Origin of the sequence: Candidatus Thiodiazotropha sp. CDECU1, from assembly GCF_963455295.1 — a bacterium.
Taxonomy (GTDB): domain Bacteria; phylum Pseudomonadota; class Gammaproteobacteria; order Chromatiales; family Chromatiaceae; genus Thiodiazotropha.
In genome coordinates this window covers 1902794-1959322 of record NZ_OY734020.1, presented here as the reverse complement: position 1 = coordinate 1959322, position 56529 = coordinate 1902794, and the positions used below count along the sequence as shown (strand labels likewise).

The window sequence follows — 56529 nt, the reverse complement described above, 5'->3', positions numbered from 1 at the left end:
CATCCCCCTTCTCGGTAAAGGCGGTTGAGGTGAAGGATGCCTTGGGGTATTTATCCACATACAGGAAATCCTCGCCACGCAGATGCTTGTCACGCTCCCCATGATTGCTGTCGACACTGGCCGGCTTGATATCCACAGATATTTTTGCGGCCTGGGGATTTTTCTCGTCATAGCTGAAACTGCCGCTGAACTCGTTGAAACGGCCCATCAGCCAACTGTAGCCGAGATGTTTGATGCGGAATTGAATGAAGGCATGGGAGCCTTTGGTGTCGATTACATACTCTTCCGCCTGAAGGGGTGTGGTAAAAACAAAGCTGGCAGCTACTAATGATATTAAAAGGTTTTTCATCGATTTCTCCATCTGTTTAATAATGAAACAAACTTTCAGTTAAGGAGCGGTTGGTGGTCATCTTTCGTAGCAGCGGCAGGGACGTCGCGGTAGCCCCTCCAGCATACCCCAAGGGCACTTCCTTCGGGCGCAGAGAAGTGCTGTAGGGGCGGCGTAGAAAGATGACTGCCAGTCGCGTGAAACTTGGGTAGTACTCCTCGTTATTTTGTTCAAAACACCAACTACTTTCGCTTTTCCTAATTTAGGATCTGATAACTGAGATACTAAGCTGGTTCAACACAGCAGATGTCAGTCTCTTAATCTGGGTTTTAATACACCGAGATATTTGCAGGCTCTACGCGGCTGATGGTGGTCTTTCTCAGCCGCTCGTTTAACTGCATATGGTTGCTAGTTTTCAATCCATTGCTCAAGCAGCTTCCCTTCCCCGTATCAGTTGTTGCGTGATGGTGGCGACCCGGGCGCCGTAGGCCTCGGCAGTGGCAATATCCCCTGTCGAAGGTGCATCACCGGGATCGACCTGAAAGCTGGCCGCCATCGGTCCCATATAGGAACCTATACGGTTCATCACCTCTGGACCGGGTCCTTGGATGCGATTCATCGAATCCGGATCGCTGGCTGCGGGTTGCATACCCAGGCTGACGTAGATCATCCCCTGCTGCATGGCATTGATCATCAGGCCCACCAGGGTATTGAGTTTGTCCCCCGAGTAGGAACTGGAGTTGGTGAAGGCCCCCGCCACCTTATCCTTCCAGGCCTGGGTGAACCACTTGGCCGCGGCGGTCTCGAGGAACTTTTTCATCTCCGCCGACATACTCCCCATATAGGTGGGCGTACCGAAGATAATTCCATCCGCATCATCGAGGCTGTCCAGGTCGGCACTCGCCTCTTCCGTGGTGAGCAGCACCGCCTCCACACCAGCGACGGACGCAGCGCCTCGATGCACAGCCTCCGCCTGTAACTTGGTGTGACCGAAGCCACTGTGATAAACGATTGCTACTTTAGTCATCCCGATCTCTCCTCAGGTTAAATCAGGTCCCCAGCATGCGCTTGAGGCTCCGGTCATGGTCAATAAAGTGGTGTTTCAAGGCAGCCATGGTATGCAACAGACTGAGAACAATGATGCTCCAGGCAAGATATAGGTGGACCTTGCCGGCGATATCCTCCTGCCCATCGAGACCGCTCAGGATTGCCGGTATGGCGAACCAGTCGAACACCTCCAACCCCCTGCCATCGGCGGTCGATATCAGATAGCCGCTGATCGTGACAGTGATGATCAGCAGATAGAGCAGCCAGTGCACCAGGGTTGCGGCCTTTCTTTCATAGGGCTTGTGGCTAGGCAGATGATCGGGGCGCGGCGTCATGAAACGCCACCCAAGGCGTAGCAGCAGCACAAACAAGAGCATCACGCCTATGCCTTTGTGCCACCAGGGCCCCAGCTGATACCAGGCATCGTAGTAGCCCAGCTCGCGCATCCAGAGTCCAAGACCGAACAGGCCATAGATCGCCAGGGCCACCAGCCAATGCAGCAGAATGGCGATCAGGCCGTAGTTCTCCCTGTCATTGGCCAGACGCATCAGAAACGGCCCTCCTGATAGTCGTTGAAGGCCTGTTGCAGTTCCGCCTCGTTGTTCATCACGAAGGGACCGCGTCGGGCAATGGGTTCGTCCAGGGGTTGGCCCGCCACCAGCAGCAACCGGCTCGATTCCTGCGCTGCTATTTCCACACTATCCCCCTGATCCAGCACTGCCAGAGTGCTCCCTTCCAGTTTCGATCCCTCGATCGATACCGCCCCCTCCACGAGGTAGACAAAGCCATTATAGGGCTCTGGCAAAGGCTCGATGAAGCTGCTGCCGGCGGGCAGGGTAATGTCGTAGAAAAGTGCCGGCGTCACCAATTCACTCACTGGTCCTGTAGTGTGTTGAGAGGTTTGCCCCGCCACCACGCGCACCTCGACGCCATCACCCCGCTCCTCCAGTGGAATCGCCTGGCTATCGAACTCCTGGTAGCGTGGGTCGATCATCTTTTGACTCGCAGGCAGATTGACCCAGAGCTGAAAGCCGGACAACAGGCCATCCTGCTGCTGCGGCATCTCGGAGTGGATCACTCCTCTCCCGGCAGTCATCCACTGCACGCCACCCGTCTCCAGAAGACCGGTATGGCCGGCATTGTCGCGATGCTCCACCTGTCCGGCCAGGAGATAGGTCACGGTCTCGAAGCCCCGGTGGGGATGGGGTGGAAAACCTCCGATATAATCATTGGGATCATCTGAAACAAAATGGTCCAGGAGTAGAAACGGATCGAATTGGGGTAGCTGTGGTCCGCCGATAACCCGGGTCAGGCGTACACCGGCCCCATCGGAAGTCTCTTGGCCAACCACGACCCTCTTAATTCCTCGTCTGTTGTTTACAAGCTGTTCCATGACAGCCTCCTCGCATAAATGCTGAGTAATTTAATCAGTTATTGTCTAGTTTATATTGTCAATATTGAAGATAAAGGCCACAATTCAAGAAACACTGTTGCAGAATTTAGAACAATGGATCGATTAGAGTGCTTAGAGAGCTTCGTTGCCGTGGTCGAGTCAGGCCAGTTCAGTGCGGCTGCGGAACGCTTGGGATTAGGCAAGTCGGTCATCAGCCGACGGGTTTCGGAGCTTGAAGAGTATCTGGGTGCACTGCTGATCCAGCGCACGACCCGGCGCCTTTCCCTGACTGACGCCGGTCGCACCTTCTATCCGCGTGCGATTCAGCTGCTGGAAGATCTGGCGGAGGCGGAGCAGTCGGTCTCCACCGCCCAGCACGCCTTGAGCGGCCGCATCCGCCTTGCCGCCCCCCTCTCCTTCGGAGTGATGCATCTAGCCCCCGCCTTGAACAGTTTCATGACCAAACACCCAGGGGTGATATTGGACATGGATTTCAATGACAGCCAGGTCGATCTGATCCAGGAGGGTGCGGACCTGGCCCTGCGCATAGGGAGGCTCGAGGACTCAACCATGGTTGCCCTGCCCCTGGCACCGATCCGCGCAGTGGTCTGCGCCAGTCCCGGCTATCTCGCCCGCTACGGTACACCAGAGACACCGCAAGCACTGGCAGGTCATCAGTGCCTCTGCTATTCAAACCTGCCGGAACCGCAAAAATGGCGATTCATCGACAACCAGGGGACTTCACATACGGTACGGGTGGAGAATCGCATGCAGTCCAACAACGGCCAGATCATCCTCGAGGCCGCCGCAGCCGGTCACGGTATCTGTCTCTCCCCCACATTTATTGCCTATAGAACCATCCTGGAAGGGCGTCTGGTGCCAATCCTCAGCAATTTCAAAATACCTGAGGCAACCGCCTATGCCATCTACCCGAACCGCCGTTTCATACCCCAGCGGGTCAGGGTGCTGGCCGAGTATTTTCGTGAGCTGTTTGGGGAACGGCCCTATTGGGATGAAGGAATCGTCGGCAGCTGAGGAAAGAGTTATGAGTGATTTTTTCAAACAATTGATGCAAGGGATGCGGCAGCACTACCGTAATCAGCATCGGGATAATTTCGATTTTGAGATCCGACCTCATAATTCGCCCTATGCTGTCAAAGCAGAGGAACGCTCGGCCCTGGAGGAGGAACTTGCCGAACTGTTGAACAGTGGGCAAAGTGCTTTAATCTTTCCCTCGATACACGGTGGCGACTACTTTCTCGAACATATCGAAGCCTTCGAGCCAATGTACGAAATGTTGGGGGACACACAAAGCCGTAAGCGCTATATCGAAGTCCTACTCTATAAGATCCTTGGTTTCACGAAGGTGAAGCTATCCTTAAACACCCCAGAATTTTGGGAGCAACGTGCTGAGATAGCCCGTTGTAAGGGTGACCTGACAATCGAGGCGAACTTCCGGGAAAGCTGTCTGCATCTATACGATTTGAGATCCATCGGCTTCGATGTTTCGATGTTTTTGTTTCAAAACGGCATCTTTGTGGATTTCGTGCTGGAGCAGTATCGTTACCAGGATCATGTTTGTGTCGAGAAGGGGGATATCGTAATTGATGGAGGTGGATGCTGGGGCGATACGGCGCTATATTTTGCGGAAAAAGGCGCTGGGAGCGTCTATGTCTTCGAATTCATCCCTTCCAATGTTGCTATCTTGCGACAGAATCTTAATCTCAACCCCCAGCATGATTCTGCGATCCATATTATCGAACATCCACTGTGGGAGAGATCCGACCTGCCGCTAAGCTATCGCGACAAAGGGCCAGCAAGCCAGGTGGGGGCTGAAGGAGAGTTTGCAGATGTGATTGAAACACTGAGTATTGATGACCTCTACCGCCGTGAAGCACTTGAACACGTCGATTTTATCAAAATGGATATCGAGGGTGCTGAACTGAGTGCCCTAAAGGGTGCGGCGAAAACAATTCGCACCCACAAACCAAAACTGGCGATTTCCGTCTATCACAAGTATGACGACATGATCGAGATCCCCCGCTACCTGCATTCACTGTGCCCCGAATACCGATTCTATTTCGACTATTACACGATCATCGGTACCGAGTTTGTGCTTTATGCGGTCTGTCCGGGATAGGGAACGACTGGTTGCAATGGGACTGGTAATTACAGTATTGACTCAATCAGGTCATCGTCTTTGATTAATATAAGCAGTTGTTCGAGATGCAAGAAACCATTTTCATCAGCTATTGTTTGTGATTCCTGAGTCAGTCTTGTTCTATATCCCCTACACAATTCAATCACCTCTTCACGGCTGAAACTCTGCTTCACCTGTTTTTCCAATATACCGGATGCAGCGCCATCAACAAGCGTCACCTCAGCCGAACGCCGAATCATTGCACTTTCACCCGTAGCCTCTTCAGAGGCTGTCAATGGACCGGTCTTGGTATATCGCTTACCCTGATATTCAAATTGTTGGCCGATTTTGAGATGGGGAAAACGCATATTCAAACCCGATTGAAACGTGGATCTCGATTACAAAGATACTAATTATCTTATTAACTGTTCGTAGTGGAAACCACCACTATCTCATCAACCGCTGCAGCACAGTGGCCAACAATCCCGGAGGTGGGAAATGTTCGCTGTCGATACTGACCGTCCTTTCGAACTCCAGTGAGGTCAAGGGCTCACGTTTTTGCAGCTGCAGCTTGAGCACGGCGAGATCAGCCTCGGAGGCATCTCCTCCCCGCTCGCACCTTTCCCGGACCCGATCCATCAACAGGGACTCCTCTGCCTGACAGTCGACTATCACCACCGGCACCTGCTGACTCTCCGCCAGCTGCTGAAACAACTCCCGCTGCCACTGTGCCAGGCAGGTGGCATCGATGATCACGGAAAAGCCCGTGCGTAGCAGCTGTTTCGCCATTCCAGCCAGATGATTATAGGTTATCCTGGTTGCACGATCACTGTAGCGCTGAGTGGAAGTATCACCATCATCCTGATCTGGAAAGAGACGCTGGCGCTCCACATCGGAACGAATCCTAATCGCCATCAATTGCTCTGCAAGCCAGCCGCTGACGGTGCTCTTCCCCGACCCGGAGACACCATGGGTCAGGATCAGAGAGGCGGGAGGGTGACGTATCAACGACTCCGCCAGATTGAGAAAACTGCGGTACTCATCCAACTGTTGTTCCCACTCCTCATGGTGCAAGCCCGACTGCATGGCCCGTATGGCGCTGACCTTGGCGCGTACTATGGCACGATAGAGTAGATAGAATCGCAACAACGGCAGACCGGCATAGTCACCAGTCCGTTCCAGGTAACGGTTCAAGAGTAGATCGGCGGCGTGATTCATACCACGATGCTGCAGATCCATGAGCAGAAAAGCGATATCGCTGAGGGTATCTATCCAACGCAATCCCGGATTGAACTCGATACCGTCGAAGGGGATTATCTGATCTTCGAAAATAGCGATATTGCCTAGGTGCAGGTCACCATGGCACTCACGAATATGCCCGGCAAAATAGCGCTCTTCCATGATCGGTTGCAGTACGATACTTTGTTGCTCGCACCATGTCTGAAGGGTATTGAGTCGCTCTATCTCAAACAGAGGTTGTTTCAACCCCCGTATCAGCCTGAAGTTTTCCAGCACTGGCCGAATGATATGATCTGGTGTGCCAAAGGGCATGCCGTTGGATATGGAGGGTATCGATTGATGGAAGTCGGCCATGATGTTAGCCAGGCGTTCGATGGCGTCCCTGTCAGGCAGGGCATGGCTGAGCAGGTCCTGCTGACGGAAACGGCGCATCTCTACCGCGTACTCGATCACGCCCTCATCGGTATTGATCACGGGACGCTCAAGCGTACCGCCTATACCCACCACGCCGAGATAGAGGTTTGGTGCCAGGCGAAGATTGAGTCGCAACTCCTCCTCGCAACACTGACGGCGCCTCTCCAGGGTTGAAAAGTCCAGAAAACCGAGATCGAGTGGCTTCTTGATCTTATACACCCGCTCCCCCACCAACAGCAGATGTGAGATGTGGGTCTCGATATGCTCGACCTTGCCCTCAGGATGGCCAAAACATGCCGGACAGTTAACCAATCGCCCTATCAAGCGCTCCTGCAGATCCGAATCTTCATGGTCCAGGGTCATAGTGGATGATGTCCTTGACTAAATATTAGATAGTGCTAATATTGCGTCCAATTTTTATCGCAGACACTCTCTGCGATGGCTCAATCCATACATCACACATCCTGATCCAAGTTTTCCAGATGTGATTGTTGGACAATCATAGATAGTTTAGAGGCAAATCCATGAATATCGACCGAATTGTTCTCGCTTTTGCAGGTGTGGTAATACTTCTAAGTGTAGTGCTTTCACACTACCACCACCCCTACTGGCTCTTCTTGACCGCATTTGTAGGTCTCAATCTTTTACAATCTGCGTTCACCGGATTCTGCCCATTGGCTACAATTTTAAGGAAGATGGGCAAGCAGAGCGGATCAGCGTTCTGATCTACAACCCTAGCCAATTCCGGCGTTTGTCCCTTTACGGTAGGTTGGCGCGGCGCAAGGATGCGCCAGTTCTAATACCCTAATCGATCTCCGTTTCATCCACATCCACCGGCTCTGCCTGGAGATCGTGGGCAGTGGCAGCGGTGACTCGTACCTCGATGAAATCCCCTGGCTGCAGATCCCAGGCCCCGGGAATGTAGACCCGGCCATCGATCTCCGGGGCATCCGCCGCACTACGGGCGACAACCTGCTTCTCTCTGACCTGGTCCACCAGCACCACCAACTTACGGCCAATCTTGGCCTGTAAGCGCTCGCGGCTGATCTCAGCCTGCACCTGCATAAAACGGGCACGGCGCTCCTCTTTTACCTCGTCTGGTACTGCATCCGGCAGCTCATTCGCCTGGGCTCCCTTTACCGGGGAATAGGCAAAACAACCTACCCTGTCGAGCTGGGCCTCGCGCAGAAATACCAGGAGCTCGGCAAATTCCGTTTCCGTCTCACCGGGAAAACCGACGATAAAGGTGCTGCGCAGGGTCAGATCGGGACACTCCCGGCGCCATCGTTCAATCCTGGCCAATACCTTCTCCGTGGCCGCCGGACGCCGCATGGTTTGCAGCACTCGCACATTGCCATGCTGCAATGGCATATCGAGATAGGGCAGGATATGCCCCTCCGCCATCAACGGGATCAGGTGATCCACGTGGGGATACGGATAGACATAGTGGAGTCGTATCCAGGCCTGCAACTCCCCCAACTCCGCAGCCAATGCCTCCAATTTCGTGGCCACCGGCCTGCCCTGCCAGAAATCGGGTCGGTATTTGATATCCACCCCATAGGCACTGGTGTCCTGGGAGACAACCAACAGCTCCCTGACACCGGATTCCACCAGCCGTCGGGCCTCTAGCATGACCTCCCCGAAAGGCCGGCTCACCAGGGGGCCCCGCAGATCCGGAATAATGCAAAAGCTACAGCTATGATTACACCCTTCGGAAATCTTCAGATAGGCATAGTGCCCCGGCGTCAGTTTAATGCCTTGTGGCGGTACCAGGCTGGTAAAGGGATCATGGGGCGGAGGCAGTTGCCGGTGCACAGCCTCCATCACCTCCGCATAGGCGTGTGGCCCGGTAACCGCCAGCACCTGAGGGTGCGCATCACGAATACGCCTCTCATCCTTACCCAGACAACCGGTCACGATCACCCTGCCGTTCTCCTCCAACGCCTCACCGATCGCATCCAGGGACTCATCCACCGCCGCGTCGATGAAACCGCAGGTATTCACCAGCACCAGGTCGGCGCCATCATAACTGGCGGAAAGCTCGTAGCCTTCGGCACGCAACCTGCTCAATATCTGTTCCGAATCGACCAGGTTTTTGGGGCAGCCCAGACTGACAAAACCAATTTTGGGTGGGGTTTCAGACATCTTTTCTGGTTCAGTAATCGAGCCGGTAGAGCTCACGTCGATATTGCATGACCTGTTCATCACCGGCATCCAGTTGATCCAGCACGGCACGCATAGAGCGACGCGCGACCCCCTTGCGATAGTCAGGATGACTGCGGGTGATCTCAAGCAGCAGGTCGAGGGCCGGCTCTAAATCGTCTCCGACCAGATGAACCGCGGCGAGTTGATAGAGTGTCTCGGCATCCCTGGGCTCTGTTTCCAGGCGTTGCAGCAGAAGGGCCGGTTCATCCGCATCCTCTGCGGTCACGATGATATCCAGATGTGCCAGCAGGTTACGTACCTCCACCGCCTCTTGTGCCTGCTCCGGTAGCGCACTCAACAGGGCATGGGCATCACGAAAGCGCTGCTGACGCATGAGAATCTTGCTCATCAATGCCGGTAAGGCGAGATTTTCCGGATCGGCCACCACCGCCTCGGCGAGCAATTGCAAGGCCTTTTCCGGCTCTCCCCCCTGCCATGCAGCTATCGCCTCACGACTGATGGGATCGAGCTGCCTCTGTACATATTTCTCCACAATCAGTGGATAGTCGGATTCTGCCTGCACACCATGATATTCAGCCACCATCTCACCCAGATGGAATAGCTTGAATGAGGGCAGACTGCGTACCCCAAACCGTTCGGCCAAGGGTTTCTGTTCATCGGTATTTATCGACACCAGCAGAAAGCGCCCCTGGTAGCGGTTCGCCAGATCGACCAGGATCTCACGCTGTTTCAGTGAGGGCCCCACCCAGGGTGCCCAGAAGTCGGCTATCACCAATCCCTGTTTGGAATTCTCGACCACCAGCCGGTCAAAATTGTCAGCAGTCCCCTCCAGGATATACGCCACATCGCTCATTTAAGTGAGCAGGCCCATGAGCGAGTCACTGGCATAGTCACGCCCCATCTCGACGACTATGGTTTCCGTGATCTCCAGATCACCCGTGTGCAGATGCGGCAATAGCTGTTCTGCGATCTGTTGCACGATCAACATCCCCGCCCGGTTGGGGTCGCTCTCTGGCAGCTTGTCGATATTTTGTCCCAGAAGCTGCAAATACTCTGCAAAGGATTGTGTCTGGTTTGATTGCTCAAGTGCCTGAAAATCCGGGGTAAAACTAATATGCAATTCGCGACCCGGTTGCTCGGGATCATCCAGCACACCAATCTTCAAAGGACCCTCTATCAACATCCGCTTCTCCGTATTTCAAGTTCAATTGCCGCACATGTTAATACGATCAGGGATATCATCAAAGTGACCTCACTAAAAACAAATACTTAGATCCTCCCGGGTATTTTCAGGCAGATTTCTCCGCTTTCAACACCCAATAAAGTATGCGACCATGTGGTGTAGTTGTTTGCTGCAGTTCCACTCAATCTGCCTTGGCTGGCCTACCGATTGATTGGAAATAAACATGCAGCAACGGTCGGCTCGTCTTAATAGTGAGCTGCCGACCTCTGTAGTTTGTGAGGTGTAAGAATGAAAAACTGCAAGATTTGCCGCTTCAGCAAAGTCTGCAACGACCTACCAGGAATCTGTATTCTGTTTCAATACCTGGCGGTGGGGGTGGTCATTGTCTCCATAGGTTTCCTCTTTGTCACCCAGGAGATATTGATTTAGGCCGCGCTAGCGCCTGAATCCAGTCAGTCCACGGCTAAGTACCCGTCATGGGCCAGCGGGTATCCATCGATTGTGGTTGATTTCGATGTTTCATCAGTTCTGCGGCGCGGGTGATCGACGATTCCCGCTCGGATTCCCCACGGCCTTTCAATAATAACATCGCATCGAGTAGGGAAACCTCTTGAACATCATAGAGAGGGAGCTGATTTTCAATAATAATTTCTTTATTAATCATGGCACTGCCTATGTTTATTAATCCTCCTACTTAAAGATATGTTAGACCTTTATAAAAATAATGCAAATCCGCTATGATGCGACCTCTAGGGTCCTAGGGCCTGTTAACACTAATCCAATGCACTCTGTTGTGCCTGAAAAAACGCCAATCAAGGCGCGAGGAGAGAAGTTTGGTCGCTCCAAATGAACGACGAGCAACGCTGAGTGGCGCTTTTTCAGGCGCACCCCAAGGGCACTTCCTTCGGGGCGCAACCCGAAGGGCTGGGGCTGTTTTTGCGCCCAGCGGCGTTATCATTCGCTCATGTAGCCGGGCTACACCACGCTCATTCTGCCTTGCTGGGCGCAAAAACAGTCCCAGCAGAGTGCATTGGATTAGTGTTAACAGGCCCTAGCAAAGGTGAGCAGTCATATGCTGGAAAATGAGATGGTCTTTATGCGCATTGGCAGGATTGGCGGCGCTCCGGCCAAATTACAATTGGCACACTCCCGTGCCGATCGTCTACGACTCAATCTTCCCCAGCTGCTTGAACTGCAGCAGTGCTTTACAGAGCATTGAGCAATGGGTGCATTCAAACCAAAGATCACTCCACTCAGCCGGGTCAAGATGCACTTTTCTCTGACCTTGCCGGATGGTACGGAAATCATCTCCACCTATGGGGATGAGCCCTTGGACTTCACCCTGGGCGACAACACCATGGAACAGATGCTGGAGTTCGCCCTGTTGGGCCTGCGTAGCGGGGATGAACAGGACCTGCTTGTATTGGGGGATGATGTCTACGGACCAAGAGACGATGCCCTGATCCACTGGTTGGACAAGCAGGAGTTTCCGCCGGGTCAGTCCCTGAATCCTGGTGAGATTATCGCATTCTCCACCCCTGAAGGTGAGGAACTTGCCGGCACGCTGCTGCAAGTCGAGGATGAGCGTGTTCAGATCGACTTCAACCACCCCCTGTCGGGCAAACAATTCCGCTACAAAGTCACCATCCTTGAGGTTGAACAAACTGAGGATGCGGATGGGAACGACTCCAGCACTACTGGTCAAACTAACTGAGAAGAGACGCCAGGCAACCTATGCAGCAAACGCATCAGATACTACTCGCCAATCCCAGAGGCTTTTGTGCCGGCGTCGACCGTGCCATCGAGATCGTCGAACGGGCCCTGGAGCTCCTTGGAGCACCTATCTATGTCCGCCACGAGGTGGTACACAATCGCTTTGTTGTGGAGAGTCTGCGTGGTCGTGGCGCCATCTTCGTCGATGAACTGGAAGACGTGCCAGACGGCCATACTGTGATTTTCAGTGCCCATGGCGTCCCCCAATCAGTCCGAGAAGAGGCAAAACAGCGGCAACTGAGGGTTTTCGACGCCACCTGCCCACTAGTGACAAAAGTCCACCTTGAAGTCGCCCGTCGCTGTCGAGACGGTTATGAGGTGATATTGATTGGTCACAGGGGTCATCCCGAGGTGGAGGGCACCATGGGGCAATGCATGGCTGATACCGATACCAGCCGCATTCACTTGGTAGTTACCCTCGAAGATGTGGAAGAGCTGGAGATCGGACACCCCGAGCAGATCGCTTTCGTTACTCAAACCACCCTCTCCATCGATGATACGCAACAGATCATCAACGCCCTGCAACAGCGTTATCCGAACATTATCGGTCCCAAAAAGAACGATATCTGTTATGCCACACAAAATCGCCAGGATGCGGTCAAGGCACTCGCCAAACAGTGTGACCTGGTATTGGTGGTGGGATCCCCCAACAGCTCCAATTCCAATCGGCTGAGAGAGATCGCCGAAAAGAACGGTCCACCGGCCTATCTTATAGACGGTGCTGAAAACATCGATCCGAGCTGGCTGGATGGCAAGCACCAGATTGGGGTCACTGCAGGCGCCTCCGCACCGGAAATCCTGGTTGAAAATGTGCTCGAGAAGCTAAAGGAATGGGGCGCTGAAAATGTCATCGAGGCCCAGGGGAAAGAGGAACAGGTTGTGTTCGCCTTACCAAAATCGCTGCTTGGTGATTCACTCTAGAATTTAATTTACACCCGATTCCCTGACTCTCAGGCAAACGCCAAGCTGTATCTTATAGGCCAGCCTCATGCAGGCTTAACCCTATGCTTGAATACAACTTACTTTCCTATTTATCTGTCATAACCCACTAAAAAGTGAAGAATTTGTTGTTTTTCAGGATATACGGACACACTCCGCCGATAAACGGTATACCCCCCCCACTAAGCATAATCTAGTCTATGTACAGATCTTATGAGGTTTGCACCTATGCATATATATCGAGGATACACACTGCTTGAGTTATTGGTCACATTAGCGATCGCGGCTGTATTGATGACGTTTGTCGTACCAGGATTTCAAGACCTGAGCGAACGCAACAATGTATCAACCACGAGTAACGAGCTGGTGAGTGCACTTTTATACGCTCGCAGTGAAGCAGTCAGGATAGAAAACAACGTCACCTTAACCCCAGAAAGCGATGGTTGGCTGGTTACAACCTTTGGAGGCGAGGACATCGTGGACCAGACAGTCGGCAATGAAAATATTTCACTGGCGGAAAACATTGCAAACAACGATGTAACCTACAACTCCAGGGGCCGTGCCAATATCACTGCCGGAGATAGCATCGAGATCAGCTTCGATGGCACGCTGAAAAGCCGTGTCTGTCTCAGCCTCACAGGACGACCCTATATCAAGACCGTCGCCGAAGGAAACTGCCCATGAAACTGCCAGCTCAACTGTCACAGAAAAGCTACGCTCGTGGTATGACCCTGGTCGAAGTCCTGATAGCCGCAGTGGTCATCGCTGTGGGTCTATTGGGCATTGCATCGCTGCAGATTAGTGCCCTTCAGGGCGCCAACGATGCGCAGATGCGTTCCAGGGCCACCGACATTATCGCCTCCTTGTCCGACCGTATGCGCTCAAACCTGACCGCTGTTGATGCCTATGCGGCACCCAATACCATTCCAACCGATTCCTGCGCCCTTGGTCCTACTGCTGAGTTGGCCACCATTGAAAGATGCGCCATGAGTCCTGACGGAACTATCATCCCCCTCGCTGAGTGCACCCCTGCAGAGATGGCAGCCTATGATCTTTGGGAATTGAATTGCGCCCTGACGGGCTCACTTCCAGGTGCAGAATTAGATATAGCTTGTCCAGTTGGTTGCGGCCCAATGGCGGAAGTGAGAGTCACCATCACCTGGCAAGTCCAGAATAGAAACCCGGACGCAGCAACAGAAACCGATACCACCATTGACCACGAAGTCGTCGCAACGATCTTGCCTGGAGTGCAACCATGAGCAGAACCATCCACAGACAGGCAGGTTTTTCCATTATCTCATTGATGATTGCCAGTGCGATTGGCATATTTCTGATGGGTGGAGCTGGAAAAATCTACCTCGACAGTAAAAGCGCCTTTAATGCAAGGTCCGCCATCTCAACAGCCACCGAAGGTGCGCGTTTCTCAGTTCAGGACCTGCGCAGAAACTTGGTCATGGCTGGCAGAGGGATTCTCGAGCAAAACGATAATGCCGGTGTCTATACCGTTGTAGACAACAACCTCAGGACTTTTCCCTGCCTTGATCCCGATGACACAGACGCATCTACCTCCGCATGCATAATTGACATAGACAGTAACGATTCCAGCGCCATTGCGGTTCGCTATGCAGTAGGCCCGCAACCCTGCGGGCAGGATGGTCCTCCCATCGACGAAGTCACACATACTGTCCGTTTTTACATCAGTGACGATGAAGAGCTAATTTGCCAGGATATCGAAACCACCGGTGGTGCTCTGGTCGTTGTCTATGAACGGGCAATGGTATCGGGCATCGTGCGCATGCGCGCCCTATATGGTGTGGACACCGATGCGGATGGCATCGCCAATCAATATCTCACCGCAACCGAAGTGGAAAATGCTGGGCGCTGGATAAACGTGGTCACGATTCGGGTCGGCATGATAGCGAGTTCCGACACCGAGGAACTCCCTTTGGCCTATCAACCGGCGGCCGCCGGAGATTTGAACATCATAGGTATGGAAATGCCTGCACCGAACACGACCAAGTCGTTTACACCGGCTAATGCGACTATTTCACTCAGAAATCTCAACACCACAGTACAGAGACAGTAATCATGAAAAGTAAACAACACCATGCCTGGCGGGTGCATCGATCACAACAAGGCGTAGCCTTGGTGGTAAGCATGATACTACTCACGATCATTACACTGTTGAGTGTAAGCGCCATGCGCAGTACCAATCTCGATTCAAAGATTGCTGTGAATCATCAATTCAAGGAGTTGAGTTTCCAGGCCGCAGAAAACGCCCTGGCACAACTAACCGGGCCTAATCCGCAAGTACAGGTACCGAATGCGGTTGGCGCCAGCGTGACCATGGACACCCCTCCCTACTATTCATCAACTGGCGTGCTTAACCAACCTGACATCGCTGCGGACCTTACCCTGGAGATGTTGGAGATCAGTCCTCCCGGTAAATATAAGTTCTCCGGTTTTGGATTAAACGTCGTTACCGTCTTGTATCAGGCAGATTCCGTGGGTCGTGTTGTGGACAATAACACCGTCACGACCAATCGCATGGAAGTAGCCCTAATCAGGAATTGAGGAGTTATAGATCATGAGTACTATGTATAGATTCTTTCCGGCTAAACAACTCGTCATTCCTCTTGGGCTCTCATTCGCCTTTTCCTTGATGAGCTCCATTGCCTATGCAGATGACATTGAAATCTATCTGCAGGAACCACCCGATCCCGTACCGCCGAATGTACTCTTCGTACTCGACGAATCGGGCAGTATGTCTAGTGGCAGCCCGAGTCGCAGGGACCGCCTGGAACAGGCAATGAGGGACTTGATCAACGACACGGATATGGGAAATGTGAATGCCGCGTTGCTCGGTTACACAACCCGTTGGGGAAACAACGGTCCTCTGTTCCTGCGTGCACACAGCGGCAACTTCAGCCTAATCGATACCAATCGAAACAATTTTCTCAATGCGGTGGATAACCTGCAAACAGTCAGCTATACACCCACGGTCAAGGCGATGGAGGCTGCAGTCGACTGGTTCAGACGTGACCGGACTTTCACCGACTTCAACGGTTTCACCACAACTTCCCCCATCGCCGGTATCCCGGAAGACAACTGGTGCCGTCCGAACCACATGGTGGTACTGACCGACGGTCGTCCCAACTCCAACTCTCCCACTAATAATCAGGCATATGGATTGACCAGTTATGAAGGGACAAACTGTATCAGCGATTCAACCTCAAACTGGCAGAATGGCCGTTGTGCCAGGGAGATAGCCAGTTATGCCTATAATACTGACTTGGAACCCAGTGCTGCCTGGCGAGAGACACAGAATATCGTCACCCACACTATCGGTTTCGATACCAATGATGCGGCGATTGAAAACTTCATGATGAGCATCGCAACCGCAGGTGGTGGCAACTACTATCCGGCGACCAGTGTTTCCGACCTGGTCAGCGCCTTCACCTCCATAGTCACCCAGGCGATGGAGTCCATTCCCTATGCCTACACGGCACCCGTCATCCCCTTCAATCAGGATAACGCGGCAGTAAGCGGCAATCGCATCTTCGTTCCGGTGCTGGTGCCGGCAGCAGAGACCTTCTGGAGAGGTAACCTGAAGAGTTATACCATTTCCACATCCACAGCGGGCGGGGATGTCGCCATTACCTTAACTGACGCCAATGGCAACGATATCGTTAACGATAATTATGAGTTTGTCTCATCAACAGACCATTGGAATACCGCTGGAAATGACGGCGCAAACCCGCTGGTTGGTGGTGCTGCACAACAAATGACAGCAGCCGGTAACAGGAATCTCTACACCAACACCAATACAGGGGCTGATCTATCAAATGCCTCGAATAGCGTTCATCGTGACAACGCGCTGGTCACCCATGCCATGCTCGGCCTGCCCGATGGCGACGATGCGGGGAGGGAGGTCCTGCTCAACTGGATCGGCTGGGACCCCACCGGCAGCGTCAGCACCACACCTCCAAGCTTTGCAGCACCTTGCGCGTCCGAGAATGGGGTGTGTGATTTACCCGAAGATACCTCTGCCACTGTTTGGTACGGCGCGTCAAGTAGCTGGGCTCTCCGTACAGACGTGACTGGCAGCATTGATTGTAGTAACGCTGTCTTTGGAGACCCGATACCGGGAACAATTAAAGCCTGTTTCTACTTAAGAACAGCACAATCCCATGAAGGCGAAATGGGGGCTCCCATCCACACCCAGCCGGCTGTCATGAACTACGGCAGTGATGATGTCATTTTTCTCCCCACCAGTGAAGGTGTGCTGGAGGCTTTCGATGAGGAGACCGGAGAGGAGTTATGGGCCTTTATGCCATCCGATCTGCTCGGTGATATCCAGACACTCTATAACAGCAATCCAGCATCCATTCCTCACTATGGATTGGATGGACCACTGACCGTGTATGAAACAGGTGGTCACAAAATGGCCATTGTCGGTATGAGAAGGGGTGGTAGGAACTACTATCTGCTCGACATCACCGATCGCCTGAATCCCAGATTCGTCACCACCATCAATTCGGCTGCAGGTCTCAGCCGGCTTGGACAAACCTGGTCCAAACCTCTCTTCGTGACCATGGAAATATCAGGTTCCACTTCCTCCAGGGATGTCTTGGTCTTCGGTGGCGGTTACGATCCGGATCAGGATACAACCACCTCCCGTACAAATGACGATGAAGGTAACGCCATCTACATCGTGGATGCACTGGACGGCTCATTGATCACCTCCATCTCTCCGGATGGCAGTGCCGGTGTGACCATCAGCGATATGAACAATGCTATTGCCGGCGACGTGCTTCCGGTTGACATCAATGCAAACGGCATCATCGATCGTCTCTACGCTGCAGACGTGGGTGGCAGGATCATCCGTGTCGACATCCCTGATAGCGAGTTTGCCGACAGAGCAATGGATGGCGGCATTATCGCTGATATCAACTCGGGCACGAGTGAGTTTAGGCGTTTCTTCAACACACCAGAGGTCGGCTACTACAACCTGGGCGGTGTGCAATACCTTGCCATCCTCATCGGTAGTGGTAATCGCACTGATCCCCTGGATGTGTCAGTCACAGACAGATTCTATATGATCAAGGACCCGGCCGTATGGATCAAGCCCACTACCTATACTGCGGTAGTAGAGTCCCAACTCTATGATGCATCTGACAATCTTGTGCAGGACGGTAGTGCGACTCAGCAGGCTCAAGCATCCAATTTGTTGGCCACACTCAACGGTTGGTACATTGACTTTGGCTATTCGGAGAAATCCTTCTCCAAGGCGGTGCTCTATGACTACGCGGTACTCTTCACCACCTTCAGTGCTGAACGTTCGCCGGAATTGGCAGCTTGTGAAGCACGCGGGGCAATTGGTGTCGGACGCTTCTACGCCATCAATATGCGAGACGGATCCGCCATATTCGACGGTCTAGGCGGCAGTGAAGGCACCCTCGACGGCAACGACCGCTCCAAGGTGCTGAGTATGCTGGGCATGCCACCTTCACCCACACTGGTTTTCCCAGAGGGTGAAGAAGCAGGTACACTCGGACAGGTTGTCAAGGCGTTGGTAGGCCTGGAAGAGGTCTATGAATGGCCAGACAGATTCCACCCGATATCTTGGGAAGAGGTAATCCATGAGTAGATACAGACATATCCCCAGGGGATTTACTCTGATTGAGTTGATGATCGCTGTCGCCATCATAGGGCTTTTGGCTTCATTCGTTGTCCCTATGTACGTGGAGTCAGTCAGGCGGGGACACAGAAGTGACGGAATGGATGCATTGACTGCGGCGGCGCAGAAGATGGAGGTGATAAAAGCCCGTACAGGTAGCTACCCCGCAACACTGGCCGAAGCCAACATCAGCGAAAACAGTGCTGATGATTATTACGGCAGTTTGACTATCGCTGCGCCAACGGGCGCTTGTCCCCTGGCCAGTTGTTACATGCTGCAAATCGTTGGTCAGAATGGGCAGGAAGACGGCAACGTCACAGCCTATCGCCTCCATTCCACCGGACGCAAGGAACAACTTAGAGGTACCGACTGGGAAGACGGCTGGAAATAGACTTGAGCCCCCCAGGATATACTTTGCCTCACATGGAAGTGAGGCACACCCCTCTGCATAGATTTCTAACACTGTTTTAATCTCACTGCCTACCCTTTCCACATCTAAAACCCCCGATAGATATCTCAGAACGCCCTGCCGGCAACGGCCTATATAGGGATAAGCGGTAAGATCAAGCCGACAAACGGTACTTACCTTCACTCTTATCCAGCGGTAGCCTGAATAGGGAACAAGGAGTGTTCTGTAAGGACGTAAAGCAGGGATCAGCTTAGCTCCATTCAACTATCCCCTCTTTTCGGCCTGATTCGATATAGCAGACTGTTGCCTGCTTCGAAAGGAACGCTGACTACATTTTGTATCTTTCTCGGTGAGATATATCTGCTGTGAAAGGTCGTGGTTATCGAGGCCAAACCAATGTCGACCATCGCTCATCGACAAAAACACCAGGGCATGACACTCATAGAAGTGTTGATTGCCGCAATCATCGTCGCCATAGGCCTGCTTGGGGTGGCGAGTCTGCAGATTGCCGCGCTCCAAGGTTCAAGCAATGCCGACTACCGATCCAGAGCAATAGATTATGCAACCGCTCTTTCAGACCGCATGCACGCAAACCTGATGGCCGTCGCCGATAACGAATATCTGGGCAGCCCAAACTGCGATGTCGGGTCAGGCCCAGCGCTACCCAACTGCTCCATGACCCCGACAATGGACAACTCCTCATCCGTCGACCAGTGCACCCCGCAACAGCTGGCAATCTTTGACCTGCACCAAATCAGTTGTGGAACCGGCATACAGGAGAGTCTGCCAAACGGGCAGTTGCAGGTTACCTGCCTGGATGCGGATAGCAGCGATACAGATATTTGCAGTGATCTCTCCCGCCTTTTGATCAGAGTCAGTTGGCAACACCAGGCAAGAGTGACCGACCTCGATACCGACGAGGTGGATGAGATTATCCTGACTGTCATCCCCAGAGTACCATAACATGCAGGTAAAAAAGTATTCTCAGACTGGTTTCTCCTTGTTGTCGCTGTTGATTGCCACTGCGATCAGTCTCTTTCTTGTGAGTGGTATCGCGAAGATCTATATCGATAGCAAGAACGCCTTTAACGCCACCGCGGCCAACTCCGTAACCACAGATAAGTATCGATTCGTATTCGAGGAGCTGCGTCGCGCATTGATCATGGCGGGAAGAGGCATAGCCACATCGGCAGACAGCCCATCCGCATATAGGGATGGCCAGCAGGACAATGGCACCAGAACATTCCCGGCCCTGGAACTGGTGCCGGATAGCATCGTAAGCGGCACGCCCCACTCCGGGGCAGAATGGAGCCCTGCCCCCGAGGAGTCCAGCATCGTGTCGGTGCGCTATGCATCCGGGCCCGCACCCTGCGGTTTGGACGACGACACCATGGATGATGGAATTGTCACGGTACGCTTCGTGGTGGACCGGGAGGGTGACCTCAACTGCGAGGCCTATCTGGACGGAGACTTGATCCAATCCCAGCCCATCGCCTCGGACATCGCCCAGATGCGGGTGCTGTATGGGGTCGATACGGATATCGAACCTGACAGCTCTGCGAACATCTACCTCACTGCTGATGCCGTCGATGCGCAAAACTGGATGAGTGTGGTATCGATCAGGGTCAGCCTGGTTGTGGCCTCCGGCGCTGGTTATGAACTGCCCTGGCCCTATCGCCCGCAGACACCGGATCAGCTGGACCTGCTGGGGGCCAGATTCACCGCACCTGACAACAACTACATCTACAAGTCCGCCAGCACCACCATCTCACTGCGCAACCTGCACCATATGTATCGCCAGTTTGCCGATATCTGAGGAGTTGCCATATCCATGCCTCAATCAACATCCATTTCCAAGCAATCCGGCGTTGCCCTCGTGGTCAGCCTGATCGTCCTCACGATCGTGACACTGCTCAGCATCAGCGCCGTGCAAAACACCAACCTGGATACCAAGATCGCAGTGAATCATCAATTCAAGGCATTGAGTTTCGCTGCAGCCGAAAATGCCCTGGCCAAGGTAATCGGGCCGGATTTAACCGTCATTGACGACTTTGACATACCCTCCCAGGTGAATGAAGTCAGTGAACACGACAGCTTTTTCGTCTCGCCTGAACCAGGGGATGAACATTCGGATCCACTGCTGAACGCCCATCCTCCCCTGAGGGCAAGCCTTAGCATGATGTATCAAGGAGAGAGAGAGGGTCTCTTCTTCTCCGGTCACCAGTTGGACAATACCACCCATCTGTTTCTGACAGACGCAATCGGCACGGTCGGCGAAGGCCATACCCATACCCATAACCGGATGCAAGTGGGATTGCTAAGACAGAGGTACTGATGTCACACAACCGCACTCAACATATTCAGAATCAATATCATTCAAGCCTCAGGTCTTTAGCACTCATCCTGCTATGGGTGGTGATTGGCTCCAGTAGTGCCGATGACATCGAAGTCTATCTGCAACCGCCGGTGGAGCCGGTGCCACCCAATATTCTGTTCCTGCTGGATGAATCCGGCAGCATGGGTGGTCCAGTCGACCAGAATAATGTGACGGCCGGCTCACGCAGGGATGCCCTGGTCAGCGCATTGCGCAGAATTGTCGACCATGAATTGCTCGACAATGTGAATGCGGCACTGCTTGGCTACACCACATCGGGTTTCGGCGATGAAGCCACTACCAGACTGGAAGCCCTCACCGGCGATTTCGCTATCGTGGGTGATGAGCGTTCAGCGTTCCGCTCGGAGATCGATAATTTACAGTCCCTATTCTATACTCCAACCACGGATGCCCTGGCAGCGGCAGTCGATTGGTTCAATCCCAACAGGATACCCACCCAGATTCAGGGCAGCAGTCTGCAATCGCCCTTGAACGGCGACCCGGAGGAGCTCAGGTGCGCCCCCAACCGATTGGTTCTGCTCTCCGACGGTGCCCCCAACACCACCACCAGAACCGAATATGAGGGCAGTGTATGCGCGCAGGTCAACCTTTTCGACAATTTCGTAGACAGCAATAACAGCCCCCCATCCTGGTACAACGACGGTGCCCGTTGCGCCTACGAGATCAGCGCCTGGGCCTACCAGACTGATCTGGCAACGGATCCGGGTTGGGACGGGGTGCAGAATATCCTCACCTACACCATCTCCTTCGGCGCCCCGGAGGATTCACCCACCCGCCAGTTCATGGATGGAGTGGCAGGCGTGGGGGGTGGTATCTCCTGGCATGCGGATAACGAAGACGATATCGTGAATGCTTTCACTACCATCATCGAGGAGGCCCAGGACTCCATCGACTACGCCATGAACGCCCCCGCCATCCCTTTCAATCCGGACAACGCGGCAGTCAATGATGAGTATATCTTCGTCCCCCTGTTCTACCCGGAAGCGAGGAATTTCTGGCGCGGCAACCTGAAAAAATACCGCATGGACGTCACTGACGATGACATTCAGTTACGCGCAAGCGATGGCCAACTGGTGCTCAATGAAGACCACACCTTCGCCAGCACCGTTGACCTGTTTTGTCAGCAAGCCGGTTGTCAGCCGGACGAGGGTGACCCCCTCAACGGCGGGGCTGCGCGTAACATGACAGGCTTGAGAACACTCTTTACCAACCTGAATCCTGGTGCATCCCTCGAGCATGCTTCAAATCGCATTCATCGGGATACAACCGCCATCACCCCCGAGATGCTCGGGGTCACCAGCGAGGAGGAGCGCACAATTCTGCTCAACTGGATCAGCCGCCATCCAGAGTATGTGGCCACTGAAAACCACCCCGCCCGCGATGGGGTCATGGGGGCCCCGATCCATACCCGGCCCCAGGTGGTCCGTTACGGGCAGCAGAGCACCGTCTATCTACCCACCAGTGAAGGTGTGCTGGAGGCCATCGACGCCGACACAGGGGAAGAGCTCTGGGCCTTCATGCCCCAGGACCTGATGCCGAATATCCGCCATCTCAGGAACAACAACCCATCCAACACACCCTACTACGGCCTTGATGGACCCATGACCATCTATGAAATCGGTAACCGTAAGCTCGCCATCATCGGTATGCGCAGGGGGGGCGAAAAATACCACTTGCTCGATATCAGCAACCGACTGGCCCCCGAGTACATCACTGAGATCTCCAGAGAGGCCTCCCCAAGTCAATACGCCAGGCTGGGCCAGACCTGGTCAAAACCCCTGTTTGTCCAGATGCGGGTCGGCGGCGCCAATCGGGATGTGCTGATCTTCGGTGGCGGCTACGATCCCGACCAGGACAATAGCAACCTGACAGACGACCAGGGGAATGCGATCTATATCCTCGACGCCGCCGACGGCTCACTCCTGACATCCATATCCAACACCGATGCCAGCCACACCATCGATGGGATGGACCATTCCATACCCAGCAATCTTGCCACCGTGGATATCAACGGCAACGGCCTGGAGGATCGCATCTATGCCGCCGATGTGGGTGGCAGAATCATCCGGGTGGATTTTCCCGATGAGGAGAATGAGAGCAGCGCCATTACAGGTGGTGTATTGGCCGATATCAATCAGGGATCGAATGCCCACCGGAAGTTCTTCAACACACCCCAGATCGGCTACTATGCCAAGGGCACCCGGCAATTCCTGGTACTGATGATCGGTACGGGAGACCATGCCAATCCCCTGGATGCGGATTACCAGGACCGCTTCTACATGATCCGGGACAACGATATCTGGGGCCGTGAAATCACCGATGAGACAGCGGATGATGGTGATTTCATCAATGCAACGACGACGGTCCTGAATCATGGTGAAGTGCTCACCGACCAGTACCGGGGCTGGTTCATCAATCTGCCGGCAGGAGAGAAGTCATTCTCCAGGGCGATTCTCTACGACTACGCCATCTTCTTCACCACCTATCGCGCCAACATAGAACTACCGGATGATCCCTGCCTGGCATCATCCAACACCGGGACAGCAAACATCTATGGGCTCGACCTGATCAGTGCGAACGCAGCCATCAACTGGAATGGCGCCACAGAGGACCCACTCACCATCAGCGACAGATCCACGGAGTTGCAACTGCAGGGCATCCCGCCCTCCCCCATGCTGGTATTTCCCGGTGGTGAGGACAGCGATGGCAATACAACCCTGGGTAAAAAGATATTCCTCTTCGCCGATCTGGAGAAAAAGCACGAATGGAGCGACCGCTTCCTTCCCATCTACTGGGAAGAGGTGATTGAAGACTAGCAGCTAGTCGATCCAGGGCCTGGTCCTGACAAAGACACCATCCGTCAGAACATGCTATTCTGCTGTGTTCGATCCTGTGGATTCGGCATGTACTGACCAAGCCGGCCTTCAAACATTCAAAAGGTTTTTTTCATGACAGAGTGCCTGATAGTGGGTGGCGGCATCATCGGCATGCTCACTGCCAATGAACTGCACAGCGCAGGAATGGCTGTCACCTTGATCGAAAAGGGCAACCCGGGCCGCGAATCCTCCTGGGCGGGGGGTGGCATCATCTCACCCCTCTACCCCTGGCGCTATGCCGATTCCATCTCCAAACTGGCGCAGTGGAGTCAGGATCACTATCCCGCCCTGGCGGAGATGCTGATCGAAGCCGGCGGTCCGGATCCTGAATATCTGAAGAGCGGGCTATTGATCCTTGAGCCCGACGATGCCGATAGCACGGTTGAATGGTCCGAACGTTTCTACCAGCCGCTCCAGCTCATCGACCAGCAAGGCATCCGTGAATGCCAGCCCGGATTGGGCACCGATGCCAAAACAGCAACCTGGCTGCCCGAAGTGGCGCAAATACGCAATCCCCGGCTCACCAAGTCCCTCTATCATGCCATCCGCAACAAGATCGATATTCAAGAGCAGACAGAGGCCTCAGAACTCCTGATTGAGCAGGGTCGGGTACGGGGCATCATGACCCCCACCGGCACGATCCAGGCGGACAAGGTCATCATCTGCGCCGGCGCCTGGAGTGGATCCCTGCTAAGCAGCATCGTCACCCCCCCGAAGATCGAACCGGTACTGGGCCAGATGATCATATTTCGCCATCGCCCCGGCGAGATCAGCCGCATCGTCCTGCACAACGACCGCTACATCATCCCCCGCAAGGACGGCAGGGTACTGGTGGGCAGCACCCTGGAGCACAGGGGCTTCGACAAACACACCACCGAACAGGCGAAACAGGCGCTGGCGGCATTCGCCCTCGCCCACTTCCCCAGCCTGTCCGAGGCCAAGATCGAACACCACTGGGCCGGCCTGAGACCCGGCTCCCCCAACGGCATCCCCTATATAGGACCGGTCCCGGAAATCAGCGGCCTCTACCTCAACGCGGGGCATTTTCGCAACGGGGTGGTGCTGGGGCCAGCCTCCACCAGGCTGTTGGCGGATATAGTACTCGGGCGCCCGACGATTCTGGACCCAGCGCCCTATGCTATTGATGCTGGACGGGAAAATGTTGTCTAGGTGGCATTGTGTACTCTATTCCAGAGCTGCCAACCAGGTGTGGTTTGTCAGACAGGGAAAAAGTGGACCCGAAAACGGCTCAACGGCTATAATTGCCCGCTTTCGGCCGATGTAGCTCAGTCGGTAGAGCAACTGATTCGTAATCAGTAGGTCGGCGGTTCGATTCCGCCCATCGGCTCCATTTTTAGTTTATTATTCATATAGTTATTATATTTTTTCCGGGTTTGATTTTTTAGCAATTATTCAGTGCTACGCCGGTGCTACATATAAGCATGATTTAGCCCCCCCTTCCTTTCAATAACAATCAACTCAACCTTCTAGATATGTTTTCCACGTCTGTGGGTTCTAGGAACCACAGCATGTTATGAACTTCATCGGAACAAAGAAACTCGATCGCCGGTTTGTTTTGTGTCACTCACTATTTGCAATATTTACACAGAAGGCACCTTAGACTCAGGAGATGGTTAAGATCAGGCATTAAATACCTACGCTGACATTAAAAACCTTGCGGTATACAGTTATTTGTTCTAAAACTGAAAGCAGTTCAATTTCTCCACATTCATAGGGATGCTTTTCGGAATGGAACTCAAAAAAACGGTTAATCCAAGCAGGACGACTTTTCTCAATGTTTGGAGACTAATCAGGAATTTTCGAGGAAATCTGGATAGTACGGTAAAGATCAAGATTTTCCTTATCCAGTTTTTTTTAGAGTCTTTCTCAGCATTCATTCGCCCAGTGATACGAAAAAGACTAATACCACCACTGCGTTTGCATCTAAAACCCGCAAATCTGAGTTCTTGTCATTTTTCTCCGTTCTCCTTAAGGCTAGCTGCCTACTTCAATTTCATTAGAAAAAGAAGATATGTAGAACCATTGGTGGTATGACGCAATATTTGAGTCATTGGTATAACACGAAAATTAGAACCGTAAACAAAAAAATCATCTGTTAGGTGCTCATGCATCCAACATCTAGCATTCACATAACAATAGGGTGCGAAGGATATATTTATGAAAATGTTGATCGTTGCATTAATGCTAGTGTTTGCCTGCAGTGTTGCAATGTCCCATGGTGGCGGTTGCCGTAAGAGTTCACCTCCTGGGCAATGCTGTCATATGGACAATAGCACTGGCATTGTGCATTGCCACTAAGTCTGCATTACTCAAAGAAGTGAAAAACATGTTTTATGGCACATGGAGGTGTCGTCCAACCAGCACCTCCAACTTACGAACCAAACGCTACGCTCACCCCCGAAATTTGACAATATGAGTAAATACTGACGAATAGAGAATCTATATTGGAACGATATAGCGATATGGACCAGGACTCTGGTGTCATAGCTTACAAAAATAAAACTGATTTTATTTTCGTTCAATGTAGTGATGACTCAATATATCTTTGTGCCTATTGGCAAATTTAGAAATTTATGATTACCCATGAAACGACATCTCATATCGAGTCCTTCATTTAGCCGCATGGCTTACACCGACTACATGATGTAAATTGAAAATGAATCACTTTGAGGAATAGACTTGCACAGCAATAATTGTATTGAACCAGAATCAATCTGCCAGACAGTGTCAGACGCTATCTAGCATATTTCTGCAACCCAAAGCGGACATTTTATAAATTTGGATTTTCTCCAAAAAAGAGCGGAGTTTAGGAAAGCATAATGTCTCGGAAAATAGGTGGGTTATGGATTATATGTGATGACCTAGAGGTCGGCGAAAGTCTACAGAGAGGTCGTCGAACTGTATCTATTAATCTTAGCAAAGCGGCTTTATCGGGCAATACATCGATTCTGTCATTAATCTCTACGAACGAAAATGAAATCAATTTCATAGCGGTTTGTACAGCTAACAAAATATCCGGAGATCTTGAAAGAAAGTTTTCGATTGGCCCTGCAATCGAGCTAACTAGTCCTCTAATTATCGATCACGTACTAGATAAAATTTCTACAAAGTTTAGCAATCACATTCACAAACCTACCCGAAGGGTGTCCGGTATTCCCCCCGCTAGCTGGGAGGCTTTACTTGATTGCATTATTAGTACAGATAATATTTCAAAGAGTGATATTGAACATCTAATTCAGGTGATTGCGTCACGAGAGAAGATGAAAAGAGTTCCTCTTAAAGATGTAATTGCTTACGAGCACGATGCAGTAGCTGTTTCACTAGAAACCTTTCAAGGTTCTAAAGTACGTCAGCAATATCTTAGTAATACCCCGATTGAAAAAGAAGCTCCTTTTATTAAGTCTCTAGAAAAAAGCGGTGCGAACGTTCTTGAAGATCACATGATCGAAAATGATTTAATGCAATTTCCTGGTGTCGATCAAATGCGACGGCATTTGGTTGGCGCTGTCGAGATTCAAACTGAAAACGGAAAGTTAACTCTTTTGAACTCTAACAGAACCAAGATTGAAAATACTTTGGGTGTAGATTTAGTTTATTACCACCACTCATACAGGTCATTTGTTTTAATTCAGTATAAGCGTTTGACTGGGAGTCCTGAACCAATATACCGGCCAGATTCTGATGGCAGCTACAAAGAAGAAATTTCGCGTATGCGTAAATTCTTGAATGAAAATCCTTTGGAAAACAGCAGCCAAATTGAAGAATATAGAATGAATAAAAACCCCTTCTTTTTTAAGTTCTGCAACTCAAACTCTAAAGACCATTGGAGTCGAATGACTCCAGGTATGTATATTCCTTTAGAGCTTTGGGAGAAATTTATTGTATCAGATCAATCAGTTGGCCCGCGTGGCGGCAGATTTATAGGTTACGAAAATAGTCAGAGGTGGTTAAACAACTCAGAATTCGTGGCATTAGTTCGTAAGGGGTGGGTAGGATCAAGCAATTCAATGTCAAAAAACATAAATTCAATTATTGCAGATAAGTTGGCGGCAAATAGGTCTGTTGTGTATGCAATTCATGAAAAAAGAAAAGAACCGGAAGAGCACTTGAGAGATGGTCGAGGGCGGTTTTCTTCAGAAAATGATATGGATGCGATTTAAAAGGTGAAGTTCACTAATAACTTAATAACTTAATTGACAGCCCCCCTACCCAGTGTTAGCTTTTCCTCATGCCCAGACATGGACGTCTACACATCCCCGGTGGCTGCTATCACGTGATGGGTCGCGGTCTAGAACGTCGCCGGATTTTCTATGCTGACGCGGACAAGCAGGACTTCCTCGACCGCCTGGGCGAGACGCTGGCGCGCAATGGATCCCAGTGCGTGGCGTGGTCGGTGATGACCAATCACTATCACCTGTTAATCCGCGTAGGGGATCAACCACTCGCCAAGTTGATGGCACCTCTGCTGGGAGGTTATGCCGGTCACTACAATCGCCGTCATCACCGTAGTGGTTACGTTTTTCAGAATCGCTACAAATCCATCCTTTGCGACGCTGATGCCTACTTGCTGGAATTGGTGCGCTACATCCACTTGAATCCCCTACGTGCTGCGATGGTGAAAAATCTGACTGACCTGGATAGATATCCGTGGACCGGTCATTCGGCCCTCATGGGGCATCGAAAGCAGGATTGGCAGTCTGTTAGCGAGGTACTGGGCTTGTTTGCCCGAGGATTGGGTACGGCGAGACGTCGCTATCGGGAATTTGTCGTCCAGGGTCTTGAGGAAAGGGACTCGGACGAGCTACTGGGAGGAGGCCTGGTTCGCAGTTACGGCGGATGGGAAGGGCTCAAGCGCTTGCGCAAGGAACACGTGTACTGTATCGGTGACGAACGCATTCTAGGCGATAGTGACTTCGTCGAACGCGCACTGGCTCAAGACACCTTGAAGGTCGAACAGGCCACACAGCGAATTCAGGCCGGCTGGGATCTGGATCGTCTCATTCGCAGGGTGAGCCAGTATTGTGGCATCAAAGAGGAACAGTTAACGCAAAAGGCCCGAGGCAATGACTTGTCTCTAGCAAAGGCACTGATCTGTCTTTGGGGCTCACAGGAGCTAAAGTTGAGTCTGCGCGAGATCGCGCACCGCTTGTCCATCAGTCAACCCGCCGCCTCACAATGGGTGAATCGTGGCAGGAAATTCTGCCGTGAATTGGGGATAGAATTCGAGGTGATAGATAGTTAAGTTATTATCTTATGAGTGTCCCCATTTCCCACAATCTATTTGGCCTCGGATGCAGTTGCTCCATCAGCCGTCGCTGCCTCACCTGCTATCGCACTTGTGGCCGATGCTCCTGATGACTGGCTCTTTACCTGGTTACGTGTGCTACTTCCAGGGCGTTTTTCCGGATACTTCTCGTAGTACGATTCCTCCATCGTCTTGAATCCGTATTTTGCAATCACCGCATCGTAGACATCGCAGGATTTCTGGTGTTCACCTTTTTCGGCAAGGGCCTCGGCAATCTTCACTTGCTCGCCGATGTCATTGGAGGTCGCATGATTCATCTTTCCGGCCATGGTCAAGTCCAGCATACCCTTGGTTACAGTCTGGTATTTACCGAACGGTGTACCCCCTCCATTGCATTCAGCACCCCAGGAGACAAAGGGTGTCGATAAAACCAACATTGCCGCACTGATACCGATTCTGTTCATATCTTCCTCTTTTGTATGCTTTTATTCGATTCACGAAAAGGTATAAGTAGAATAGCCGCACCACCCCTGCTTAGCAAGGTAGCAAACTGGTAGCGATCCCAAGGTTAGGCGTTCGCTGATAACCCCGTCTTTGACATGCCTCTTTAAGTTTTCTACTCGCATCCACAAAACCCTTCAACCGGCCTTCAAAAATTACTGCGTCATGTAGACCCAGTGCTGATGATGAATCTGTAATCATATAGAATTAGCGGTTGTTTTTTCTAGGATATCGCCTCGCTTTAAAAAAAATAAGTCATTAGGGTTCAACTGTGCATTTAACTTAAAAATCTTGTTGATTTGACTCGGCTAATATTGCGTGCACATTTTCTCTAATCAATATATTTGGATCATTAACAAGCTGACTCAAATAAGAGCTAGCTTGATCTCCTCCAATTTCACCCATTGCACTGACTGCGTTTAGCCGGACGTCATTATCAGAATCCATCAACAAGCCTGAAATAGCATATACGGATTGTTCACTCTCAAATTCACCAATTGCTTTAATAGCCGCTATTCTGACTTCTTTATTATCATCGAATAACATGGGTTCGATATATATAGCTAGAATATCGTCCCTATGTTGCGCAAGCGCTTCTAGCGTCATTATACGTACTATCGGTACATTATCGCTCAACGCATCGATTAATAGTGAAAATGCTCCAGGGTGCTTTAGTTCACTGATGTATTCAATCGTTGCAATACGTACTATTTTCTCATCATGTTTCAATAGCTGCGTTAGCTGCATCAATGTGTCGTATGATGAAAGATTTGCCTGTTCCAATTCCATAAGTCTACGCAACTCCGGATGCGATTCGTATGCTTCCGGTTGTTTCAATTCAGGCGTATCTGTGTCCAATTTCAATTCTGAATTAGTAGGCTTGATAAATGCAACTTTTTCTTGTGAAGCTACTTTTTTATGGGCAAGCTTTCCTGTTTCAAGCATGATGCCTGCCTTGTCTGAAACCTCGCTTTGCGGAGAATTCACAAGCAGGTATGCCGTGACAACGATGCCTACAATAATAGCAATTGAAACTACGCTGTATTTGCTCATTGATCTTCCTGTATATATCAACCCTCACCATTCCTGGTGAGGGTTGTCTCAAGTTCATTCAACAACAAAGCAACTTTCCATTGCGGATTTGTTACCACTTTCTGCACGTACCAGAATTTCGAACTTATATTCACCTTCTTCAGAAAGTTCAAAAAAATCTGGATCGCCAATTGTCCACTCAGTCATTTCTGCTGGAATAATACTTGTCGATTTGTAATCCGTCTCATCGATTTCCACTACCACTTCGTAGTACCGAACACTCACATCACCATACTTACCAAGCTCTTCATGTGAACTAACTACCGCATCCCATGATAACGTAACTGGGGCAGAAACCACTGGTAGCTCATCTGCATCACAGTCTTCAGCTGCTGGCTGTCCATTGACGGTGACGTTACCAGGTGCTGAAGGAATGACATGAGAAAGGTACACTTCACTTTCCCGCTCCTCTCCATCCAGAGTGATACCTTCGATTTCATATATACCTTCAGGAAAGCGTTTAAAGAATTTCTTTGGATCAAGCTCATCAAAGGTCGGCTCGGCACTTTCGAAAAACAGCTCTGTAATACCTTGTTTTTTGAGCCGACCAATCGCACGGACATACATCATACGACGCTCGTAGGGGTCTTCAATTTCAAGTCGTTTCCACTCATCGCCGTCAATCTTGCCGTGGATACCAAGGTCTCCATCGGTATCATTCAATTCAAAAAATAACTCGGCCTCATCAAATGGTATATCTACTTCCGCTATTGCCATGGGAGAGGCCCCTAACAATCCAGCCATCATGATACAAAGGGGTAATTTGGGTAAATACATTTCATTGGTCCTCTTATATATGTGATGATCACAGGTTCTTCCTGTGTCAATAATATTAAGTGTATCCCCTGAAATTCCCCTGAAAGTAATCTGAAATTTTGCTGAATAATAGGTTTTGTGTAATATAAATAGTGATCCGTACTGCACTAAAGGAAAAATGCATGAAAATGGTTTTTTTATTATTAGTTTTATTAATATTCCTTACATCGCCCTGCTATGCCGTTAGTAAGGAAGAAGTACGAATAATTATCGATAATTCTTACCCGGGAGCACGGATTACTGAAATCGAAAAAGAAAGGTATAAGGGGAAAAAGATCTACGAAGTAGATTTTGTTTATAAAGGAGACAAACTCGAGGCCATCATCAGTCTCGATGGTAGTATTATCAAAGTTGGTAATGACGATTAATCATTACACATTATAAAGATTGGACAACAGAGCACTGTTGACCCGGTTTAAATCATATTGGCCTCTGCACTATTTCGCTTTGCGATAACCACTGTGTATGTTTATACCTACTAATAAATAATAGTTCCTAAATATAGTATCCAGAGAACAGTAACAGACCTGTACTTACCAGACTTATACAGCATACAGATTAATCTTGGTTTCTGATAATTCGCTGAGGATGAATCAATATTGTACAACCAGCGGCAGGCCGCTGATTGTAACAATGAATACACGTTGACTATCGAGGGCTAACTTCACATCCAGATGGATTATTCTAGCTAGCGCATCTACCAGGGTCAGTCCCAATCCAGAATGATCGTAATCACCCTTGGCCTTGTCTTTGCGCCAAAAGCGGTCCTTCATATGAATAATGTCTTCCGGTTTTATATCAGTGGCCACGTTCTTTACGTACAACACGACATTATTGTTGCGAATTTCAGCTGAAATTTCTATTTCTTCCTCATCGGGACTATAACTAACAGCATTGATGAACAGATTGCATAGAATCATACTGAATTTCTCACGATCAGTTGAAATAATTAGATCACTTGGTATCTGTTTAACCAGCTTTTTACCCGCATACTGACTGTTAACAGATTGCTGCCAGACCTCATCACAAAATCGCGACAATTCGATATCTTCGGGATCACTGTGTAGTAATCCTGCCTCCGAGCGGGTAAGTTCGAGTAACGTCGTAACGATTTTTTCCATCTGTTGAGAAATCTCTCCTACATCAGTAAAAAATGCGTTAACCTGTTTTGGATCATCTGGCATCATCTGCCCCACCTCGGATAAGGTCCTTAATTCAGACAATGGCGTACGTAACTCATGCGCTACGTTAGATGAAAAGCGTTGCTCTCGTTCGAACGCTGACTGTAAACGTTCCAGCATATAATTTAACTGGTTTTCAATAGGCGCTATTTCCAAACTTTGCACTCCTTCATGCTTCAACCGCGCATCCAAGTTTGATTCATCGATCTCACCTACCTGTTTAGCCAATGAAGACAACGGCATTAGCCCCCTACCAATCAGCCGCCATACCAATAAAGCGGATACCAGTAAAACGGTTATGATAACTAAAAATATGGTAAATCCAATCGAGAACAGAGTTCTATTTAATGAATCTCTCTCACGTGCAAATACCAGCGATATCGGTTTAGGTTGTGGCAGTTCAATGAGTTCCTCGATCTCATCTTCATCTATCTCAACACGTGGCATGAAACTGATTTCGATAAGACGCCCCTTTCGGCCATCGGGCAATCTAAGATTGGAAGTTTGAAAAGTGTCTATCGCGACTCCAGCCAGCGGAAGATTAGATTCAGCCAGTGAGGGCGACTTAATCAGTAACCGCTCGCCTTCTTCCCACAACTGGTAATACTCTGGCGAGTCACCTGCCAGGAACTCTGACATTAGGCCATCTTCGGCAAAATCAAACTCTAGACCCTCTTCATCAAGTTCAGTCAGAGATATAAGTGCCTGCGCCTTGTCAAACAACCCTGTATCATAGACCTCTACCACATGATTTTTGATTCTGGTGTGTAAAAATACAGCGGTAAGTGACAACACCACGATTAACGCACTGATAATTGAAACATTAAGCTTTGTTTGTATCGAATGCACGCGATTTCACTCAACTAAGTAACCAAAACCGCGTCGGGTTTTAACCAGGGATGGTGCCCCAGTTGCTTTTAATCGTTTGCGTATCGAACTGATATGGGCTTCGACCGCATTACGTGTCACGTAACTACTAGAGTCATACAATTGATCAATTAATTGATCGTGTGAAAAAACACGGCCACGACGACGTACTAAAAATTCAAGTATTTCATACTCGTGAGGAGTCAATGCCACCGTTAGATTATTAAAACTGACAATGCGTGACACCGAATCAATTTGAACGCCTTCAGCCTCTAGCACTGGATTTTTAACTCCAGAGCGACGGCGATTCAACGCTCTAAGTCGCGATACCAGTTCATCAAATGAAAACGGTTTAACCATGTAATCATCTGCCCCAAGATCCAGGCCACGTATTCGATCTTCTGTCTGGTCATTTGCCGACAAAATCAACACATGGCTATCAACATGGTTATTACGCAGAGTGGCTAATACTGTCAATCCATCAACTTTGGGCAAAATCAGATCAAGAATAATTACGTCGTATATATTTACTTTGAGAAAGTAGAGCGCCTTCTCACCATCAAAGGCTTGATCCACCGTGAAACCCTGTTGTTTCAAGCCACTCGTCAGTGATCTCTGCAGGCGAACTGAATCCTCGACTAGTAATAACTTCATAACCCCGAAAGCCCGAATTTAAAGGTATGACATGGTTATACACATTGTTTAGACATTATTTCGCTGAAAACATTGTCAGTCTAGACCAACAAGCTGAATATCTGCTGAAGATACCGAATATGATAACAAGGAGGAATTATAACGATATGAGACAACCACAAAATTATTACACCCAGACATTTCCCAGCTTCAAGGTGAAAGTGCACTACACTTTTCAGTATAGAACGCTAACGGTGCAGACCATGTTGAACCAGGCACCACTCAGCGAGTGACAGGAATTCAGGCGTTACCTGATACGCCTCCATGGCGTGAGTGAGAATCCCAACCGCGTGGAGCAACCTTTAATTGAATCTACTCCAGGCCTCTCTCATCGACTGTCCCTACTGCGGCGAACGGATTGAACTCCTGATCGATACCAGCGAGCCGCAGCAGGTAATCATTGAGGATTGCTCGGTCTGTTGCCGTCCCATTACCCTGCGATTGCGCTGCATACCCGGTGAAATGCCCAAAATCAGCGCTCACCGGGAAGATGAAGTTTAGTTCCTTACCGCACATAAAATGCCAAGGTTAGCCGTTCGTATATAACCCAGTATTTGGGAAACAAGGTGGTGTCGCAAGCAGACCTAAGCCTTGGCCAGCCTGCCCGGTGGCTCGGGCCTTGTGCTCAGCGCCATGATGATCGCACCGAAGCCAAACCCGGCTACAGCGAGCCCGGTGATCAACCCCTTCCTGTCGGGAAACCACTTCACGCCGACAGCGATTGGCACCACGTAGCCGAGACCGATGCCCGCACCACCGATCAGGCCGATGAAGATCAGTTGGGCCCAAAAACTGCTGCCGAACAATCCGCCGAGCACGTAACCGGTACCCAGTAGCAGACCACCTGACACCGCTAGTGAACGGGGTCCGATCTTCGGCAGCCAGCGCCCAGCCATAACCATGACTATGGCGAACGTCGCGAGCCCAGCTGAGAAGATCCAGGCGGTCTCACTGGCACTGAAGGCATAGGGGCCCGCAGGATCGGTAAGTAAGGCGGTGAATACTGACCAAGCATAGATCGCACCGAGTGCCAGTTGAATCAGTATGGCGCCAAATACGACAAGCCAGCGATTGAAAGGTGGTTGTGCCTCCATTGGCGGGGCTCCGGGTGGGGGTCAGGGAATCTACAATTGATTTGACAATTGCATATCCACGAGACACCTATCGTCGTCTTCCCATCATGGTTTTTGTTTTGAATCTGCACCTGGGCGGCTCGATTTATCAGTGGCTTATCAACTGCAGGTCCGAACCCAGAAGTAGTTTTTATAATACACTTTGGTAATTTGTCACATTTTTACAAAAAAACAGAGAATTGATTTGTAATTCTTTGTAATTATGCTATTTTTTTAGTTGTAACCTTGCAACATACCCGAGACGACCAAAATGACCGGCCTCTACAAATCGAAAACCTGCCAGGAGTGCCCCCACCTGGTTATCAGTGGGACGGCCTGCGACTGGCAGCCACATGAATGCCCCATTCAGATAGAGAAGATGCAACGTCAGAAAAAGACCCGCGCAAAAGCGTTTTTTCTGACCAATCTGTTGATTGCTGACGATTTTGACGCTGTACGTAGCAGCAACTAATAGAACCTCTGGATGAGCGGCAGTACCTGAGACACCCATCCAAATCGCATCTAATGCGTAATTCTGGATAGGTTTCCCGGTTGGCTGCGACAATACGTGTGCGTATTACCCTGGTGAGCTTGGATGCCACCCCCTATCACCACTGTATAGCCCACCGATGTTGTCTGTGCCGAAACGATTCCCAATCAGGACAAGTACCAGCACATCGATTGCTAAGCCCGTCATAGTTTCCAACATAAAAAACCCATCCAATATTTAGGATGGGTTTTTTAAAATATGTGCCAGACTCAGCTTCCCTGCTGTCTAGGCAAATCCCCTCTTAGTCGTCGATTACGACTGTAACAAATAAAAAACCAGCGACATCTATGAATTAGCAGCTGATTCAAGCGTGTATTGAGTCTGCCGACATATTAATCTGGGAGAATACAGCATCATTACAACTGTCAATACTATACTCAATCAGATTAAATCCGGAATAGATATGATTCGATATTTTTTTGTTGCTGCAACGATTTTTGCACTATCAGGTTGTGCCTCCATGGGCAAAGATGAGTGCATGGTGGCCGATTGGCAAGCCATTGGTTATGAGGATGGAGCAAAGGGTCATGCACTCTCCCATTTAAGTAATCATCGAAAGGCCTGTTCAGAGTATGGCATTACGCCGGACATGAATCGCTATGAGCAGGGTCGTCTGGCAGGTCTTGAGGAATATTGCATTCCCAGTAAGGGTTATGCACTGGGCAAATCCGGTAAAAAGCTCAACAGGGTCTGTAAAGCGCCTTTGGCCAGGGAGTTTGAACAAGCCTGGTCTGATGGCCTTAAGGTACACAAGGCCAAATCCCAACTGCGAAACAGCGAACGTAAGCTGAAACAACAGCAGAATATTCTGGATGATCTGAACAGCCAGATTGAGGATGCGGAAGCTGAATTGATACGTGATGGTATCAGCCGCAAAAAACGGAAGGCGCTGCTGGCTGAGATTAAAGACCTCAATGCAGAGCTGGCAGATACGGAGTACGAGTTGTCAGTGTTGGAAGATCAGGTACTGGAAGATCGTGACGATTTAGAGCGAGTCGAGGCGCGATATGACTACTGATGAGAAGAATACGAGACACCGATAAATTATTAAATACTCAAGCAGCCGATTAATCTGAGATTACAGTGGGTATCACAGAATTCCCACACTAATCCTATATCCAACGTTAATAATCCGGACCCTGCAATACGATCAACACGAAACCGAGATTTTGGTAGTCGTGGATCTGCGCCGGACCCGAAGGGGAAACATCCACATAAGCCGGGAAATCCTCGGGTGTGTAACCATCCCATCCGGCATGCACGCCACACACATGCAGATCGATCTCTTCATCTCTCAGCTGCTGCGCCTGGTCATGGATTGGCGCCAAAAGGCCATCTGCCTCATCAGCCAACAGACCGAACTGTTCACGCCCATGGGTCACCACGGCAATCGGCAGCTCAGGAAAACGTTTGCGCAATCGAGCGCTTAACTCAGCGATCTTGGGCAGGGCCCAGCCCAGGGCATCGTCGTCATCCTCTATGATCTCGAAGACCACACCGGCAGGTTCTTCATCGGCCTCAAGCAGACGATCCACCTGGGCATCGGCCAGGGCCAAACCGGATAGGGAAAGCAGCAACATCAGAGAGAAAAGGCGCATAGAGTGAACACTCCCCGGTTAACTCGTCAGTAAATGGACAGCAACCGCAGGATCCAAGTTTCAATATACCGATAAAAAGTTAGTCCCCATTGTCACGCACCATGAGACACAGTCTGTTATGGACTTTGTGGCCTAAAATTTCTGCTATCGAGTGACCTTCTCGTTTCTGTTCTTGTATTGAAATTGAAATCTGCAGTCATCCGCATCTTCCGCCGCACAACAGAGCTTCTCAATATGGTGTTTCCCTGGCAGAGCAGTGCTAAGCAGGCCTTTCAAGGTACCAAGCAGAAATTGGCAGGCGTGCTTCTGGGGTTTCTTCGGTCTGACGTTGATTTTCGATGCAGTGATCGCGAGCACATTATTCTGCAGATGCGCCTCAGCCATGGGTGATATCGCCGGCAAGATCAATTGGCTGAGGGCCTCAGGCAGGTCTTCTATTGGGGAAGAAAGTTTTTCCTGTTTAAACAGGTGCAGTCCGAAGCTGTGTCCAAGCTGCCTGGCCCTGGACAGGCGCTCATCCTGGGGTATGGTACTCAAGATTTCGTAAAGCCGACCACCCACATTGGGATAGCGGCTCAACAGGGAGAAGACGAGCATACGGTCACGTATCTCTTGATCCCCCACTTCCGGGGCAATTGTCTGCTGATGCTCAGGCTCACTCTTTTGTTCATCGGTGACATGGACAGAGGCGACGCCCTTCTGATCCAACTTGTCAACCGAGAGAATTCCATGCACCCCTCTGAGCTGGTCGATGATCTCCTGTTTGGGCATGTCAGGACCATCCAGCTCGAGCACCAGGTATCGGGTATCGACGAATGGGGTATTTTTCAGGGTTCTTTGGGTACACGCCAGGCCCAATGACTTCAGGCGTTTGACGACTCTCAGTTGTATGCCCGGCGCTGATGCTATCTGCAGTACTATTTCTGTTATCACGGTCAATTCACCCTTGGCGCCCTCCTTCTACCTAATGGGGCCTTAGTCATAAGCTGAATTTATATCTCTATAATACATTCAGTGGGACATTATTCAAATCCGGTAGGTGTTGATGCCCAACAAGGGAAGCCGCTTACAGGGGTGCAGCCACGACAATGCCCCTAAAGCGATCCTGCTCTGAGCACAACTAATAGTGGCTTCCGATAACTGACTCTTTTAACCCTTCGTTCAAACCTAATGTATATTAATAGGGTAGATCCTGATATGTAGAGTCAGTCATGCGTATATTTAAAGTCGTTTTCTTGAACCAGGGAAAGGTCTACGAAATCTTCGCCAAAACTGTACAGCAAGGTGAACTCTACGGTTTTGTGGAAATTGAGGACCTGATCTTTCAGGAGACCAGTACGGTAGTCGTGGATCCTTCCGCCGAGAAGTTGAAACAGGAGTTCTCCGGTGTCCACCGCACACGTATACCCATCCATGCGGTGATTCGCATCGATGAGGTGGAGAAGAACGAGCATGGCCCCGGCAAAATCATAGAGATAGATTCCGACTCGAATATCACCCCTTTTCCCAATCACCTGTTCGATCCCAAGAAGCGACCGGAGAAATAGTCGCTGATTGCGAATCCGCATTGAGCCCCTCGCAGTGCTGGTGACAATAGATGGGATGAGATTCATTCGCCCCTCTGCCAATTCCCTGTACGGCTTATTCCTGCTCCTCTCACCGATCTGGCATGGTTGTGGCAGCGATACACCACAACAAACCCTCGTTGATGAGCCCCCGGCGTTGCTGATTGCTGCAGAGAATGGCGACCTCCCTACCCTCACCAGGCTGATCGAGGGGGATGGTGCAGTCATCGATGTCAAGGATGCCTGTTTCTGGACCCCCCTGATGAAGGCCGCATTGAATGGCCATAGCGAGGCGGTCAAGCGTCTTATTCTGGCCGGTGCTGACGTCAACCAGAAGGACAAAGGGGGTTACACATCTCTGATGCTGGCCGCATCGAACAATCATCCCCATGTCATCGATCTTCTGATGGAGGCTGGGGCCGATATCGACCTGGTGGAGAAAACCAATGGCTGGACTGCCTTGATCTGGGCAGCGAAACGGGGTCATAGGGCGGCCGTGGAACGACTGGTGTCACACCCGGTTGATCGGAATATCAAGGACTTTTCCGGAAAGCGGGCCGTGGATTGGGCCAGGGAGAAGCAATTTTCTGAAATGCTCTCTCTGCTGGAATAGGCGGACAAATCGCCTCTTGGATCATCGGATTTAATGTGCGGACCGATCTATTAGCAGAATATGCTAATTAACTGATCCAGATCATCACCCCTGCTCCACGGCAATTCTATGATAGTTAATCAGATAGCTCCTATCTGTGATCGAGCGTTTCTCAGGAGGGATCTCTCATGCCTCAGAACATCACCAATGACCATGATCTACGAGCAGCGATCAGCGGGCTGTCACCTGCCGAGCAGCGCGCCCTGGGTGGTCAGTTTGTTGCCAATGTGGGTCATTTGAGTCAAGACCCACGTATCAATCGCGCCATCGACGCGGCTAGTAATCCGGATATTTCCCTGGCTGAGCTGGAGGAGACCTACAAAACCGTGAAGGCCTTTGCAACGCAGACCTATACCGCTTGCGGTAGCGATGCCGATTGGGCGGCACAGGCCGAGCATTTTGTCGCTGCGGCCGCGGCGGCCGCACTCTCCAGCGATGACCAGACCGGTGCGCGGGGGGCTTGGAAGGCCGCTATGCAGGCCCGCATGGCGAAAAATTGCGAAATGATTCTGATCGATGACGGTGCGGCTGCAAATGAGTCGGAGAACCAATATCAGATGGCTGAGCGCTATCTGGAAGGGCTGCCACAGTAAATTGTAGGTTGGGTGCGGTTCATAGCACCCAACCCAGGTCTGTGATCAGTGCTTACCATCCGACAGGGTAATCCCATCCAGCTCATCGATCAGGGAGTCGCTGGTATGGGCCGCACCAAGTTTTATCATCAGGCGTACATCGTTGGTCGAATCGGCATGGGCCAGGGCATTCTCATAGCTGATGACACCCTCTTCATAAAGCTGGAAGAGATGCTGGTCAAAAGTGATCATGCCGTGTTCCGTTGAACGCTTCATCAACTCTTTGAGCTTATGGATTTCACCTTTGCGAATCAGCTCTGCGGCCAAGGGGGTATTCAACATCACCTCGACAGCGGCACGCCGGCCGTTGCCGTCCACTTTCGGGATCAGTTGCTGAGCCACTATGGCCTTCAGATTCAGTGATAGATCCATAAAGATCTGCTCCCTGGCATCCTCCGGAAAGAAGTGGATAACACGATCAAGTGCCTGATTGGCGTTGTTGGCATGCAGGGTCGAGAGGCATAGATGACCGGTTTCGGCAAAGGCAATGGCATGCTCCATGGTCTTTCGGGTACGTATTTCACCAATCAGAATAACGTCCGGCGCCTGGCGCAGAGTGTTCTTGAGCGCCACTTCATATGACTCGGTGTCTATACCCACTTCACGCTGCGTAATGATGCACTGGTTGTGATCGTGCATGTACTCAATGGGGTCTTCGATACTGACAATATGACCATCGCCCCTGGTGTTGCGATAGCCGATCATGGCCGCCAGTGAGGTGGATTTACCGGTTCCGGTAGCGCCCACGAAGATCACCAGGCCGCGTTTGACCATGGAGAGATCCTGCAGAATGGGGGGTAGATAGAGTGATTCCAGGGTAGGTATCTTGTTTTCAATGCGGCGTAGTACCATACCTACAGTATCGCGCTGATAAAAACTGCTGACCCGGAAGCGGCCCAATCTTTTGACACTGATGGCGAAATTGCACTCTTTGGTTTCGTCGAACTCCTTCTGTTGTGCATCGGTCATGATGCTATAGACCATCTCCTTGGTCTGCCTGGGTGTCAAAGGGGTCTTATTGATGGGATGGATCTTTCCATCCACCTTTATGGAGGGCTCTCGCCCAGCGGTTACGAACAGATCGGACGCCTTGTTTTTCACCACCACGGATAGAAGTGCGTTCAAATCCATAATCTTATCCTCTTTATTCAGATTCCAACCCGGCAGCGATGTGACGTCGCTAATTCAGGCAGCAGATAGCAACCGCAAACGGGGCTGAACAGGTGTCATCATACACCTGGAAGATAATATAGTTTAGAACTGATCCTTGTTTTGCGCCTTGGCCTTGGCGTCAAGACGGCTTACCACACCACGCTGCACCAACTCCTTCAGGGCCTGGTCCATGGTCTGCATCCCCGCTGCCTGTCCGGTCTGGATCGCGGAATACATCTGCGCGACCTTGTCCTCACGGATCAGGTTTCGGATCGCCGGGGTGCCAACCATGATCTCCCAAGCAGCAATTCGACCACCACCAATCTTTTTCAGCAGGGTCTGGGCAATCACGGATCGCAGGGATTCGGACAACATGGATCGCACCATCGACTTCTCTCCCGCCGGAAAGACATCGATGATCCGGTCGATGGTCTTGGCCGCCGAACTGGTGTGCAGGGTACCGAATACCAGATGTCCGGTTTCGGCGGCGGTCAAGGCCAGGCGGATGGTTTCCAGATCACGCAGCTCGCCCACCAGGATGATATCCGGGTCTTCACGCAAAGCAGAGCGCAGCGCCTCGGAAAATCCCAAGGTGTCACGATGCACTTCGCGCTGGTTGATCAGGCACTTCTTGCTGGAGTGAACAAACTCGATCGGATCCTCGATGGTGAGGATATGGGAGTAGTCATTGTCGTTCTTGTAATCCATCATGGCAGCCAGGGTGGTGGACTTACCGGAGCCGGTCGGTCCGGTCACCAGCACCAGCCCGCGGGGCACATCCACGATTTCCTTGAAGGTAGTGGGACAGCCGAGCTCTTCCAGGGTCAGCACCTTGGATGGGATGGTACGAAAGACCGCCGATGCGCCGCGGGCCTGATTGAAGGCGTTGACACGAAATCTCGCCAATCCGGGAATCTCGAAGGAGAAGTCATTCTCCAGGTACTCCTCGAAGTCCTTGCGCTGTTTATCATTCATGATGTCATACACAAGGGCGTGAACGACCTTGTGTTCAAGAGCGGGGACATTGATGCGTCTGATGTCGCCATCCACACGAATCATGGGTGGCAAACCGGCAGAGAGATGCAAGTCTGATGCGTTGTGCTTGACACTGAAGGCCAGAAGTTCAGCGATATCCATTCATTCCCCCATTAGAAATTCTAAAGACCCATGATGAGTCGCAATATAGACACTTTAGCGATGTTCCGCGATGATGGCATTCCCTATCCATAGATTTGCGCTTTTCATAGCTATCGTCCCAAAAATGGATAAGTTTAGCTGTGTTGCAGTCAAATATTAAGGAAACACTCTATGCATCTGAGGCAGTTCAACTTGAAATGGCATCAACTTGACCTCACTTTGCAGGATACTACAAAGATCAACCCAACAACCAAGCAAATTGCACAATTTAATTGATGTACCCAGCGTGACAGATCAGACTCGAAACAGGCTGCAGCAGCGCTATCAACTGGTGTTGAAGCGAATTCACCAGGCGGAAACCACAGCTGAACGTACACCAGACAGCGTTCGGCTGCTGGCTGTCAGCAAGACCAGGAGCGCTGAGGAGATTGCCTTATTGGCGGGTCTCGGGCAGACACGCTTCGGCGAGAGTTACCTGCAGGAGGCGCTGGTGAAAATTGACCAGTTAGGGGACAAAGGCGTGGAATGGCACTTCATCGGCCGCATCCAGAGCAACAAGACCCGACCGATAGCTGAAAAATTCGCCTGGGTTCACAGCGTCGCCAGCCTTAAACATGCCACGCGATTGAGCCAGCAACGTCCCCCGGGTCTGCCACCATTGAATATCTGTCTCCAGGTCAATACCAGTGGTGAATCGAGTAAGGACGGTCTCAGCGAAGTGGCATTGAGAGAGCAATTCAAGGCCTATACCGCACTCCCCAATCTATCTATCAGGGGGCTGATGACCATCCCGGCACCTGCTGCCGGGAATGCGGCTCAACACGCCCCCTTAATGCGGTTAAGATTGTTACGCGACGAACTTAAGTCTGCGCAGATACCACTGGATACCCTATCCATGGGCATGTCGGACGATCTTGAGGCCGCCATCGAAGAGGGCGCGACGATCGTCAGAATAGGCACCGCAATTTTTGGCCCACGGCAGTATAATCAGTGAAGCCTGCACCCAATCAACAAAAGTGAACAGCAACGGCATGAGTAACGATAACATCACATTCATCGGTGGCGGCAACATGGCCACCAGCCTGATAAGCGGCTTGATTGCCGATGGTTATGACAAGGGGCGCATCACGGTGAGTGATCCCGACCCTGACAAGCTGGCCCAACTGGCTGCACGCTGCGGCGTTAACACCCAGTCTGAGAATAACAGCGCCATCAGCCAGGCAGAGGTGGTGGTTTTGGCGGTTAAACCGCAAGTCCTCAAGGCAGTGACCGAGGACTTGGCTGCAACTGTACAAAAGGTCCAGCCACTGGTGATATCCATCGTCGCCGGCGTCAAGGAGTCCACCCTGCGGAATTGGTTGGGCGGTGATGTGGCACTGGTGCGCAGTATGCCGAACACCCCGGCCATGATTCAGTCCGGTGCAACGGGTATGCACGCCGGCCCAGGAGTGAGTGAGATACAGCGCAACCAGGCTGAAAGCATATTACGGGCAGTGGGCCTCACCCGTTGGGTTGAGAATGAATCTCAAATGGATGCGGTCACCGCTGTCTCAGGCAGTGGTCCCGCCTATTTCTTTCTTGTCATGGAGGCGATAGAGGCCTCCGCCCGAGAGATGGGGCTGGATGAGGATACAGCCCGCCTGCTGACCTTGCAGACAGCCCTGGGTGCAGCCCGTATGGCCCTTGAAAGCAGCGATTCACCTGCACGCCTAAGACAAAAAGTCACTTCTCCCGGCGGTACAACAGAGCGCGCCCTTGGCATCCTTGAGGAGGGTGAGATACGAACCCTGTTCGAGAAGGCCCTGCAAGGGGCCAGAGAGCGCTCGGTCGAACTCTCCGATATGCTGGGAGACCAATAGCATGGGCAGCAGTTACCTTACCGATCCCGTCGTCTTTCTGGTACAAATCCTGTTCGGGCTGTATATCCTCGCGGTGCTGTTGCGTTTCCTGTTGCAACTGGTGAGGGCGGATTTCTATAACCCGATTTCCCAGTTTTTGGTGAAGGCGACGAACCCCCCATTGAAGGTTTTTCGTCGCTTGATTCCAGGTTTTGGCGGCATCGACCTTTCCTCCATCGTGCTTGCCTGGCTCCTCAAAACCATCGAGCTCTTTATCATCGTCAGCCTCACAGGCACCACCATTAACCTGCTAGCCCCTTTTGTTTGGGCCATACCGGAGTTGGTGGAGTTGGTCATCAATATCTATCTGTTTGGGATTTTGATTCAGGTTATCCTCAGCTGGGTGAATCCCGGCAGCTACAACCCTGCGACGGCCTTGTTATACAGTTTGACCGGCCCTGTGATGCGACCTGCACAAAAAATCCTCCCTCCTATGGGAGGTATTGATCTCTCGCCGATGCTGGTCATGATCGGCCTGATACTTCTGAAGATGTTGCTGTTGCCTCCGCTTCGACATGTCACCAGCAGTCCTTTTCTGTGAGCTGGTTTCGTTGGGAGCAGAAAGATCTGATCCTCCATCTGCGTGTACAACCCAAGGCGTCGCGGGATGCCTTCATCGGCCCTTTTGGTGAAAATGAGTACAAAATCGCCATCACGGCACCCCCCGTGGATGGCAAGGCAAACCGTCATTTAGTGAAATTTCTTGCCAAGGCCTTTGCTATACCCGCCTCGCGGATCGAATTGATCACCGGAAAGAACGCCCGCTCTAAGTCTATACGGTTAAAGTCCCCTCAAATTCTGCCGATAGATTTTGAAGATTAGGGCATCCGGATATGGCTTCATTGGCACACCTCGCGTATTATTGCGCTTTTAGCTGAGAATATAGAATAAGGGTTTGTTCCGGCTTTAAAATTTTTTTGGGGCACAGGCATGGAAAAAGTAAGATTTCAAGAACAGTTAAAGGCTTACGAGCAATGGAAAACGGATGTCATCAACACCATTGAGGAGTATGGCCCCTGGCTCGAAGAGAATGGAATGTCCTCAGCGGACGTTGAGCACCGGATTGACGAAACCTTGGCCGCCCTGAGGGGTGACAAACTGACAATCGCCTTTGTCGCCGAGTTCTCCCGGGGCAAGACCGAACTGATCAACGCCATCTTCTTTGCCGACTACGGCAGGCGCCTGCTTCCCTCCGATGCCGGCCGTACGACCATGTGCCCCACAGAGATCTTCTACGATGATGTGCGGAATGAAGCCTATGTACGCCTGTTGCCGATTGAAACGCGCCTGCAGGACACCACCCTGAGTCAATTGCGGCACGATACCAAGCAGTGGGTCCACTACCCCCTGGAAACCGAATCGGTTGAGCAGATGCAGGCCGCCCTGAATGAGGTCGTCCAGACCAAAACGGTCACCCTGGAGGATGCTAAGCATCTTGGACTCTACAGTCAGGAGATGCACCCCCATCAGTCCGAGCCGCCTGAGACCATAGAGATACCCAAGTGGCGCCATGCCATGATCAGCTTTCCCCACGATATGCTGAAAAAGGGACTGACCATTCTCGATACCCCCGGTTTGAATGCCCTGGGTACAGAACCCGAGCTCACCTTGAATATGCTGCCGGCTGCACAGGCGGTACTGTTTGTACTCGGTGCCGATACGGGCGTGACCCGGAGTGATATGGAGATCTGGCAACACCATGTCAAGGGCTTCCAAAGTGGCCGCCAACGCGGTTTGATGGTGGTTCTGAACAAGATTGATACCTTGTGGGACGACCTGCGCGAGCATGAGGATATACATGAGGCCATCCGTGGTCAGCTAAGTGATACGGCTGAAATGTTGGGTGTGGAGCCGAAGGCTGTCTTCCCCATCTCAGCACAGAAGGGTTTGCTGGCCAAGATCAAGAACGAGCCTGATCTGCTGGACAAGAGCGGTCTGCTGGATCTTGAAAACTATCTGGGACAGGACGTTCTGAATATCAAACAACAGATTGTTCTCGACACCATCAGTTCCGATGTTGGTCAGATGCTGGACAATAGCCGCAGTATGCTCTCCGGCAAGCTCAATGAGACCAAGTACCAGCTCGAGGAACTGGAGGAGTTAAGCGATAAAAGCGACGATGTCATCAACAATCTGATGGAGAAAACCCGCAGCGAACAGGCCCAATACCTTCGCGATGTGGAGACATTCCAACAGAGCCGCAAACAGCTTAAACAGCAAGCGGATCTTTTGTCAGAGATCCTCAGCCTGAGTCTGCTGGATGAAACCATCACCAAATGCAGAAAGGAGATGACCAACAGCTGGACCACGAGCGGAATGAAATCCTCAATGAAAAATCTGTTTGAGGAGACACGCCGCACCATGCTTCAAGTCGTCAATCAGAGCGAGCAGACGCGTAAGCTGATCCGTTCCATCTATCGTAAGTTTCAAAATGAGCATGGCTTTGCCGTTGTGCAGCCGAAGATGTTCTCCATTGTTAAGTACCGGGTAGAACTCGAGCTGTTGCATCAGGAGGCGGAGATCTTTCGCAATAGTCCGGTTACCGCGATGATGGAACAGAATTTTGTGGTAAAGCGCTTCTTCTCTGCACTTGTGAAACGTGCGCGGGATATCTTCCAGCGTGCTGACGTGGAGATCAATCAGTGGATCGTTAGCGCCCTTGAGCCCCTGGTGATACAGATCAAGGATCACAAGGAGATGATGGAGAAGCGGCTTAACAACCTGCAGAAGATTGGTCAATCACGCAACACCTTGCAATACCGCATCCTTGAATTGCAGGAGCAGTATACGGAACTGGCGCGCCAGTTGACCTCACTGCGGAACATGTCCAACCGGATCAGTAACAACCGTCCACTTCATCAGAGTCAGCGTCAGAAACCCAAGCTGGTGAAGCAGGGCGTCTCCTGAGGTCAGCCGCGGCCATCAATCGTAAGGTATTTTCTTATGATTAATGGTTATATAACTGTTTTTATTGGTTTTTTATAACCACCAAATAACCTCTGGCCAGCAGTTCCCCTGCACCTTCAAGAGCGATGATTTTCCCTTATCATATCCACTGATATCTTTAAGCTGTGGATCACCGCTTGCTGCTCAGCCGTCTTCAACCACTTCACCCAATCTCACGGATCGACTACACTGAAGCTACAACAAAGACCGGTCATGCAGATCGGCGACTAAATTAATCAGGAGGGGTTTGTTCATGACTTTTACCAAACACTTTTTTATCTTCATATCTCTATTCTTGCTGAGCACCACAGGTTGGGCGGAAAACAGCACTGCGATACCCGGCTTCACCATTCACCACAATGCCATCCCCAGTGCCTCACTGGAGCCCTCGGTAGCCAGGCAGTACGGTATTCAACGCAGCAAATACCGGGGCATGCTGAACGTAAGCGTGATCAAGTCTGTAGCGGGAACAATCGGTAAATCCGCCGAAGCTGTTATATTGGCCAAGGCCAACAATATACGCGGTCAGCTGATCAGTATTCCGATGCGAAAAATCATCGAAGGCGATGCCATCTACTACATTGGAGAGTTTCGTATCGCCGATCAGGAGAAACTCAACTTCGAGCTTCAGGTTCAACCTAAGGGTGAAACCCGTTACTACACAGCCAAGTTATCCCAGGAATTTTTTATCGACTAATTTTTTTTTGATTCGCTTCGTACACCACATTCTACTGCTATGGGCTGGGTAAACTCAGCCCATAGCAGGAAACTGGTTAGAGCTGTTACATGGCCCTCGCCAGGGTCACTATTCCAAACAGAATGACAACCAATCCTGCGGCTCGCCTGACGCGTATATCCTTCAGCCAGCGTGCAAGACTGCCAGCCAATATACCCATCGCGAACAGATTGGGTAAGGTACCGAGACCGAAGGCGAGCATCAGCCCTGCCCCCTTTGCCACACTCCCCGCGGACACCGTCCACACCAGCATGCTGTAAACCAATCCGCACGGAATCCAACCCCAAACCAATCCCAGAGCCCAGGCCTGGGCGGGTGTCTTTACCGGCAGTAACTTGCGGGCAAAGGGTTCAATCTTGCTCCAGAGCAGATTGCCCATGCGCTCGATTTTGGCTAATCCGGTCCACCATCCGCCCAGGTAGAGGCCGAGCAGAATCATAAAAACACCGGCAATCACCAACAACCCTTGCTGAGCGACATAGATTGGCACTGCATGGGTCAACAAAACACCCAGGCCACCCATGATCGCGCCGGCGACCACGTAACTGGTGACACGTCCCAGGTTATAGCCTAACTGATAGGGAAAGGTGTTGATCAGGCGACTTTGCACCGAGCTGGGAAGACCAAAGGTCAGCGCGCCGACAATGCCTCCACACATCCCGACACAGTGGCCACCGCCGAGCAATCCCACGACAAAAGCGGCCAGATAACTGCTTTGTTCTATCATTCATGCACCCTCAGTCGCAGCTTCTTGGTTTGGCGTGCGGCTAGGTGGCAGATAACGCATGGCCATAAGAATCAGGATCAACACGGGAATGCCCATGGAGGCAGTGATAAGAAAGAAATTCACATAACCCAAGCCATCCACCATGACACCGGAAAAACCACCGACAAACTTAGGCAGCAGGAGCATTACCGAACTGAAAAGTGCATATTGAGTCGCCGAATAGGAGACATTGGTAAGGCTTGAAAGATAGGCAATAAACGCCGAAGTGGCGAGTCCTGCGCTGAGGTTGTCCGCGGAGATCACCAGTGTCAGCATAGCCAGATTATGCCCGATACCGGCCAACCAGGCGAACAGCAGATTGGTGGATGCCGCTAAAATACCCCCCAATAACAGGATACGCATGACTCCCACACGGGTTACCATCATCCCTCCCAGAACAGCTCCCAACAGGGTCATGATCACCCCAAGTACATTGGCGACAATGGCAACCTCACGCTTGGTGAAACCCAGATCCACATAAAAGACGTTGGATATCACCCCCAACACCACATCCGAGATACGGTAAGTGGCGATCAGGGCCAATATCAGGATCGCATGCCAGCCATAGCGACGGATAAAATCGGCGAACGGGCTTATTACTGCCCCGTAGAACCACTCGCTGAAGCTACGCACTACTCCCGGCAGCCAATCTTGCTGTTCAATGATCCGGTCCACCACATCTTCCTGTTCCAGGGTGTCCGGGTTTGGGTGAACATCTGGCTCCTTTATCAGTAAAACAGTGATCACACCAACCAACATCAAGGTGGCCATGGCAAGATAGGCGAACATCCAGGCATTGAGGTAGTAGCCGGTTTCATTCGGACTCGCCCATTGTGCAATCGCCAGTGCACCACCACCACTGACAATCATCGCGATACGGTATCCAATCATGTAGTTGGCAGCCATGACCCCTTGCAATCTGACTGCCGCTCTTTCAATTCGATAGGCGTCGATAGCGATATCCTGGGTGGCCGATGAAAAGGCCACCAACAGCGCCAGCCAGGCAAAGCGATGCAATCCCTGAAGGGGATCGGAGAAGGCCAGCCCGCAGAGCCCGAAAATGACCGAGATTTGGGCCAACAGCATCCAGGCTCGACGACGTCCCAAACTGGCAGTAAGCCAGGGGATTTTCAGACGATCGACCAGTGGCGCCCAAGCCCATTTGAAACCGTACGCAAGTGCCACCCAACTGAGAAATCCGATCGTGGATCGATCGATGGCCGCCTCTCTCAGCCAGTACGAGAGGGTACCGAAGACAAGCAGCAGGGGCAGTCCCGCGGAAAAGCCGAGGAAAAGCATGCTGCGTGTCCCAGGCTGCCAATAGACTGCAAGCGTGTTGAACCAATTGGTTGACCTGTTGGTTGAATTCACCCGCACCTCGGAAGTAAAAATCGCCATTATAAGGGGCAATAGGACCCAAGTCCCCTGCCCCTTACAAAAAAAGGTCTGGGCTAAATCAGGTAATTATTGCGGAACAAAGCAATTCAGGCTGCAAATGGACGCGAATCACCACAAAAAAGCGCAAATGATAAAAAAGCGATTCTCAGAATCATATCATTGCCAACGGCTTGAACTGCCAATTGCCTCAGTATCACCATTGGCGGTGATTCGCGTCCTTTTGCGGTTTCACTGTTACTTCTTAGTCAAATCCAACAAAAAAAAGTACAATGCACGATCGCTTTCTACTGGTATCAATTCATGCAGGATTATCAACGGGAATTTTTAGACTTTGCCCTCGATGTGGGTGTATTGAGATTCGGTGAGTTCACCCTGAAATCGGGACGGGTCAGCCCCTATTTCTTCAATGCCGGACTGTTCAACAGTGGCGCCAGCCTGGCCCGCCTCGGGCGCTACTATGCCCAGGCAATCGTCGATTCAGGCATTGATTTCGATGTACTCTACGGCCCGGCTTACAAGGGTATCCCCTTGGCCGCCGTGACTGCCGCCGCACTCTACGACCAGCATGGTATCGACATCCCCTATGCCTTCAACCGTAAAGAGGCAAAGGATCATGGTGAGGGGGGCGTCATCGTCGGCCATGCCCTGGAAGGACGCGTCTTGATTATCGACGATGTCATATCCGCCGGCACCTCGGTGCGGGAATCGGTGGATATCATTCAATCACTCCAGGCCATACCCGCTGGTGTTGTCATCGCCCTCGACCGCCAGGAGCGGGGCCAGGGAGAGCGCTCGGCAATTCAGGAAGTGGAGAGCGACTACGGCATGCCTGTCAGCGCCATCGTACGTCTGGAACAGCTGATCGAATACCTGCAAGAGAGTGACGATAGCGGAGAATCCCTCAAGCGTATCCAATCCTATAGAGACCAATATGGTGTGGTTTAGCTTCAGCGGCGCGATCGGCTATTGATTAAAGTTGGTAGGCGCCTAGGACAAGATAAATACCCAAATATCATCCTACAACCAATTTGGTGCCAATCAACAGGGTAACCACCTCGAATCCCCGTTTGATCCAGCGATTGCCCTTGGCGATGGAGAGATGCGCCCCCAGGTAACCGCCGAGCAGCGAACCGATCAGCAGCACCGGTATCCAGGCCCAATAGATATCCCCCAGAATACCCAGCGTGATGGCGCCGCTTCCGTTCCAAAACACACCCACCAGTACCAGGGTGTGGGCCACTGCCCGCCGGTAGTCGAGACCGAACCATCGGACCAGCCAAAGGGTGACGAAGAGGCCTGTACCCGAGGTGAGGGAACCATTCAGGACACCAATCAGGAAAAGCCCGCCCCCCCCGATCAGAAACCCGCTTTTGTCCCTATGGATCGCTTGATACTCGATACCGAGTTTCGGGCTCAGGAAGGAGTAGATACCCAGACCCAGTGTCAACACCCCCAAGGCGACTTCTGCATGTCTGTCCGCCACCTGGAGTATCAGGCTGGCGCCTATCACCACGCCGGGTAGTCCCGCGAGCAGCATATAGATCACAAACTGGCGTTCCAATCCTCCCTCGCGCAGATGGCGCACCGTAGCCCCTATACCGAGGGCCACAGAGGCCACTTTATGGGTTGCGAGTGCCACCCCAAAGGGCAGTCCCAGAAAGATCAGTGCCGGCAACTGAACCAGTCCCGCCCCCCCTCCAGAGAAGGCTGAAAAGAGGTTAGCCAGAAGAGAAATCACAAAAAGGGTGAACTGTTCCACAAAGCAGCTATCTTATGAGGTAAGCCACGAAGTATAATCTATCTCTGGTACCATTTGACTTATAAACAGAGAATTCTGCCGGTATGCGTCTGAGAATCGTAACACTGATAGCCGTTATCACACTTTTCCTGCCACTCTCCAGCCAGGCTGGGAAGCTTTACAAATGGGTTGATGATAAAGGTCAAACCCACTATACCCAGACTCTCCCCCCCTCCGATGCCCACCGCGCCCGTTCCCAACTGGACGAACAGGGAATTATTGTCAACGAGGTGGATGCAGCCAAGACAGAAGAGGAACTGCGACAGGAAGCGGAGCAGGAGAGGTTGCGCCAGGAACAGCAGCGCCTGGTTGAAAAACAGCTGGCGCAGGATCGTGTCCTGTTACGCTCCTTCCGCAGCGAGGATGATATTCAGATGACCCGTGACGGTCAGCTGCAATCGGTGGACACTTCCATACGTGTCACCCAGGCAAACATAAAGCGCCTTAAATTGACCCTTGAGGAGATGCAGCAAGATGCGGCAAAAAGGGAGTTGAGTGGCCGTAAAGTCTCGAAAAAGATGCTTCAGGATATCGAAACAAAGCGCCAGGCCCTGGAAGATGCCTATCGCTCCATTATCGATCGGGAGCATGACAAAAACCGTATACGTCAATCCTTTGCCCGCGATCTGAAGCGATTCCGAGAGCTGAAAAAACTCGAACAATCCAATGATCCGATTCAGGAGGCCAGAGCGTCGTTCAGCACAGCCTTACAGAATGTCTACCACTGTCAAAGCGGGGATACTTGCGAAGGGCCCTGGAAAAGGGCCAAGGCCTATCTAAAAGCACACTCCACCACCCCAATAAAAATTGAAGGCGAAAATATCGTCATTACTGGTGAACCAGTAGAAGATGACGATATCAGTATTTCGGTTTCTCGCATCAACGATCGCAAGAAAGGTACCTTGGTAATATTTATGGATCTTCAGTGCAAGATCATTTCACTGCAAAAACGTCTGTGTAATAACGTTGAATTGATCAAAAGCATCAAACATGGATTTCGCAATGAGCTTGCGAAGGAAGGAAAACTATCCCAATCCCTGCCTTGAGAAGGCAGTGGAGATAGGGTCACATCGGCGAGTCAGGCACGCTGAAGAGTGCGCTCGACAACAGTTGCCATTGATCGTCCCACCGCTGCAGCGGTGATATCTTAAACCGACTGCGAAGATATTGATGCATCAATCCCTCCACGAAACTGATCATCATGTTTGCCGATACCGTACTGTCAGCAGTCAATACGATATCCCGGCGCATCTCCGCCTCTCTGAGAATCTGTTTGAGCTGGGTCTCAACCCGGTCAAAAAACTGTCCGACACGTACCATTAGCCGTTCCGTCTCACCCACCAGGGCGTCACCCAGCAACACCCGTGTAATACCGGGATTTCTCTCTGAAAAGGCTAACAATAGATAGAGCAACTGGGCACAACGGGGTTCGGCTTGGGATTGTTCCTTTAGGATCTGATTCACTCGGGCAAAGACACTCTCTTCCGCAAAGTCGATCAAGCCCTCAAACATCTTGGCCTTGCTGGCAAAATGACGATACAACGCAGCCTCAGAGACACCTACCGCTCTACCCAGGGATGCCGTGGTGATGCGACTGCCCGGGTTCTGTTCCAGTTCGCTTGCAAGCGCTTCCAGTATCAACTGCCGACGAGATCGCTTTTCTGTTGCCATTAGCGCCGCCGTATCAATGTACCTACACCTTCATCCGTGAAGAGTTCCAGTAGTACGGCATGGGGTACCCTGCCATCAATGATGTGCGAGGCGCTGACACCTGTTTTGACCGCCTCCAATGCGGTGGATATCTTAGGCAACATGCCGCCGTGAATCGTACCATCCCCTATCAACTCATCGACCCGTTCCGCGGTGAGACCGGTCAACAGACCGCCATCCTTATCCAGCAGTCCACGAGTATTGGTAAGAAGTATAAGCTTTTCTGCCTGCATCACCTCAGCTATCTTGCCGGCAACCAGGTCTGCATTGATATTGTATGAGTGGCCGTCCTTACCAATACCGATCGGAGCAATAACCGGGATAAAATCCCCGTGCACCAGCATATCCACTACACTGACATCGATACTTTCAACCTCGCCGACGTGGCCGATATCGATGATTTCAGGGACATCAAGTTCCGGCCCCCTACGACTGATCACCATTTTTTTGGCGTGGATCAGATCACCGTCCTTCCCGGTAAGTCCAACGGCTGAACCACCGGCCCGGTTAATCAGGCTGACAATATCCTTGTTTACCAATCCCCCAAGCACCATCTCAACCACATCCATGGTTTCACTATCGGTCACCCGCATACCTTGAACAAATTCTGAATCCTTACCCAACCTCTGCAGTAAGTTGCCGATTTGCGGACCGCCACCATGCACAACCACGGGATTGATCCCTACCAGTTTCATCAATACCACATCCATGGCGAAACTGTTCTTCAATCCTTCATCAACCATCGCGTTGCCACCATATTTGATCACCAGCGTTTTACCCCTAAAACGCTGGATATAGGGCAATGCGGATGTCAATACGTCGGCAACGTTATGTGCCTGCTCAGGGGATAAACTCATGTTTGTACTATCAGACCGCTAACAATTTAAGACAGGTCAGTCCACCGGGTACCACTCCTGGCAGTTCAGAAAGGTGGTTGCAGTTTGGGGTCGACCTTGGTAAGCATATCACGAAAGATCGACTGAACTTGTTCCAAATCCTCTTCGCTATTCGCTTCGAAGCGAAATAACAGCGCAGGAGAGGTATTGGATGCACGCACCAATCCCCATCCCTGCTCGAACTCCGCCCGAAGACCATCGATCTTAACCATTCTAGCACCAGGCAGATCAGGTAACTTTTCGATCACTGCCATCACCTCTTGTGCCTCCCCCTCTTCCATCGCCAAGGTGTACTCGGGGGTTGAAAGGCTTTCAGGAAGCTCGGCGAACACCTCTGCACTGGTGCGGTAATCGAGTGAGAGTATTTCAAGCAGGCGCGCACCTACGTAGATACCGTCATCGAAACCATACCATCGCTCGGCAAACAGTATATGACCACTGAACTCACCCGCCAGCAGCGCATGAGTCTCTTGCATCTTCGCTTTCATCATCGAATGCCCGCTCTTCCACATCAGCGGGCGCCCACCATTGGAGAGAACGATGTTGGCGAGATGGCGGGTACATTTAACGTCGTAGATGATGTCGCCACCCGGTTCGCGGGTCAGTATGTCAATAGCCAGATACATCAGCAGTCGATCCGGCCAAATCAATTTGCCGGATGAGTCAACCACGCCGATACGATCGCCGTCACCATCGAAGGCGATACCTAGCGCCGCTTGATGCTCGACGACTGCCCGTTGCAGATCCTGCATATTTTTTGGATCGCCGGGATCCGGGTGATGATTGGGAAAATCACCAGCGGGTGAGCAATAGAGTTCAACAACCTCACACCCCAACTGCCGATAGAGTTCGGGGGCTACTACAGATGCAGCGCCATTACCGCAATCAACCACGACCTTGAGCGGCTGCCCGAGCCGGGTATCGGAAATCACCCGCTCGATATAGTCGTTGACAACCTCTTGGGAATCGAAGGAACCTTCACCTTGCAGCAGTTGGCCGGCATCGATATGCCGCCGCAGATCCTGAATCTCATCCTGGCTAGGGCTGTTACCGCCGGTCACCATTTTGAGCCCGTTATATTGCAGGGGATTATGACTGCCGGTCACCATCACACCACACTCTGCATCCAACTCGTGCACGGCGTAGTAAAGCAGCGGTGTAGGCACCATACCGATATCGATCACATCGCGACCGCTCGCTTGCAATCCCTGTATCAAGGCACTCTGCAGGCGCTCACTGGAATTTCGCGTGTCGCGGGCGACCACTACCGACTGATACCCTTTCTCAAAGATCTCACTGCCATACCCTTGACCCAGCAGGGAAACAATCTCTTCGGTCAGGGTTTCACCTACAATGCCACGAATATCGTAGGCCCTGAATATCGCAGCGGGAATATCTACATGGGCACTGCCATCCAATGGTATATCCACTGGTGTTTTTGCCACCACTTCGTCGATATTGATACCCAAACCATTATCGCTGGCAGCCATGACCCGCTTCGATTTACTCTTCTCAACCTGAGATGAACGAAACTCCTTGATCTGATGCTCCATCACCTCCAAGGTAGATTGTAGATCGCCCAATT

At 51.3% G+C, this 56529-nt stretch carries 61 protein-coding genes and 1 tRNA gene (2 of these 62 only partly in view); 36 read left to right on the top strand and 26 right to left on the bottom strand.

Going from position 1 to position 56529, the window contains the following annotated elements:
- The 4 genes from R2K28_RS08920 to R2K28_RS08905 all read right to left on the bottom strand — a co-directional run.
- Nucleotides 1-349 carry the 5' portion of a YceI family protein gene (locus R2K28_RS08920; protein ID WP_316369277.1) on the bottom strand. The gene continues 224 nt to the left of window position 1, outside the view, so 349 of the gene's 573 nt are visible here — the first part of the coding sequence; its start codon is at nt 347-349; its stop codon lies beyond the left edge, outside the window.
- Between the two features lie 406 nt (nt 350-755).
- Nucleotides 756-1355 (bottom strand): flavodoxin family protein, encoded by a 600-nt coding sequence (locus tag R2K28_RS08915; RefSeq protein WP_316369275.1) that lies wholly within the window; start codon nt 1353-1355, stop codon nt 756-758.
- Nucleotides 1356-1377: 22 nt separating this feature from the next.
- Nucleotides 1378-1923 (bottom strand): cytochrome b, encoded by a 546-nt coding sequence (locus tag R2K28_RS08910; RefSeq protein WP_316369273.1) that lies wholly within the window; start codon nt 1921-1923, stop codon nt 1378-1380.
- Complete coding sequence (locus tag R2K28_RS08905) at nt 1923-2768, bottom strand: pirin family protein (protein WP_316369270.1); 846 nt, start codon at nt 2766-2768, stop codon at nt 1923-1925. Before R2K28_RS08905 ends, R2K28_RS08910 begins: the two co-directional genes overlap by 1 nt.
- Before the next feature lie 114 nt (nt 2769-2882).
- Between R2K28_RS08905 and R2K28_RS08900 the strand changes: the two genes are divergently transcribed.
- Both R2K28_RS08900 and R2K28_RS08895 read left to right on the top strand, forming a co-directional pair.
- Nucleotides 2883-3803, top strand: coding sequence for a LysR family transcriptional regulator (locus R2K28_RS08900; RefSeq protein WP_316369268.1), 921 nt, complete (start codon nt 2883-2885; stop codon nt 3801-3803).
- Nucleotides 3804-3813: 10 nt separating this feature from the next.
- A complete protein-coding gene (locus R2K28_RS08895; protein WP_316369266.1) occupies nt 3814-4908 on the top strand; it encodes an FkbM family methyltransferase in 1095 nt (364 codons plus the stop codon).
- 29 nt (nt 4909-4937) lie between these two features.
- Here the strand turns inward: R2K28_RS08895 and R2K28_RS08890 are convergent, their stop codons facing one another.
- Nucleotides 4938-5282 carry a hypothetical protein gene (locus tag R2K28_RS08890; protein WP_316369264.1) on the bottom strand — a complete coding sequence of 115 codons (345 nt, stop codon included), beginning with the start codon at nt 5280-5282 and terminating at the stop codon, nt 4938-4940.
- A 73-nt stretch (nt 5283-5355) separates the two neighbouring features.
- Nucleotides 5356-6924: a bifunctional aminoglycoside phosphotransferase/ATP-binding protein gene (locus R2K28_RS08885; protein WP_316369262.1), complete on the bottom strand. Its 1569-nt coding sequence runs from the start codon at nt 6922-6924 to the stop codon at nt 5356-5358.
- Between the two features lie 161 nt (nt 6925-7085).
- Here R2K28_RS08885 and R2K28_RS08880 point away from each other — a divergent pair, with 161 nt between their 5' ends.
- Entirely contained in the window at nt 7086-7286 is a 201-nt protein-coding gene (locus tag R2K28_RS08880; RefSeq protein ID WP_116447857.1) for a YgaP family membrane protein, read from the top strand.
- A 79-nt stretch (nt 7287-7365) separates the two neighbouring features.
- Here R2K28_RS08880 and rimO read toward each other — a convergent pair whose 3' ends face one another.
- Genes rimO through R2K28_RS08865 form a run of 3 tightly spaced genes read right to left on the bottom strand, consistent with a single transcriptional unit; the run spans nt 7366 to nt 9910 of the window.
- A complete protein-coding gene (rimO, locus tag R2K28_RS08875) occupies nt 7366-8706 on the bottom strand; it encodes a 30S ribosomal protein S12 methylthiotransferase RimO (RefSeq protein ID WP_316369711.1) in 1341 nt (446 codons plus the stop codon).
- A 10-nt stretch (nt 8707-8716) separates the two neighbouring features.
- On the bottom strand, nt 8717-9580 hold the full coding sequence (locus tag R2K28_RS08870) for a tetratricopeptide repeat protein (protein ID WP_316369260.1): 864 nt from the start codon (nt 9578-9580) through the stop codon (nt 8717-8719).
- Nucleotides 9581-9910 (bottom strand): transcriptional regulator, encoded by a 330-nt coding sequence (locus R2K28_RS08865; RefSeq protein ID WP_316369258.1) that lies wholly within the window; start codon nt 9908-9910, stop codon nt 9581-9583. It abuts the gene before it with no gap.
- Between the two features lie 288 nt (nt 9911-10198).
- On the opposite strand from R2K28_RS08865, the gene R2K28_RS08860 reads away from it, so the two are divergent.
- Entirely contained in the window at nt 10199-10339 is a 141-nt protein-coding gene (locus R2K28_RS08860) for a hypothetical protein (RefSeq protein ID WP_316369256.1), read from the top strand.
- 34 nt (nt 10340-10373) lie between these two features.
- Here the strand turns inward: R2K28_RS08860 and R2K28_RS08855 are convergent, their stop codons facing one another.
- The gene (locus R2K28_RS08855; RefSeq protein WP_316369254.1) at nt 10374-10574 is read right to left on the bottom strand and encodes a hypothetical protein; all 201 of its coding nucleotides are present in this window, start codon (nt 10572-10574) and stop codon (nt 10374-10376) included.
- 408 nt (nt 10575-10982) lie between these two features.
- Here R2K28_RS08855 and R2K28_RS08850 point away from each other — a divergent pair, with 408 nt between their 5' ends.
- From R2K28_RS08850 to R2K28_RS08770, 17 genes are all read left to right on the top strand, one after another.
- Nucleotides 10983-11129 carry a hypothetical protein gene (locus tag R2K28_RS08850; RefSeq protein WP_316369251.1) on the top strand — a complete coding sequence of 49 codons (147 nt, stop codon included), beginning with the start codon at nt 10983-10985 and terminating at the stop codon, nt 11127-11129.
- 3 nt (nt 11130-11132) lie between these two features.
- Entirely contained in the window at nt 11133-11624 is a 492-nt protein-coding gene (locus R2K28_RS08845; RefSeq protein WP_316369249.1) for an FKBP-type peptidyl-prolyl cis-trans isomerase, read from the top strand.
- 20 nt (nt 11625-11644) lie between these two features.
- Nucleotides 11645-12604 (top strand): 4-hydroxy-3-methylbut-2-enyl diphosphate reductase, encoded by a 960-nt coding sequence (ispH, locus tag R2K28_RS08840; protein WP_316369247.1) that lies wholly within the window; start codon nt 11645-11647, stop codon nt 12602-12604.
- A gap of 246 nt (nt 12605-12850) precedes the next feature.
- Nucleotides 12851-13306, top strand: a complete 456-nt coding sequence (locus R2K28_RS08835) for a GspH/FimT family pseudopilin (RefSeq protein WP_316369245.1) — start codon at nt 12851-12853, stop codon at nt 13304-13306.
- Entirely contained in the window at nt 13303-13881 is a 579-nt protein-coding gene (gene pilV / locus R2K28_RS08830) for a type IV pilus modification protein PilV (RefSeq protein ID WP_316369243.1), read from the top strand. The genes R2K28_RS08835 and pilV (R2K28_RS08830) overlap by 4 nt, the downstream gene beginning before the upstream one ends.
- Nucleotides 13878-14708: a PilW family protein gene (locus R2K28_RS08825; RefSeq protein ID WP_316369241.1), complete on the top strand. Its 831-nt coding sequence runs from the start codon at nt 13878-13880 to the stop codon at nt 14706-14708. Before pilV (R2K28_RS08830) ends, R2K28_RS08825 begins: the two co-directional genes overlap by 4 nt.
- 2 nt (nt 14709-14710) lie before the next feature.
- Nucleotides 14711-15196, top strand: a complete 486-nt coding sequence (locus R2K28_RS08820) for a pilus assembly PilX family protein (RefSeq protein ID WP_316369239.1) — start codon at nt 14711-14713, stop codon at nt 15194-15196.
- Between the two features lie 13 nt (nt 15197-15209).
- On the top strand, nt 15210-18272 hold the full coding sequence (locus tag R2K28_RS08815) for a pilus assembly protein (protein WP_316369238.1): 3063 nt from the start codon (nt 15210-15212) through the stop codon (nt 18270-18272).
- A complete protein-coding gene (locus tag R2K28_RS08810) occupies nt 18265-18693 on the top strand; it encodes a type IV pilin protein (RefSeq protein ID WP_316369236.1) in 429 nt (142 codons plus the stop codon). The genes R2K28_RS08815 and R2K28_RS08810 overlap by 8 nt, the downstream gene beginning before the upstream one ends.
- 414 nt (nt 18694-19107) lie before the next feature.
- Complete coding sequence (gene pilV, locus R2K28_RS08805; protein ID WP_316369234.1) at nt 19108-19674, top strand: type IV pilus modification protein PilV; 567 nt, start codon at nt 19108-19110, stop codon at nt 19672-19674.
- A gap of 1 nt (nt 19675) precedes the next feature.
- Complete coding sequence (locus R2K28_RS08800) at nt 19676-20527, top strand: PilW family protein (RefSeq protein ID WP_316369232.1); 852 nt, start codon at nt 19676-19678, stop codon at nt 20525-20527.
- Between the two features lie 15 nt (nt 20528-20542).
- Entirely contained in the window at nt 20543-21046 is a 504-nt protein-coding gene (locus R2K28_RS08795; protein ID WP_316369230.1) for a pilus assembly PilX family protein, read from the top strand.
- Nucleotides 21046-23922, top strand: a complete 2877-nt coding sequence (locus R2K28_RS08790; RefSeq protein ID WP_316369228.1) for a pilus assembly protein — start codon at nt 21046-21048, stop codon at nt 23920-23922. The genes R2K28_RS08795 and R2K28_RS08790 overlap by 1 nt, the downstream gene beginning before the upstream one ends.
- Nucleotides 23923-24054: 132 nt before the next feature.
- The gene (gene thiO / locus R2K28_RS08785; protein ID WP_316369226.1) at nt 24055-25152 is read left to right on the top strand and encodes a glycine oxidase ThiO; all 1098 of its coding nucleotides are present in this window, start codon (nt 24055-24057) and stop codon (nt 25150-25152) included.
- Between the two features lie 105 nt (nt 25153-25257).
- Nucleotides 25258-25333: transfer RNA gene (locus R2K28_RS08780), tRNA-Thr, on the top strand.
- A 1489-nt stretch (nt 25334-26822) separates the two neighbouring features.
- Nucleotides 26823-28163 (top strand): hypothetical protein, encoded by a 1341-nt coding sequence (locus tag R2K28_RS08775; RefSeq protein ID WP_316369224.1) that lies wholly within the window; start codon nt 26823-26825, stop codon nt 28161-28163.
- A 68-nt stretch (nt 28164-28231) separates the two neighbouring features.
- Nucleotides 28232-29245: a transposase gene (locus R2K28_RS08770; RefSeq protein ID WP_316369222.1), complete on the top strand. Its 1014-nt coding sequence runs from the start codon at nt 28232-28234 to the stop codon at nt 29243-29245.
- Between the two features lie 35 nt (nt 29246-29280).
- On the opposite strand, the gene R2K28_RS08765 is transcribed toward R2K28_RS08770, so the two are convergent.
- The 3 genes from R2K28_RS08765 to R2K28_RS08755 all read right to left on the bottom strand — a co-directional run bounded on the left by R2K28_RS08765 (nt 29281) and on the right by R2K28_RS08755 (nt 31558).
- Nucleotides 29281-29712 carry a hypothetical protein gene (locus R2K28_RS08765; protein ID WP_316369220.1) on the bottom strand — a complete coding sequence of 144 codons (432 nt, stop codon included), beginning with the start codon at nt 29710-29712 and terminating at the stop codon, nt 29281-29283.
- Between the two features lie 319 nt (nt 29713-30031).
- Complete coding sequence (locus tag R2K28_RS08760) at nt 30032-30802, bottom strand: HEAT repeat domain-containing protein (protein WP_316369218.1); 771 nt, start codon at nt 30800-30802, stop codon at nt 30032-30034.
- Nucleotides 30803-30856: 54 nt separating this feature from the next.
- A complete protein-coding gene (locus tag R2K28_RS08755) occupies nt 30857-31558 on the bottom strand; it encodes a hypothetical protein (RefSeq protein WP_316369216.1) in 702 nt (233 codons plus the stop codon).
- A 221-nt stretch (nt 31559-31779) separates the two neighbouring features.
- On the opposite strand from R2K28_RS08755, the gene R2K28_RS08750 reads away from it, so the two are divergent.
- The gene (locus tag R2K28_RS08750; RefSeq protein WP_116445657.1) at nt 31780-32025 is read left to right on the top strand and encodes a hypothetical protein; all 246 of its coding nucleotides are present in this window, start codon (nt 31780-31782) and stop codon (nt 32023-32025) included.
- Nucleotides 32026-32250: 225 nt separating this feature from the next.
- Here R2K28_RS08750 and R2K28_RS08745 read toward each other — a convergent pair whose 3' ends face one another.
- On the bottom strand, nt 32251-33687 hold the full coding sequence (locus R2K28_RS08745) for a histidine kinase dimerization/phospho-acceptor domain-containing protein (RefSeq protein ID WP_316369215.1): 1437 nt from the start codon (nt 33685-33687) through the stop codon (nt 32251-32253).
- 6 nt (nt 33688-33693) lie between these two features.
- Nucleotides 33694-34359: a response regulator transcription factor gene (locus R2K28_RS08740; RefSeq protein WP_316369213.1), complete on the bottom strand. Its 666-nt coding sequence runs from the start codon at nt 34357-34359 to the stop codon at nt 33694-33696.
- Between the two features lie 345 nt (nt 34360-34704).
- On the opposite strand from R2K28_RS08740, the gene R2K28_RS08735 reads away from it, so the two are divergent.
- Complete coding sequence (locus R2K28_RS08735) at nt 34705-34899, top strand: CPXCG motif-containing cysteine-rich protein (protein ID WP_316369211.1); 195 nt, start codon at nt 34705-34707, stop codon at nt 34897-34899.
- Nucleotides 34900-34982: 83 nt separating this feature from the next.
- On the opposite strand, the gene R2K28_RS08730 is transcribed toward R2K28_RS08735, so the two are convergent.
- Nucleotides 34983-35492, bottom strand: a complete 510-nt coding sequence (locus tag R2K28_RS08730) for an MFS transporter (protein ID WP_316369209.1) — start codon at nt 35490-35492, stop codon at nt 34983-34985.
- A gap of 289 nt (nt 35493-35781) precedes the next feature.
- Between R2K28_RS08730 and R2K28_RS08725 the strand changes: the two genes are divergently transcribed.
- The gene (locus R2K28_RS08725; RefSeq protein WP_116445661.1) at nt 35782-35982 is read left to right on the top strand and encodes a hypothetical protein; all 201 of its coding nucleotides are present in this window, start codon (nt 35782-35784) and stop codon (nt 35980-35982) included.
- Nucleotides 35983-36520: 538 nt separating this feature from the next.
- Entirely contained in the window at nt 36521-37078 is a 558-nt protein-coding gene (locus tag R2K28_RS08720) for a DUF2799 domain-containing protein (protein ID WP_316369207.1), read from the top strand.
- Between the two features lie 106 nt (nt 37079-37184).
- Here R2K28_RS08720 and R2K28_RS08715 read toward each other — a convergent pair whose 3' ends face one another.
- Together R2K28_RS08715 and R2K28_RS08710 are read right to left on the bottom strand one after the other, a co-directional pair.
- Nucleotides 37185-37658 (bottom strand): DsrE family protein, encoded by a 474-nt coding sequence (locus tag R2K28_RS08715; RefSeq protein WP_316369206.1) that lies wholly within the window; start codon nt 37656-37658, stop codon nt 37185-37187.
- A gap of 144 nt (nt 37659-37802) precedes the next feature.
- Nucleotides 37803-38591: a hypothetical protein gene (locus R2K28_RS08710; protein ID WP_316369204.1), complete on the bottom strand. Its 789-nt coding sequence runs from the start codon at nt 38589-38591 to the stop codon at nt 37803-37805.
- 278 nt (nt 38592-38869) lie between these two features.
- On the opposite strand from R2K28_RS08710, the gene R2K28_RS08705 reads away from it, so the two are divergent.
- The 3 genes from R2K28_RS08705 (at nt 38870) to R2K28_RS08695 (ending at nt 40468) form a co-directional block, all read left to right on the top strand.
- On the top strand, nt 38870-39205 hold the full coding sequence (locus R2K28_RS08705) for a DUF1820 family protein (RefSeq protein ID WP_316369202.1): 336 nt from the start codon (nt 38870-38872) through the stop codon (nt 39203-39205).
- A gap of 55 nt (nt 39206-39260) precedes the next feature.
- Complete coding sequence (locus tag R2K28_RS08700; RefSeq protein WP_316369200.1) at nt 39261-39836, top strand: ankyrin repeat domain-containing protein; 576 nt, start codon at nt 39261-39263, stop codon at nt 39834-39836.
- Nucleotides 39837-40003: 167 nt separating this feature from the next.
- The gene (locus R2K28_RS08695; protein WP_316369198.1) at nt 40004-40468 is read left to right on the top strand and encodes a hypothetical protein; all 465 of its coding nucleotides are present in this window, start codon (nt 40004-40006) and stop codon (nt 40466-40468) included.
- 45 nt (nt 40469-40513) lie between these two features.
- Here the strand turns inward: R2K28_RS08695 and R2K28_RS08690 are convergent, their stop codons facing one another.
- Both R2K28_RS08690 and R2K28_RS08685 read right to left on the bottom strand, forming a co-directional pair.
- On the bottom strand, nt 40514-41638 hold the full coding sequence (locus tag R2K28_RS08690; RefSeq protein ID WP_316369197.1) for a PilT/PilU family type 4a pilus ATPase: 1125 nt from the start codon (nt 41636-41638) through the stop codon (nt 40514-40516).
- A 123-nt stretch (nt 41639-41761) separates the two neighbouring features.
- A complete protein-coding gene (locus tag R2K28_RS08685) occupies nt 41762-42796 on the bottom strand; it encodes a type IV pilus twitching motility protein PilT (RefSeq protein ID WP_316369196.1) in 1035 nt (344 codons plus the stop codon).
- 286 nt (nt 42797-43082) lie between these two features.
- Between R2K28_RS08685 and R2K28_RS08680 the strand changes: the two genes are divergently transcribed.
- The 6 genes from R2K28_RS08680 (at nt 43083) to R2K28_RS08655 (ending at nt 48337) form a co-directional block, all read left to right on the top strand.
- The gene (locus tag R2K28_RS08680; RefSeq protein WP_316369195.1) at nt 43083-43790 is read left to right on the top strand and encodes a YggS family pyridoxal phosphate-dependent enzyme; all 708 of its coding nucleotides are present in this window, start codon (nt 43083-43085) and stop codon (nt 43788-43790) included.
- A 37-nt stretch (nt 43791-43827) separates the two neighbouring features.
- Nucleotides 43828-44655 (top strand): pyrroline-5-carboxylate reductase, encoded by an 828-nt coding sequence (gene proC / locus R2K28_RS08675; protein ID WP_316369193.1) that lies wholly within the window; start codon nt 43828-43830, stop codon nt 44653-44655.
- A 1-nt stretch (nt 44656) separates the two neighbouring features.
- Nucleotides 44657-45235, top strand: a complete 579-nt coding sequence (locus R2K28_RS08670) for a YggT family protein (protein WP_316369191.1) — start codon at nt 44657-44659, stop codon at nt 45233-45235.
- Complete coding sequence (locus R2K28_RS08665; protein WP_116445670.1) at nt 45232-45516, top strand: DUF167 family protein; 285 nt, start codon at nt 45232-45234, stop codon at nt 45514-45516. The genes R2K28_RS08670 and R2K28_RS08665 overlap by 4 nt, the downstream gene beginning before the upstream one ends.
- Before the next feature lie 108 nt (nt 45517-45624).
- Nucleotides 45625-47601 (top strand): dynamin family protein, encoded by a 1977-nt coding sequence (locus R2K28_RS08660; RefSeq protein ID WP_316369188.1) that lies wholly within the window; start codon nt 45625-45627, stop codon nt 47599-47601.
- A gap of 292 nt (nt 47602-47893) precedes the next feature.
- Nucleotides 47894-48337, top strand: coding sequence for a DUF4426 domain-containing protein (locus tag R2K28_RS08655; RefSeq protein WP_316369186.1), 444 nt, complete (start codon nt 47894-47896; stop codon nt 48335-48337).
- 85 nt (nt 48338-48422) lie between these two features.
- On the opposite strand, the gene R2K28_RS08650 is transcribed toward R2K28_RS08655, so the two are convergent.
- Together R2K28_RS08650 and R2K28_RS08645 are read right to left on the bottom strand one after the other, a co-directional pair.
- Nucleotides 48423-49103: a sulfite exporter TauE/SafE family protein gene (locus R2K28_RS08650; RefSeq protein ID WP_316369185.1), complete on the bottom strand. Its 681-nt coding sequence runs from the start codon at nt 49101-49103 to the stop codon at nt 48423-48425.
- Nucleotides 49104-50513, bottom strand: a complete 1410-nt coding sequence (locus R2K28_RS08645) for an AmpG family muropeptide MFS transporter (protein WP_316369184.1) — start codon at nt 50511-50513, stop codon at nt 49104-49106.
- 327 nt (nt 50514-50840) lie between these two features.
- Between R2K28_RS08645 and pyrE the strand changes: the two genes are divergently transcribed.
- Nucleotides 50841-51485, top strand: coding sequence for an orotate phosphoribosyltransferase (gene pyrE, locus R2K28_RS08640; RefSeq protein WP_316369183.1), 645 nt, complete (start codon nt 50841-50843; stop codon nt 51483-51485).
- Between the two features lie 67 nt (nt 51486-51552).
- Here pyrE and R2K28_RS08635 read toward each other — a convergent pair whose 3' ends face one another.
- Nucleotides 51553-52299 (bottom strand): sulfite exporter TauE/SafE family protein, encoded by a 747-nt coding sequence (locus tag R2K28_RS08635; protein ID WP_316369182.1) that lies wholly within the window; start codon nt 52297-52299, stop codon nt 51553-51555.
- Between the two features lie 83 nt (nt 52300-52382).
- Here R2K28_RS08635 and R2K28_RS08630 point away from each other — a divergent pair, with 83 nt between their 5' ends.
- The gene (locus tag R2K28_RS08630; protein WP_316369181.1) at nt 52383-53384 is read left to right on the top strand and encodes a DUF4124 domain-containing protein; all 1002 of its coding nucleotides are present in this window, start codon (nt 52383-52385) and stop codon (nt 53382-53384) included.
- A gap of 19 nt (nt 53385-53403) precedes the next feature.
- Here R2K28_RS08630 and slmA read toward each other — a convergent pair whose 3' ends face one another.
- The 3 genes from slmA to R2K28_RS08615 form a co-directional block, all read right to left on the bottom strand.
- Nucleotides 53404-54009: a nucleoid occlusion factor SlmA gene (gene slmA / locus R2K28_RS08625; RefSeq protein ID WP_316369180.1), complete on the bottom strand. Its 606-nt coding sequence runs from the start codon at nt 54007-54009 to the stop codon at nt 53404-53406.
- Nucleotides 54009-54905, bottom strand: coding sequence for an acetylglutamate kinase (gene argB / locus R2K28_RS08620; protein WP_316369178.1), 897 nt, complete (start codon nt 54903-54905; stop codon nt 54009-54011). Before argB ends, slmA begins: the two co-directional genes overlap by 1 nt.
- Nucleotides 54906-54970: 65 nt before the next feature.
- A protein-coding gene (locus R2K28_RS08615; protein ID WP_316369177.1) for a phosphomannomutase/phosphoglucomutase crosses the window boundary here: on the bottom strand, nt 54971-56529 show its 3' portion. Its footprint extends 955 nt past the window's final position; the window shows 1559 of its 2514 coding nt (coding positions 956-2514); its start codon lies off the right edge, out of view — the gene reads right to left on this strand; the stop codon is at nt 54971-54973.

Bases quoted from the DNA above. Each gene is read 5' to 3' on its own strand.
- R2K28_RS08915 (WP_316369275.1), bottom strand. From the start codon at position 1,355: ATGACTAAAGTAGCAATCGTTTATCACAGTGGCTTCGGTCACACCAAG.
- R2K28_RS08910 (WP_316369273.1), bottom strand. From the start codon at position 1,923: ATGCGTCTGGCCAATGACAGGGAGAACTACGGCCTGATCGCCATTCTG.
- R2K28_RS08905 (WP_316369270.1), bottom strand. From the start codon at position 2,768: ATGGAACAGCTTGTAAACAACAGACGAGGAATTAAGAGGGTCGTGGTT.
- R2K28_RS08900 (WP_316369268.1), top strand. From the start codon at position 2,883: ATGGATCGATTAGAGTGCTTAGAGAGCTTCGTTGCCGTGGTCGAGTCA.
- R2K28_RS08895 (WP_316369266.1), top strand. From the start codon at position 3,814: ATGAGTGATTTTTTCAAACAATTGATGCAAGGGATGCGGCAGCACTAC.
- R2K28_RS08885 (WP_316369262.1), bottom strand. From the start codon at position 6,924: ATGACCCTGGACCATGAAGATTCGGATCTGCAGGAGCGCTTGATAGGG.
- R2K28_RS08880 (WP_116447857.1), top strand. From the start codon at position 7,086: ATGAATATCGACCGAATTGTTCTCGCTTTTGCAGGTGTGGTAATACTT.
- rimO (WP_316369711.1), bottom strand. From the start codon at position 8,706: ATGTCTGAAACCCCACCCAAAATTGGTTTTGTCAGTCTGGGCTGCCCC.
- R2K28_RS08870 (WP_316369260.1), bottom strand. From the start codon at position 9,580: ATGAGCGATGTGGCGTATATCCTGGAGGGGACTGCTGACAATTTTGAC.
- R2K28_RS08865 (WP_316369258.1), bottom strand. From the start codon at position 9,910: ATGTTGATAGAGGGTCCTTTGAAGATTGGTGTGCTGGATGATCCCGAG.
- R2K28_RS08860 (WP_316369256.1), top strand. From the start codon at position 10,199: ATGAAAAACTGCAAGATTTGCCGCTTCAGCAAAGTCTGCAACGACCTA.
- R2K28_RS08855 (WP_316369254.1), bottom strand. From the start codon at position 10,574: ATGATTAATAAAGAAATTATTATTGAAAATCAGCTCCCTCTCTATGAT.
- R2K28_RS08850 (WP_316369251.1), top strand. From the start codon at position 10,983: ATGCTGGAAAATGAGATGGTCTTTATGCGCATTGGCAGGATTGGCGGC.
- R2K28_RS08845 (WP_316369249.1), top strand. From the start codon at position 11,133: ATGGGTGCATTCAAACCAAAGATCACTCCACTCAGCCGGGTCAAGATG.
- ispH (WP_316369247.1), top strand. From the start codon at position 11,645: ATGCAGCAAACGCATCAGATACTACTCGCCAATCCCAGAGGCTTTTGT.
- R2K28_RS08835 (WP_316369245.1), top strand. From the start codon at position 12,851: ATGCATATATATCGAGGATACACACTGCTTGAGTTATTGGTCACATTA.
- pilV (WP_316369243.1), top strand. From the start codon at position 13,303: ATGAAACTGCCAGCTCAACTGTCACAGAAAAGCTACGCTCGTGGTATG.
- R2K28_RS08825 (WP_316369241.1), top strand. From the start codon at position 13,878: ATGAGCAGAACCATCCACAGACAGGCAGGTTTTTCCATTATCTCATTG.
- R2K28_RS08820 (WP_316369239.1), top strand. From the start codon at position 14,711: ATGAAAAGTAAACAACACCATGCCTGGCGGGTGCATCGATCACAACAA.
- R2K28_RS08815 (WP_316369238.1), top strand. From the start codon at position 15,210: ATGAGTACTATGTATAGATTCTTTCCGGCTAAACAACTCGTCATTCCT.
- R2K28_RS08810 (WP_316369236.1), top strand. From the start codon at position 18,265: ATGAGTAGATACAGACATATCCCCAGGGGATTTACTCTGATTGAGTTG.
- pilV (WP_316369234.1), top strand. From the start codon at position 19,108: ATGTCGACCATCGCTCATCGACAAAAACACCAGGGCATGACACTCATA.
- R2K28_RS08800 (WP_316369232.1), top strand. From the start codon at position 19,676: ATGCAGGTAAAAAAGTATTCTCAGACTGGTTTCTCCTTGTTGTCGCTG.
- R2K28_RS08795 (WP_316369230.1), top strand. From the start codon at position 20,543: ATGCCTCAATCAACATCCATTTCCAAGCAATCCGGCGTTGCCCTCGTG.
- R2K28_RS08790 (WP_316369228.1), top strand. From the start codon at position 21,046: ATGTCACACAACCGCACTCAACATATTCAGAATCAATATCATTCAAGC.
- thiO (WP_316369226.1), top strand. From the start codon at position 24,055: ATGACAGAGTGCCTGATAGTGGGTGGCGGCATCATCGGCATGCTCACT.
- R2K28_RS08775 (WP_316369224.1), top strand. From the start codon at position 26,823: ATGTCTCGGAAAATAGGTGGGTTATGGATTATATGTGATGACCTAGAG.
- R2K28_RS08770 (WP_316369222.1), top strand. From the start codon at position 28,232: ATGCCCAGACATGGACGTCTACACATCCCCGGTGGCTGCTATCACGTG.
- R2K28_RS08765 (WP_316369220.1), bottom strand. From the start codon at position 29,712: ATGAACAGAATCGGTATCAGTGCGGCAATGTTGGTTTTATCGACACCC.
- R2K28_RS08760 (WP_316369218.1), bottom strand. From the start codon at position 30,802: ATGAGCAAATACAGCGTAGTTTCAATTGCTATTATTGTAGGCATCGTT.
- R2K28_RS08755 (WP_316369216.1), bottom strand. From the start codon at position 31,558: ATGGCAATAGCGGAAGTAGATATACCATTTGATGAGGCCGAGTTATTT.
- R2K28_RS08750 (WP_116445657.1), top strand. From the start codon at position 31,780: ATGAAAATGGTTTTTTTATTATTAGTTTTATTAATATTCCTTACATCG.
- R2K28_RS08740 (WP_316369213.1), bottom strand. From the start codon at position 34,359: ATGAAGTTATTACTAGTCGAGGATTCAGTTCGCCTGCAGAGATCACTG.
- R2K28_RS08730 (WP_316369209.1), bottom strand. From the start codon at position 35,492: ATGGAGGCACAACCACCTTTCAATCGCTGGCTTGTCGTATTTGGCGCC.
- R2K28_RS08725 (WP_116445661.1), top strand. From the start codon at position 35,782: ATGACCGGCCTCTACAAATCGAAAACCTGCCAGGAGTGCCCCCACCTG.
- R2K28_RS08720 (WP_316369207.1), top strand. From the start codon at position 36,521: ATGGGCAAAGATGAGTGCATGGTGGCCGATTGGCAAGCCATTGGTTAT.
- R2K28_RS08715 (WP_316369206.1), bottom strand. From the start codon at position 37,658: ATGCGCCTTTTCTCTCTGATGTTGCTGCTTTCCCTATCCGGTTTGGCC.
- R2K28_RS08705 (WP_316369202.1), top strand. From the start codon at position 38,870: ATGCGTATATTTAAAGTCGTTTTCTTGAACCAGGGAAAGGTCTACGAA.
- R2K28_RS08700 (WP_316369200.1), top strand. From the start codon at position 39,261: ATGAGATTCATTCGCCCCTCTGCCAATTCCCTGTACGGCTTATTCCTG.
- R2K28_RS08695 (WP_316369198.1), top strand. From the start codon at position 40,004: ATGCCTCAGAACATCACCAATGACCATGATCTACGAGCAGCGATCAGC.
- R2K28_RS08690 (WP_316369197.1), bottom strand. From the start codon at position 41,638: ATGGATTTGAACGCACTTCTATCCGTGGTGGTGAAAAACAAGGCGTCC.
- R2K28_RS08685 (WP_316369196.1), bottom strand. From the start codon at position 42,796: ATGGATATCGCTGAACTTCTGGCCTTCAGTGTCAAGCACAACGCATCA.
- proC (WP_316369193.1), top strand. From the start codon at position 43,828: ATGAGTAACGATAACATCACATTCATCGGTGGCGGCAACATGGCCACC.
- R2K28_RS08670 (WP_316369191.1), top strand. From the start codon at position 44,657: ATGGGCAGCAGTTACCTTACCGATCCCGTCGTCTTTCTGGTACAAATC.
- R2K28_RS08660 (WP_316369188.1), top strand. From the start codon at position 45,625: ATGGAAAAAGTAAGATTTCAAGAACAGTTAAAGGCTTACGAGCAATGG.
- R2K28_RS08655 (WP_316369186.1), top strand. From the start codon at position 47,894: ATGACTTTTACCAAACACTTTTTTATCTTCATATCTCTATTCTTGCTG.
- R2K28_RS08650 (WP_316369185.1), bottom strand. From the start codon at position 49,103: ATGATAGAACAAAGCAGTTATCTGGCCGCTTTTGTCGTGGGATTGCTC.
- pyrE (WP_316369183.1), top strand. From the start codon at position 50,841: ATGCAGGATTATCAACGGGAATTTTTAGACTTTGCCCTCGATGTGGGT.
- R2K28_RS08630 (WP_316369181.1), top strand. From the start codon at position 52,383: ATGCGTCTGAGAATCGTAACACTGATAGCCGTTATCACACTTTTCCTG.
- slmA (WP_316369180.1), bottom strand. From the start codon at position 54,009: ATGGCAACAGAAAAGCGATCTCGTCGGCAGTTGATACTGGAAGCGCTT.
- argB (WP_316369178.1), bottom strand. From the start codon at position 54,905: ATGAGTTTATCCCCTGAGCAGGCACATAACGTTGCCGACGTATTGACA.